Source organism: Granulicatella sp. 20925_1_45 (assembly GCF_041433555.1).
GTDB lineage: Bacteria > Bacillota > Bacilli > Lactobacillales > Aerococcaceae > Granulicatella.
This window is the reverse complement of sequence record NZ_JAPWBR010000001.1, coordinates 113,299-170,969: the sequence shown is the minus strand read 5'-3', so window position 1 is coordinate 170,969 and position 57,671 is coordinate 113,299. Positions and strand designations below refer to the sequence as shown.

55 protein-coding genes, 2 tRNA genes, 2 riboswitches and 2 other annotated features (2 of these 61 only partly in view) are annotated in these 57,671 nt (G+C 40.8%); of the genes, 43 read left to right on the top strand and 14 right to left on the bottom strand.

Features of this window, described 5'->3' with window-relative positions; all coding sequences use genetic code 11:
- Positions 1-457, top strand: the final stretch of a protein-coding gene (locus O3798_RS00910) for an ABC transporter permease (RefSeq protein ID WP_371462555.1). It extends 644 nt beyond the left edge of the window; the window shows 457 of its 1,101 coding nt (coding positions 645-1,101); its start codon lies beyond the left edge, outside the window; the stop codon is at positions 455-457.
- A gap of 352 nt (positions 458-809) precedes the next feature.
- On the opposite strand, the gene O3798_RS00905 is transcribed toward O3798_RS00910, so the two are convergent.
- Together O3798_RS00905 and O3798_RS00900 are read right to left on the bottom strand one after the other, a co-directional pair.
- Positions 810-2,158 (bottom strand): IS3 family transposase gene (locus O3798_RS00905; RefSeq protein ID WP_371462553.1). Its coding sequence is split into 2 segments (ribosomal slippage): positions 810-1,708 and positions 1,708-2,158, totalling 1,350 coding nucleotides; the frame shifts between segments, so codons are not numbered across the junction.
- 87 nt (positions 2,159-2,245) lie between these two features.
- Positions 2,246-2,965 (bottom strand): YebC/PmpR family DNA-binding transcriptional regulator, encoded by a 720-nt coding sequence (locus O3798_RS00900; protein ID WP_048782106.1) that lies wholly within the window; start codon positions 2,963-2,965, stop codon positions 2,246-2,248.
- Between the two features lie 156 nt (positions 2,966-3,121).
- Between O3798_RS00900 and O3798_RS00895 the strand changes: the two genes are divergently transcribed.
- A complete protein-coding gene (locus O3798_RS00895) occupies positions 3,122-3,412 on the top strand; it encodes a thioredoxin family protein (RefSeq protein WP_371462551.1) in 291 nt (96 codons plus the stop codon).
- Complete coding sequence (locus O3798_RS00890; protein ID WP_371462550.1) at positions 3,409-4,029, top strand: sugar O-acetyltransferase; 621 nt, start codon at positions 3,409-3,411, stop codon at positions 4,027-4,029. The genes O3798_RS00895 and O3798_RS00890 overlap by 4 nt, the downstream gene beginning before the upstream one ends.
- Positions 4,030-4,099: 70 nt before the next feature.
- Here O3798_RS00890 and O3798_RS00885 read toward each other — a convergent pair whose 3' ends face one another.
- A complete protein-coding gene (locus O3798_RS00885; RefSeq protein ID WP_371462548.1) occupies positions 4,100-5,215 on the bottom strand; it encodes a GTP-binding protein in 1,116 nt (371 codons plus the stop codon).
- A 142-nt stretch (positions 5,216-5,357) separates the two neighbouring features.
- On the opposite strand from O3798_RS00885, the gene O3798_RS00880 reads away from it, so the two are divergent.
- The 26 genes from O3798_RS00880 (at position 5,358) to O3798_RS00755 (ending at position 33,284) form a co-directional block, all read left to right on the top strand.
- Entirely contained in the window at positions 5,358-6,251 is an 894-nt protein-coding gene (locus tag O3798_RS00880) for a methyltransferase domain-containing protein (protein ID WP_371462546.1), read from the top strand.
- A 43-nt stretch (positions 6,252-6,294) separates the two neighbouring features.
- Positions 6,295-7,761 carry an SseB family protein gene (locus tag O3798_RS00875; RefSeq protein WP_371462545.1) on the top strand — a complete coding sequence of 489 codons (1,467 nt, stop codon included), beginning with the start codon at positions 6,295-6,297 and terminating at the stop codon, positions 7,759-7,761.
- Positions 7,762-8,102: 341 nt separating this feature from the next.
- The gene (gene queG, locus O3798_RS00870) at positions 8,103-9,293 is read left to right on the top strand and encodes a tRNA epoxyqueuosine(34) reductase QueG (RefSeq protein ID WP_371462544.1); all 1,191 of its coding nucleotides are present in this window, start codon (positions 8,103-8,105) and stop codon (positions 9,291-9,293) included.
- 15 nt (positions 9,294-9,308) lie between these two features.
- Entirely contained in the window at positions 9,309-9,818 is a 510-nt protein-coding gene (gene trmL / locus O3798_RS00865) for a tRNA (uridine(34)/cytosine(34)/5-carboxymethylaminomethyluridine(34)-2'-O)-methyltransferase TrmL (RefSeq protein WP_371462542.1), read from the top strand.
- Positions 9,819-9,827: 9 nt separating this feature from the next.
- A complete protein-coding gene (locus O3798_RS00860) occupies positions 9,828-9,983 on the top strand; it encodes a hypothetical protein (RefSeq protein ID WP_371462540.1) in 156 nt (51 codons plus the stop codon).
- A gap of 47 nt (positions 9,984-10,030) precedes the next feature.
- Positions 10,031-10,230, top strand: a binding site (T-box leader).
- Positions 10,231-10,305: 75 nt separating this feature from the next.
- The gene (gene argS / locus O3798_RS00855) at positions 10,306-11,997 is read left to right on the top strand and encodes an arginine--tRNA ligase (RefSeq protein ID WP_371462538.1); all 1,692 of its coding nucleotides are present in this window, start codon (positions 10,306-10,308) and stop codon (positions 11,995-11,997) included.
- A gap of 42 nt (positions 11,998-12,039) precedes the next feature.
- Positions 12,040-12,241 (top strand) — a binding site (T-box leader).
- Positions 12,242-12,296: 55 nt separating this feature from the next.
- Positions 12,297-13,562: a tyrosine--tRNA ligase gene (gene tyrS / locus O3798_RS00850; RefSeq protein WP_371462536.1), complete on the top strand. Its 1,266-nt coding sequence runs from the start codon at positions 12,297-12,299 to the stop codon at positions 13,560-13,562.
- Positions 13,563-14,937: 1,375 nt separating this feature from the next.
- Positions 14,938-16,233 carry a CHAP domain-containing protein gene (locus tag O3798_RS00845; RefSeq protein ID WP_371462534.1) on the top strand — a complete coding sequence of 432 codons (1,296 nt, stop codon included), beginning with the start codon at positions 14,938-14,940 and terminating at the stop codon, positions 16,231-16,233.
- Positions 16,234-16,376: 143 nt separating this feature from the next.
- Positions 16,377-16,853, top strand: coding sequence for a hypothetical protein (locus O3798_RS00840; RefSeq protein ID WP_371462532.1), 477 nt, complete (start codon positions 16,377-16,379; stop codon positions 16,851-16,853).
- A gap of 135 nt (positions 16,854-16,988) precedes the next feature.
- Positions 16,989-17,474 (top strand): DUF1307 domain-containing protein, encoded by a 486-nt coding sequence (locus O3798_RS00835; protein ID WP_371462530.1) that lies wholly within the window; start codon positions 16,989-16,991, stop codon positions 17,472-17,474.
- Between the two features lie 137 nt (positions 17,475-17,611).
- Complete coding sequence (locus tag O3798_RS00830) at positions 17,612-18,100, top strand: hypothetical protein (RefSeq protein WP_371462528.1); 489 nt, start codon at positions 17,612-17,614, stop codon at positions 18,098-18,100.
- A gap of 138 nt (positions 18,101-18,238) precedes the next feature.
- Positions 18,239-18,353, top strand: a riboswitch (FMN riboswitch).
- Positions 18,354-18,468: 115 nt separating this feature from the next.
- Complete coding sequence (locus O3798_RS00825; protein WP_048710797.1) at positions 18,469-19,086, top strand: ECF transporter S component; 618 nt, start codon at positions 18,469-18,471, stop codon at positions 19,084-19,086.
- 152 nt (positions 19,087-19,238) lie between these two features.
- Entirely contained in the window at positions 19,239-20,711 is a 1,473-nt protein-coding gene (locus O3798_RS00820; RefSeq protein WP_371462526.1) for an SLC13 family permease, read from the top strand.
- Between the two features lie 17 nt (positions 20,712-20,728).
- Positions 20,729-20,995: a chorismate mutase gene (locus O3798_RS00815; protein WP_169068782.1), complete on the top strand. Its 267-nt coding sequence runs from the start codon at positions 20,729-20,731 to the stop codon at positions 20,993-20,995.
- 234 nt (positions 20,996-21,229) lie between these two features.
- Positions 21,230-23,920, top strand: coding sequence for a DEAD/DEAH box helicase family protein (locus tag O3798_RS00810; RefSeq protein ID WP_371462524.1), 2,691 nt, complete (start codon positions 21,230-21,232; stop codon positions 23,918-23,920).
- Between the two features lie 117 nt (positions 23,921-24,037).
- A tRNA-Tyr gene (locus O3798_RS00805) sits at positions 24,038-24,121 on the top strand.
- Between the two features lies 1 nt (position 24,122).
- A tRNA-Gln gene (locus tag O3798_RS00800) sits at positions 24,123-24,194 on the top strand.
- 807 nt (positions 24,195-25,001) lie between these two features.
- Positions 25,002-26,894, top strand: a complete 1,893-nt coding sequence (locus tag O3798_RS00795) for a transcription antiterminator (protein ID WP_371462522.1) — start codon at positions 25,002-25,004, stop codon at positions 26,892-26,894.
- A 16-nt stretch (positions 26,895-26,910) separates the two neighbouring features.
- Positions 26,911-27,228 (top strand): PTS lactose/cellobiose transporter subunit IIA, encoded by a 318-nt coding sequence (locus O3798_RS00790; RefSeq protein WP_285251674.1) that lies wholly within the window; start codon positions 26,911-26,913, stop codon positions 27,226-27,228.
- A gap of 21 nt (positions 27,229-27,249) precedes the next feature.
- Complete coding sequence (locus O3798_RS00785) at positions 27,250-27,576, top strand: PTS sugar transporter subunit IIB (RefSeq protein WP_371446273.1); 327 nt, start codon at positions 27,250-27,252, stop codon at positions 27,574-27,576.
- Between the two features lie 12 nt (positions 27,577-27,588).
- Positions 27,589-28,941 carry a PTS sugar transporter subunit IIC gene (locus O3798_RS00780; protein WP_371446272.1) on the top strand — a complete coding sequence of 451 codons (1,353 nt, stop codon included), beginning with the start codon at positions 27,589-27,591 and terminating at the stop codon, positions 28,939-28,941.
- A gap of 89 nt (positions 28,942-29,030) precedes the next feature.
- Positions 29,031-29,534 carry a GrdB-related putative oxidoreductase gene (locus O3798_RS00775; RefSeq protein WP_371446271.1) on the top strand — a complete coding sequence of 168 codons (504 nt, stop codon included), beginning with the start codon at positions 29,031-29,033 and terminating at the stop codon, positions 29,532-29,534.
- A gap of 15 nt (positions 29,535-29,549) precedes the next feature.
- Positions 29,550-30,512: a N(4)-(beta-N-acetylglucosaminyl)-L-asparaginase gene (locus O3798_RS00770; protein ID WP_371446270.1), complete on the top strand. Its 963-nt coding sequence runs from the start codon at positions 29,550-29,552 to the stop codon at positions 30,510-30,512.
- Complete coding sequence (locus O3798_RS00765) at positions 30,509-31,645, top strand: Sapep family Mn(2+)-dependent dipeptidase (protein WP_371446269.1); 1,137 nt, start codon at positions 30,509-30,511, stop codon at positions 31,643-31,645. The genes O3798_RS00770 and O3798_RS00765 overlap by 4 nt, the downstream gene beginning before the upstream one ends.
- A complete protein-coding gene (locus O3798_RS00760; RefSeq protein ID WP_371446268.1) occupies positions 31,642-32,391 on the top strand; it encodes a copper homeostasis protein CutC in 750 nt (249 codons plus the stop codon). The genes O3798_RS00765 and O3798_RS00760 overlap by 4 nt, the downstream gene beginning before the upstream one ends.
- Positions 32,388-33,284, top strand: coding sequence for a haloacid dehalogenase-like hydrolase (locus O3798_RS00755; protein WP_371446267.1), 897 nt, complete (start codon positions 32,388-32,390; stop codon positions 33,282-33,284). The genes O3798_RS00760 and O3798_RS00755 overlap by 4 nt, the downstream gene beginning before the upstream one ends.
- Before the next feature lie 215 nt (positions 33,285-33,499).
- On the opposite strand, the gene cbpA is transcribed toward O3798_RS00755, so the two are convergent.
- Positions 33,500-34,138: a cyclic di-AMP binding protein CbpA gene (gene cbpA, locus O3798_RS00750; protein ID WP_371446266.1), complete on the bottom strand. Its 639-nt coding sequence runs from the start codon at positions 34,136-34,138 to the stop codon at positions 33,500-33,502.
- A 250-nt stretch (positions 34,139-34,388) separates the two neighbouring features.
- On the opposite strand from cbpA, the gene O3798_RS00745 reads away from it, so the two are divergent.
- From O3798_RS00745 to O3798_RS00735, 3 genes are all read left to right on the top strand, one after another.
- On the top strand, positions 34,389-35,762 hold the full coding sequence (locus tag O3798_RS00745; RefSeq protein WP_371446265.1) for a hemolysin family protein: 1,374 nt from the start codon (positions 34,389-34,391) through the stop codon (positions 35,760-35,762).
- A 420-nt stretch (positions 35,763-36,182) separates the two neighbouring features.
- Entirely contained in the window at positions 36,183-37,229 is a 1,047-nt protein-coding gene (locus tag O3798_RS00740) for a DUF2971 domain-containing protein (RefSeq protein WP_371446264.1), read from the top strand.
- Positions 37,230-37,268: 39 nt separating this feature from the next.
- The gene (locus O3798_RS00735) at positions 37,269-38,291 is read left to right on the top strand and encodes a hypothetical protein (protein ID WP_371446263.1); all 1,023 of its coding nucleotides are present in this window, start codon (positions 37,269-37,271) and stop codon (positions 38,289-38,291) included.
- A 117-nt stretch (positions 38,292-38,408) separates the two neighbouring features.
- Here the strand turns inward: O3798_RS00735 and O3798_RS00730 are convergent, their stop codons facing one another.
- Together O3798_RS00730 and O3798_RS00725 are read right to left on the bottom strand one after the other, a co-directional pair.
- Positions 38,409-38,933 carry an ECF transporter S component gene (locus tag O3798_RS00730; RefSeq protein WP_371446262.1) on the bottom strand — a complete coding sequence of 175 codons (525 nt, stop codon included), beginning with the start codon at positions 38,931-38,933 and terminating at the stop codon, positions 38,409-38,411.
- A 4-nt stretch (positions 38,934-38,937) separates the two neighbouring features.
- Positions 38,938-39,336 (bottom strand): DUF4430 domain-containing protein, encoded by a 399-nt coding sequence (locus O3798_RS00725; RefSeq protein ID WP_371446261.1) that lies wholly within the window; start codon positions 39,334-39,336, stop codon positions 38,938-38,940.
- A gap of 151 nt (positions 39,337-39,487) precedes the next feature.
- Between O3798_RS00725 and O3798_RS00720 the strand changes: the two genes are divergently transcribed.
- Entirely contained in the window at positions 39,488-40,288 is an 801-nt protein-coding gene (locus tag O3798_RS00720) for a formate/nitrite transporter family protein (protein WP_048713722.1), read from the top strand.
- Positions 40,289-40,508: 220 nt separating this feature from the next.
- Here the strand turns inward: O3798_RS00720 and O3798_RS00715 are convergent, their stop codons facing one another.
- The 4 genes from O3798_RS00715 to O3798_RS00700 form a co-directional block, all read right to left on the bottom strand.
- Positions 40,509-41,510 (bottom strand): hypothetical protein, encoded by a 1,002-nt coding sequence (locus O3798_RS00715; RefSeq protein WP_371446260.1) that lies wholly within the window; start codon positions 41,508-41,510, stop codon positions 40,509-40,511.
- Positions 41,511-41,950: 440 nt separating this feature from the next.
- Complete coding sequence (locus O3798_RS00710) at positions 41,951-42,961, bottom strand: hypothetical protein (protein WP_371462520.1); 1,011 nt, start codon at positions 42,959-42,961, stop codon at positions 41,951-41,953.
- Positions 42,962-43,377: 416 nt separating this feature from the next.
- The gene (locus tag O3798_RS00705) at positions 43,378-44,382 is read right to left on the bottom strand and encodes a hypothetical protein (RefSeq protein WP_371462518.1); all 1,005 of its coding nucleotides are present in this window, start codon (positions 44,380-44,382) and stop codon (positions 43,378-43,380) included.
- 164 nt (positions 44,383-44,546) lie between these two features.
- The gene (locus tag O3798_RS00700; protein WP_371462516.1) at positions 44,547-45,581 is read right to left on the bottom strand and encodes a hypothetical protein; all 1,035 of its coding nucleotides are present in this window, start codon (positions 45,579-45,581) and stop codon (positions 44,547-44,549) included.
- Positions 45,582-45,896: 315 nt separating this feature from the next.
- Here O3798_RS00700 and O3798_RS00695 point away from each other — a divergent pair, with 315 nt between their 5' ends.
- Positions 45,897-47,513: a peptide ABC transporter substrate-binding protein gene (locus O3798_RS00695; RefSeq protein WP_371446064.1), complete on the top strand. Its 1,617-nt coding sequence runs from the start codon at positions 45,897-45,899 to the stop codon at positions 47,511-47,513.
- A 131-nt stretch (positions 47,514-47,644) separates the two neighbouring features.
- Here the strand turns inward: O3798_RS00695 and O3798_RS00690 are convergent, their stop codons facing one another.
- Together O3798_RS00690 and O3798_RS00685 are read right to left on the bottom strand one after the other, a co-directional pair.
- Positions 47,645-48,208: a GNAT family N-acetyltransferase gene (locus O3798_RS00690; protein ID WP_371446066.1), complete on the bottom strand. Its 564-nt coding sequence runs from the start codon at positions 48,206-48,208 to the stop codon at positions 47,645-47,647.
- Positions 48,205-49,053, bottom strand: coding sequence for a helix-turn-helix domain-containing protein (locus tag O3798_RS00685; RefSeq protein WP_371446068.1), 849 nt, complete (start codon positions 49,051-49,053; stop codon positions 48,205-48,207). Before O3798_RS00685 ends, O3798_RS00690 begins: the two co-directional genes overlap by 4 nt.
- Before the next feature lie 266 nt (positions 49,054-49,319).
- Positions 49,320-49,417: riboswitch (THF riboswitch) on the top strand.
- Between the two features lie 67 nt (positions 49,418-49,484).
- On the opposite strand from O3798_RS00685, the gene O3798_RS00680 reads away from it, so the two are divergent.
- The 9 genes from O3798_RS00680 to O3798_RS00640 all read left to right on the top strand — a co-directional run bounded on the left by O3798_RS00680 (position 49,485) and on the right by O3798_RS00640 (position 55,628).
- Positions 49,485-50,024, top strand: coding sequence for a folate family ECF transporter S component (locus O3798_RS00680; RefSeq protein ID WP_371446070.1), 540 nt, complete (start codon positions 49,485-49,487; stop codon positions 50,022-50,024).
- A 393-nt stretch (positions 50,025-50,417) separates the two neighbouring features.
- Positions 50,418-50,597 (top strand): 2-hydroxymuconate tautomerase, encoded by a 180-nt coding sequence (locus O3798_RS00675; RefSeq protein ID WP_005606505.1) that lies wholly within the window; start codon positions 50,418-50,420, stop codon positions 50,595-50,597.
- A gap of 146 nt (positions 50,598-50,743) precedes the next feature.
- On the top strand, positions 50,744-51,385 hold the full coding sequence (locus tag O3798_RS00670) for a hypothetical protein (RefSeq protein WP_371446072.1): 642 nt from the start codon (positions 50,744-50,746) through the stop codon (positions 51,383-51,385).
- Positions 51,386-51,425: 40 nt separating this feature from the next.
- Positions 51,426-51,746 carry a hypothetical protein gene (locus tag O3798_RS00665; RefSeq protein WP_371462510.1) on the top strand — a complete coding sequence of 107 codons (321 nt, stop codon included), beginning with the start codon at positions 51,426-51,428 and terminating at the stop codon, positions 51,744-51,746.
- 39 nt (positions 51,747-51,785) lie between these two features.
- On the top strand, positions 51,786-52,019 hold the full coding sequence (locus O3798_RS00660; RefSeq protein ID WP_003007814.1) for an Imm74 family immunity protein: 234 nt from the start codon (positions 51,786-51,788) through the stop codon (positions 52,017-52,019).
- A 188-nt stretch (positions 52,020-52,207) separates the two neighbouring features.
- Positions 52,208-52,516, top strand: a complete 309-nt coding sequence (locus tag O3798_RS00655) for an Imm59 family immunity protein (RefSeq protein ID WP_371446074.1) — start codon at positions 52,208-52,210, stop codon at positions 52,514-52,516.
- A gap of 152 nt (positions 52,517-52,668) precedes the next feature.
- Positions 52,669-53,013 carry a DUF2185 domain-containing protein gene (locus O3798_RS00650; RefSeq protein WP_371446076.1) on the top strand — a complete coding sequence of 115 codons (345 nt, stop codon included), beginning with the start codon at positions 52,669-52,671 and terminating at the stop codon, positions 53,011-53,013.
- Positions 53,014-53,166: 153 nt separating this feature from the next.
- Complete coding sequence (locus O3798_RS00645; RefSeq protein WP_371446078.1) at positions 53,167-55,410, top strand: heavy metal translocating P-type ATPase; 2,244 nt, start codon at positions 53,167-53,169, stop codon at positions 55,408-55,410.
- A 20-nt stretch (positions 55,411-55,430) separates the two neighbouring features.
- Positions 55,431-55,628: a heavy-metal-associated domain-containing protein gene (locus tag O3798_RS00640; RefSeq protein WP_371446079.1), complete on the top strand. Its 198-nt coding sequence runs from the start codon at positions 55,431-55,433 to the stop codon at positions 55,626-55,628.
- Between the two features lie 307 nt (positions 55,629-55,935).
- Here the strand turns inward: O3798_RS00640 and lacD are convergent, their stop codons facing one another.
- Both lacD and nagA read right to left on the bottom strand, forming a co-directional pair.
- The gene (lacD, locus tag O3798_RS00635) at positions 55,936-56,940 is read right to left on the bottom strand and encodes a tagatose-bisphosphate aldolase (protein WP_371446080.1); all 1,005 of its coding nucleotides are present in this window, start codon (positions 56,938-56,940) and stop codon (positions 55,936-55,938) included.
- A 30-nt stretch (positions 56,941-56,970) separates the two neighbouring features.
- A protein-coding gene (gene nagA, locus O3798_RS00630; protein WP_285252134.1) for an N-acetylglucosamine-6-phosphate deacetylase crosses the window boundary here: on the bottom strand, positions 56,971-57,671 show its 3' portion. The gene runs 454 nt beyond the window's last position; the window shows 701 of its 1,155 coding nt (coding positions 455-1,155); its start codon lies beyond the right edge, outside the window; the stop codon is at positions 56,971-56,973.

Here is a 57,671-nt window from a genome sequence, read left to right as displayed (position 1 = left end):
CTCTCCACGTTCTAATTTGGAGATTACACTTTCGTTCTTATTGGCGTACTTTATCTTTATGTTTATCGTTAACATGATTATGATGGCAGCGATGTTCTTGACAGGCCTCGTTCCAGAAATGAACTGGGGAGTGTTTACAGGACTATTAGCCGCGACGATTATTTACAGTCTCTGCCTAAACTTATTCTTCTTCAGAATTTTCAAATCACCAGGACACGCGACGACGTTTGGAGTGCTGTTTGTAATGGTGATGGCGGGGATTGGAATGCCAGCAGCGTTTGGGGATTTTGGAGGAAGTTGGCTCAGACTTGTGGCGTATATCAGCCCGATTTACTGGTTGTACAAGTCGATTGACCTTCAAACGCTCTTCCCATCAGTCTGGGTTATTCTTGCGATGGCAGGGGTCTACCTCACTGCAGGAAGCTACCGCCTTGAGCAGTATGTGCAAAATAAATAGGACGGACAAAAAACAGGACACTACAAGCTCCTATGGATATCTTCATAGTAGTGACAATAGCTGCACCGGATTGAGCCTTACGTCTCAATTCCTTTCAAGCTTCAAACTGCCGCTAGGAAATAAATTTCCAAGCGGCAGTAATTCACATTGAATGCACTCGCTATTGTTCCTACTATAGAATCCATGGAGCTTTTCGTATCCTGTTTTGTCCTTTTTGCTAAAAAGGAATAAGGTGCTTTCTGGGTGAGGTGCCCCGCGAGATAAGAAGCTTATGGGAAGTGTGTTCTCAGGTTGAAAGGGAACAAAAAAGCAACATGTAACTGTACTGACCCCAAAAAGTTAGACAATTAATTTAAGCGAAGGATTTAGTTCTGTATTGTACAGGACTAAGTCCTTTTAATTTTACTTTGATTCGTTTGTTGTTGTAATAATCAATATAATCAACGATTGCCCCCTCAAGTTCCTTTATAGATTTAAATGTCTTTTCATAGCCATAAAACATCTCTGATTTAAGAATGCCAAAGAACGATTCCATCATGCCATTGTCAGGACTATTCCCCTTGCCAGACATCGATGGCTGAATGCCTTTATTTTCTAAGAATTTATGATAAAACTCATGCTGGTATTGCCATCCCTGATCACTGTGGAGAATAGTATTCTCGTATTGTTCTTCTCTAAAAGCTTTCTCTAACATATCTTTTACTTGGTTTAAATTCGGTGAATACGATAGAGAATAAGCTATAATTTCGCTGTTATAACCATCTAAAACTGGTGATAAATATAGTTTTTGGTTGCTTGTTGGAATAGAAAATTCCGTAACGTCTGTATAGCACTTTTCCATCGGTTTTTCAGCTTCAAATTGGCGTTGAATAATGTTCGCAGCTTTCTTTCCAACTTCTCCATGATAAGAAGAATACTTACGTTTTCGACGAATACGAGCACTTAGCCCCAACATTTTCATCAAACGTTGTACCTTCTTATGATTTACGATGAAACCACGGTTTCTAAGCTCAAGAGTGATACGGCGATATCCATAATTCCCTTTATGCTCGGTATAAATGGTTTCTATTTCGTTTTTAATGGCATGATTCTTATCTTCTTGGTTTAGCTGCTTTAAATGATAGTAGTAAGTTGAACGAGCGAGTTTGATAATCTTTAGAAGAATATCTAAAGGAAACTCTGCCACTAACTCTCTGACAATCTGCGTCTTTCTTCTTTCTCTTTTTCCTCCTTCAAGCGGAGTTCTCTCAACTTTTTTAGAATGGCATTCTCCGCTCTTAAATACTCATTTTCAGCCTGAAGGCGTTCAAGTTCTGTCATCTCTTCTAGTTTTTTCTTTGGCTTACGACCCATTTTAGGTACTCTCCCTCTTGTTTTCTCAACAATAGTATACTTATTTTTCTTGTATTGTGCGAGCCAGTTAGGAAGTAGCCCCCGATGTAAGAGAGCATATTCAAGAGAAACTTCTCCTTGAGAACGGCCTTCATGTAGGACTTTATCAATTATTTCTTGTTTTAATTCAGGAGAATAATAATTATTTCTCCCTTTTTTTACTATCTCTAGACCATAACGATCAATCAATTTAATCATGTATTTAAGATTTGACTTCTGTATATCAAACATATCTGAGAGTTTTGAGTAGCTAACTCCTTGTTTTCTGAGTTCATAAATCTGAACTTTATCTTCATAAGTTAATTTCATAATAAAAACACCCCAAAAGTTAGATTTTCTGTCTAACTTTTGGGGTGCACTTCAAACTTAGTATGTTACATGTTGCTTTTTCTATTATTAGTCTTCTAAGTTTACGTTGTGGTACACTTTTTGAACGTCTTCGTTGTCTTCTAGAGCGTTAATCATACGTTCGAATAAACGTAAGTCGTCGCCTTCAAGTGTCACTTCTGATTGAGGAATCATTTCGATTTCGCTCACTGTGAATTCAGTGATTCCTAAATCTTCTAATGCTTTACGAACAGTGTGGAAGTCGTTTGGTTCAGCGTAAACAATCGCTTGGTCGTCTTCTTGAACAACGTCACGAACGTCAACGTCTGCTTCCATTAATTGTTCTAATAATTCGTCAGCATCTTTGTTTGCGATACCGAAGATTGCTGTGTGGTCAAATAAGTATGTTACAGAACCTGGTGCACCCATGTTACCGCCGTTTTTGCTGTAAGCGGCACGTACGTCAGCTGCTGTACGGTTTACGTTATTTGTTAACGCATCTACGATAATCATAGAGCCGTTTGGTCCGAAACCTTCGTAACGGAGTTCTTGGTAGTCGCCATCGCCGCCACCTTTTGCTTTTTCAATCGCACGTTCGATGATATGACGTGGTACATTATAAGTTTTAGCACGGTCAATAACGAATTTTAATTTTTGGTTTGAATGAGGATCTGGTTCCCCTTGTTTTGCAGCTACATAGATTTCAATCCCGAATTTAGCGTAGATTTTACTATTGTTAGCATCTAATTTTGTTTTCTTTTCGACAATATTTGCCCATTTACGTCCCATTGTTTCACTCACTTTCTGATTTTCATCTGGACTTAACTCTTCCATTATACACAATCAAGACGCGGTTTGTTAAGTGTTTTCTACTAAAAAAGGGCTTATGAGCAAAGTTTGCAAGATTTCTTGGGCTATCGGGTATGATAGGAGTGAGGTGAGAAAATGGACGAAGTAAAAATCATATATATATCCATGCAAACATGTGGGGTGTGTCATGCGGTTAAACCACGAGTAAAGGAACTTGCCAAAGAGTATAAGGTTCCAGTAGAAGAAATCGATGCCACTCTTCATCCAGAAGTGGCCAGCCGCTATGAAGTGTTAACAGTACCGGCCGTTCTCTTGATGGTTGGAGACAAAGAATTCGCGCGGCAAGCACGCTTTATCGACCTTTTGGAACTCGAAAAGCGCATCGTTCAAGCAAAGGCGTATGCAGAAACGGCGGAGACAGAATGAAAACCATGAAAGAACGCATGCTCACAGGAGACTTATATATTCCGTCTCTCACAGAAGGGCTAAGAGACTTATCGATTAAAGGAAAAAAATTAGCGCAACAATACAATCGTTTGGACTTCGATGATTTCGAAGGAAGACGTGCGTTATTAAAACAGTTATTTGGAAAAACCGGCGAGAAAATTTACATGGAGCAACCCGTCTATGTGGACTACGGAGTTCATACAACGATTGGCGAAGGCTTCTATGCGAATTTCGACTGTACATTATTAGACGTAGCGCCGATTACGATTGGGGACAACTGCATGTTCGGGCCGCATGTATCGCTTGTGACACCGGGACATCCAATCGATGCCGAAACGCGCAATGCGGGTCCAGAATTTGGAATCCCGATTACGATTGGCAATAGCGTATGGCTCGGGGCCAATGTGACGGTGAATCCGGGAGTGACGATTGGCGATAATACGGTTATCGGGTCTGGATCTGTGGTAACAAAAGACATTCCAAGTAATGTGATTGCGGTCGGAAATCCATGCCGCGTTCTTCGTGAAATTACCGAAGAAGAGAAGGCAGATTGGCGACAAAAACACCAAGAATTATTGGATGAACTTGGAAAATAGAAATCCATTAAGGTAGAAATTAAGATAAAAAGTAAAAGGTCGCCCTACTTGGGCGACCTTTTCGTTTGATTTATTTTTCAGTACAAGCAATAAAGCTTTCGCGTAATTGATTTTCTGGAAGGTTCTTTCCGATGAAGACCAATGTTGAGCCGCGTTTTGTATCCTTCCAATCGCGACCTCTTGAAATATCAAAGCTCATTTGAACTCCTTGGAAGATGATTTGGTAATCTAATCCTTCCACGTTCAAGATTCCTTTGTAACGGTATAATTCTGGGCCGTAAATATAGACAAGCTCGTTCAACCATTCGTTAATGTTTGCGAGAACTAATGGTTTTTCAGTCTCGATGACGAATGAGTTAATACCGCTATGGTGGCTATGACTATGGTGATGATGATGTTCGTGATCATGGTCATGGTGTTCATGTTCGTGGTCATGGTCGTGATCGTGATGTTCGTGATCATGATGGTGATGCTCGTGATCGTGGTCACCGTGTGCATGTGTATGGCCACATTCTTCGCAATATTCTTCTTCAGCGTGTTCTTGCATTTCTAAGATTTTCTTCTCAGATGCGTAGAACAATTCAAGTCCGAACATGTCGCTCATATGCACAGGACGTGCGTCAAGGTCTTGGATTTCCGCAAAGGCATTGATGCTGCGAACTTCGTTAATCACTTTCGCGTAGATGGTTTCGTCTACTAAGCTATGTTTTGACATGAAAATTTTATCCGCGAAACCAACTTGTTTGGCTGGTTCAGGTTGATGCGCTGTTTGGTATAGGAAGTTTTTAGAATCCACAACTGTTAATACCGCATCTAAGATAAAGTGCTCATTTAAGAATGGCACGTTAATAAATGTTTGTGCGATTGGAGCTGGATCAGCAAGACCTGTTGTCTCGAATAACACGCGGTCCACGCGAATGCCGTTTTGTTCTTTGACCATTAAGATGGATTTCAACATATCAGCAATGTCTGTACGAAGCGTACAGCAGAGGCAGCCGTTATCCATTTGATAGATTTCTTCTTCAACGTCAAGCACGAATTGATGGTCTACACCGATTTCGCCGAATTCGTTAATGACAACAGCGATATGTTCGCCGTGTTTTTCTTTTAAAACTTTGTTGATTAAAGTCGTTTTCCCAGCGCCAAGGAAGCCGCTGACGATTGTAACTGGAATTTTTTGTGTCATAATTCTTCTCCTTCACCTTTTCCATTTTCTTCAAGTAAATTCATTGTAGCACTCTCTTAAAAATTCTCAAAATAGACTGTTTCCAGCATTTGGTTGCGAATGTGCTATACTGAAACAGAGAAAACGAGAAAGAGTGTATCGAATGACAAAACAGGAAGTACAAAATGCGGCCATTAAGAAAATCGATTGGGCCGAGCATTTCATCAACCAACATCTACATGCCTTTCGTTGCCCGTATTGCCATGATGCGATGGTTTCTGCCCAGAATCATAGCGTGGTTTGCGGGAAGGGGCACCGATTTAATATTTCGAAAAAAGGGACCTTGCATCTGATGAAGCAAAATGCGAATACGGATTATGATGCGCCTCTTTTCCATCATCGCTATGAACTGGCGCAGAGTGGCTTCTTTGAGCCTTTATTAGAGTCAATTTTGCCGCATCTTTCGGCAGACGAAGAGAAGTTTATTGTCGATATCGGATGTGGGGAAGGCAGTCATTTATCGTGGTTATCAAAGCGCGTGAAGGCACCTTTATGCGGCATGGATATCGCTAAAGAAGGCATCCATCAAGCGTCGGTTCATTTTGGAAACCAAGCGCTATTCTTCTTAGGAGACTTGGCGAACTTGCCATTTGCGGATGAATCTTGTGGGACGCTTTTGAATATTTTAACGCCGTCGAACTATCAAGAGTTTATGCGCGTATTGGCTCCAGGAGGGACACTTGTTAAAGTAATTCCAGGCAATGATTATTTAGCAGAATTACGCCAACAGCTCTACCGTTCAAATCCGGAAAAACAAACGTATTCGAATGCGGATATCCTAGAACGCGTGCAGTCCGAATGCCCTCAAGTCACGTTTGAAGAGGTACGCTACACGGTCGATTTAACAGAAGAAACTTATCGTCATTTACTCGAAATGACGCCTTTATACTGGGGAGCAAGTGCCGAAGATAAGGCCTATAGCACCTCTCATCCGCTCTCAAAAGTAACGGTGCACTATGTTGTGGCCATCGTGAAAAAGGGTGAAAACAAACAGTAAAAGTATGCTATAATAGAACTACTAAACACCAGGAGGATTTACCATGGGATTTAAAGATTTATTTTCTCGTAAAAAAGAAGAACCGAAAGTAGAAGAAAAACCGGTTCAACCAGAAGAAAAAAAGGAAGAGCAAGCAGCCGTTGAGCCTGCTCCAAAAAAAGTGGAAGAACAAAAAGAAACTGAAGAACCACGTGTGTTTACTGTGGGGATTGAATATGTATACTCTGTGTCAAAAGATTCACCAGATATGGTCGTTGCCGGACAAGTCAACGGAACGGTGAAAGTTGGGGATGAAGTACTACTTACAAAATTAGGTAGTGACGATGATGAACCGTTTAGAACGGCGGTCTACGGAATTCAAGTCGGTGAAGATCGTGTGATGGAAGCATCGAATAAAAAAGCCGTTTTATGGGTGGAGAATGCGACACAATTTTTCCCATATGTCGGAACAGTGCTTCACTCTGAAGGCGTTACTGAAAAACAACTCTATTCTGCATATATCAACGCATTAGGCGAACGCTTTATCGGGGTTGAAGGTGGCGTGCTTACGGATATGGACCGCGCGCATTTAACAGTATCTGACGTGGCCGAAATTTGGCGACTTCTTTTATGGTATTGCAACGCGAATGCGGAAAACGATACGGAAGAAACACGTGAAGAAAACTTCAACAAGATTCGCACGCTTGTAACGATTGTTCGCGACAAATTATTCCTTTTAGATGGTATTTACGCGGTTTATTCTAAGAAAACGGGTGAACCATACTTATTTGCAAAAACAACGACAACCGATAGCGATAACTATGTCACTTCACCGCCAATGGTTCATTTCGTAACGAAGGCGTTTAAAGAAAACTTGAAAGAACAAAATGAAGATACGGAAGACTTAGAACTTCGCTATATCGACAATGGAGAAGATAAAGAAGGTATTCGAAACTTCATTAGAGAAGTCGTTTTACTCGACGGTGCGCAAGGCGTTCGCATCCTTTCTGAATATACTGCGATTGCAGCAGAGGGATTGATTGAGTTTCCAAACTACGAAGGTATGCGTGATGTCGACATTCCTGTAGAAAACCCAGGATTGGTTCGTTGGATGCTACTTCTAGGTCAATTAGGAAAACCAGATACTCCTGAAAAAGAATTTCTACATGAAATGTACTTCCATTTCTTCGGACAAGAATTAGTGAAGTCTACTTTCATCGTGCCAATGCGTACTCATGGTGAAATTCCACAAGCTAACGAAAACGGCGTGACAAGTTTCAAAGAAGGCATGACGTTTGATTTAGCGATGGTCGAAGGAAGAGATAAGGAACAAGCCTTGATGTTCTTCACAGACTGGCTACGATTCCGCCAAAAATTTGGAGAAGAGTGGCAAGGGCTCATGCAACCACTCGATGGCAACCTAGGACTTCATGATGTAATCATCAACGGAACAGGAAACCCAGAAGCAGGTGCCTATATTACAGAAAGCATCTTCAACAAAATTAAAGAAGCGCACAAAAAAGACGCATAATGCTTAAGGACTCACAGTGTGGGTCCTTGTTTTTGTCTAAACGGCAATGTTTATAGCTGTTTTTGAGGCTGCTTTTATGCTGAAAAGGGTCCATTTTTCTCTTGTTTTAAATTTCTTACACTTTTCTTAACTTTTCAGTTGATTTTTTCTTAGAAAAGCGCTATTATACAAATAATCTTTTGCTCTGTAATTCATTTTGCACGGCAAGAGATGTTCGACTAACGTTAACTTTCGCAGTGTTTACACCGAAGGCTAGCGTTTTTTTTTGCTCAAAATTTAGACACTTTGTGATAAAAGAGAAGTATAGTACAATAGATAGGAAGAAAGAGAGGAGGTTTTTGATGGATACAGCAGTCTTAAAACAGAAAATTATCGCTAAAAGTAAAGAGCTTGGAATCGATAAGATTGGTTTTGCTTCTGCCGAGCCGTTTACGCACTTAGAAGAGAGCATGCGTCGTTCCAAAGAACTCGGCCATACGACAGGATTTGAGCATCCAGTGCTAGAAGAGCGTATTTATCCTGAGAAAATCTTCGACACTCCAAAAACCATTATTTCCATCGCGCTGGCGTATCCGACACTTCCAAAGAATAAGCCGGAACGTGTGAAGGGAGAGCGTCGCGGGGCCTTTGCGCGGGCTTCGTGGGGGGAGGATTATCACTTTATTCTCTCAAGACGCATGGAAGCACTGATTCATTACATCAAAGAAGAAGTTCAAGACGAAGATTCAAGATTTAAGCCGATGGTCGACACGGGCGAATTAATCGATGTCCGCGTGGCTGAGCGTGCGGGGATTGGCTTTGTCGGCAAAAATGGACTTCTCATTACGAAGGAATTTGGCTCGTATGTCTACTTAGGCGAGTTGATTACGAATATCGAGTTTCCAACCGATGAAATGGTGGACTACGGCTGCGGCGATTGTACGCGCTGTGTGGATTTCTGTCCAACCGGTGCGCTCCTTGGAGATGGACGAATGAATGCCATGCGCTGCTTGTCGTATCAGACGCAGACGAAGGGCTTTATGCCGCAAGAGTTTCGTAAAAAAATCGGGCATGTGATTTACGGCTGTGACATTTGCCAGCAAGTGTGTCCATATAATAAGGGGAAAGATTTCCACTTGCATCCTGAAATGGAGCCATCCGTTGAAGAGACGCATCCGCTATTGAAGCCGCTCGTGACGATTTCGAACAAGGAATTCAAGGAGCGTTTTGGCAAAATGGCTGGATCGTGGCGTGGGAAGAAGCCGTTGCAACGAAATGCGACTATCGCCCTGGCCAACTACCGTGATAAAACGGCAGTACCACTTCTTCTTCGTGTTATGAAAGAAGATATGCGTCCTGTAATGAAGGGAACTGCTGCATGGGCCGTTGCAGAAATCGTGAATGAGTCGAATCAAGAGATGATCGATTATTTTAACGAGCAAAAAGCAGCAGCAACCAAGAAACTCGCTTCTCTCGAAAATCCGTCGAAGGAAGATATCGAGTTAGTGGAAGAATTAGATAAAGCAATTGTAGTCTTACAAGAAAAAATATAGAGAAGAGGCAACCAAATGACGGTAAATCATATCGTATTATTTGAACCACAAATCCCAGCCAATACTGGAAATATCGCAAGAACATGTGCAGCGACGAATTCGCCACTGCACCTGATTGAACCGCTTGGATTCTCGACAGATGATAAGCACTTAAAACGCGCGGGGCTTGATTATTGGCATGATGTCGATATTACGTATCACCAATCCCTTGAAGCGTTCCTGGAGTATTTAGGAGAACGTCCATTATATTTAATTACAAAATTCGCTAACCATACGTATGATGAGGTGGATTTAGCCCGCGATGAGGAACAATTCTTCATGTTCGGGAAAGAAACAACCGGCCTTCCTGAAGAGTTTATGCGTGAAAACGAAGAAAAATGCTTGCGTCTTCCGATGAACGATACGCATGTAAGGTCATTGAACTTGTCGAATACGGCAGCGATTGTCGTATACGAAGCGCTTCGTCAACAACGTTTTGCAGGGCTTGAACTCGTGCACACGTATGACCATGATAAATTGAAGTAGGTGACAGGGATGAATCAAAACTTATATCAATGTATTGTGTACGCCATTTGTGCGATTGCCTTTGTGATTTTAGCGTTCGTTTCGAAGCCCCTCTATGGAATTGTGGCAGTATTATTTGCGATTTCTTCAGTGGTCAATGGGATTCGTTATTTCAAAGAGAAGTAAAATTGCAAAATGAGGCTAGTTATGATACAGTGGATGACAGTTAAATAGCAAAATTGATGAAAAAGAGAGTAGTTTTTAACCGAATGTATTAGCGAGTTGGAAGGGTGAAAGCCAACCATTCATTAAAAATGAACCGCACTTTTGAAATGATTATTTGAAATGTAGGATAATCCGGATTCGCCGTTACCGAGTAAAGTGGCTCAATTTGAGCAAGCAGAGTGGTACCACGGGAATTCTCGTCTCTATATGACTGTCGTCGTATAGGGATTTTTTTGTGCAAATGGATATCCGAGTATAAAAACCAAAGAAAAGGAGAACAAAGATGAATTATAAGAAAATTGTTGCAGAACAAATCGCAAAAACAGTCTGTGAGCATTTAAGCGTTGATGAAATCGTATCAATGATTGAAGTGCCTAAATACGCAAACCAAGGGGACCTTGCTTTCCCTGCATTTACACTTGCAAAAGTATTACGTAAAGCTCCACAAGCCATCGCGACAGAAATCGTGGAAGCCGTTAGCGATAAGCACATCGAACGTGCAGAAGCAATGGGACCATACGCGAACTTCTTCTTAGAACGTAGCGCTTTTGCCGATGAAGTCTTAAAAGAAGTCTTAGAACTTGGAGAACATTACGGTGACTGGGATTACGGTCAAGGACGTAAAGTGGTCATCGATATGTCTTCACCAAATATTGCAAAACCAATGTCAATGGGACATTTACGTTCAACAGTAATCGGGAACGCGATTGCGAACCTTGAGAAAAAAGTGGGCTACGAGCCAATTCGTATCAACCACTTAGGAGATTGGGGAACACAATTCGGGAAACTCATCGAAGCGTACAAATTATGGGGAAGCGAAGAGCTTGTAAAAGCAGATCCAATCGCAGAACTGATTAAATTGTACGTTCGTTTCCACGAAGAAGCAGAACTAGACCCAACGCTCGATGACAAAGGTCGTGCATGGTTCAAAAAACTAGAAGATGGAGATGCTGAAGCCGTTCGTCTATGGGAATGGTTCAGAAGTGAATCCTTAAAAGAATTCAACCGCGTATATGACTTACTAGGCGTGACTTTTGATTCTTACAACGGTGAAGCGTTCTATAACGACAAGATGGACGTTGTGGTCGACATGCTTGAAGACGCCAACTTATTAAAAGTGGATAATGGTGCTACCATCGTAGACCTTGAGAAATATGATTTACCACCAGCGTTGATTAAAAAATCAGACGGCGCAACATTATATATGACACGTGACTTAGCAGCTGCAAACTACCGTAAGAATACTTATGATTTTGCAAAATGTATTTACGTGGTAGGGATGGAACAATCAAACCACTTCAAACAATTAAAAGCAGTCTTAAACGAATTAAACTTACCTTGGTCTGAAGATATCGTGCATATTCCATTCGGACTAATCACATTGAACGGTAAGAAATTATCGACACGTAAAGGAAAAATCATCCTTCTTGAAGGCGTGTTAAAAGAAGCGACAGAACTTGCGTTGAAACAAATCGAAGCGAAAAATCCATCGCTTGAAAACAAAGAAGCAGTAGCACATGCTGTTGGGGTGGGTGCGGTAATTTTCCACGACTTGAAGAACGACCGTACAAATAACTTCGACTTCGCGCTTGAAGAAGTCGTGCAATTCGAAGGAGAAACAGGGCCATACGTACAATATACGCATGCTCGTGCGATGAGTATTTTACGTAAAGCCAACCATATTGTCGATACAAAAGAGGCGTTCTCATTAACAGACGATGATGCGTGGGAAGTATTGAAACTCATCGAAAACTATCCAAACGTTGTCCGCTTTGCTGAAGAAAAATGCGAACCATCAGCGATTGCGAAATTCGTTATCAATTTAGCACAAGCGTTCAATAAATATTACGCACATACAAAAGTACTCGTTGAAGATGAAGCCTTCAACAGCCGTATCGCTTTAGTACAAACAACAGCAAGCATCCTAAAACAAGGCTTAGCGCTTCTTGGCGTAGCTGCTCCAGATGAAATGTAGTCATTGACATCAAGTAGGATAAGCCGTATACTAAATGCACATATAGAAGCAATGAACAAGCGCAGTAGTGGTTGTCCACGGGTGAAAGAAGAGAATTGTCGGTCGGTGCAAGACAATCCCCCACATCCGCGAAGTACACTTGGGAGCTATCCGTCAGGACGTCTCATCCGCGATAAGGATGCTCGAGTGGATGATGCCTGGCATCGTCAACAAGGGTGGTAACACGGTGAAAATCGTCCCTAATAGTCTTTTTGGCTATTAGGGATTTTTTATTTACAAGAAAGAAGGGAAGAAACAAGATGAACATTATCGATGATTTAGAATGGCGCGGTGCCATCAACCAAATGACAGATGAAGAAGGCTTACGTTCCTTAACAAACGAAAAGGCTGTATCGCTCTATTGTGGGGTAGACCCAACTGGTGACAGCATGCACATTGGACACTTAATTCCATTTATGATTCTTCGTCGTTTCCAATTAGCAGGACACAAACCAGTCATCTTAATTGGTGGAGCGACAGGTTCAATCGGAGATCCGAGTGGTCGTACAAGCGAACGTGTACTTCAATCAATGGAACAAGTTCAACACAACGTTGAAAAATTAACAGCGCAAATGAAGAAATTATTCTTCACAACAGATGAAGACCAAGCAACATTGCGCCTTGTAAACAACTACGATTGGACAAAAGATTTATCATTATTAGACTTCTTACGTGACTACGGGAAGCATTTCAACTTGAACACAATGCTGGCAAAAGACGTGGTCGCAAGCCGTCTAGAAGTGGGGATTTCATTTACAGAATTCTCATACCAAATCCTACAATCAATGGACTTCTTGCATTTATTCAAGACAGAAGACGTGCAAGTCCAAATCGGTGGTGCAGACCAATGGGGGAACATCACTTCAGGTCTTGAATTAATCCGTAAAGTAGAAGGCGCAGAGTCTCGTGCGTACGGTTTAACAATTCCGTTGATGTTAAAATCAGACGGTACAAAATTCGGAAAATCAGCTGGTGGTGCTGTATGGCTTGACCCTGAAAAGACAACTCCATACGAATTCTACCAATTCTGGTTAAACCAAGATGACCGCGACGTGATTAAATACATCAAGTACTTCACATTCCTAGAACGCGAAGAAATCGAAGAGCTCGAAGAAAAAGTGGCGACAGAACCACATAAACGTGAAGCACAAATCCGCCTTGCCGAAGAAGTGACTCGCTTCGTTCACGGCGAAAAAGCCTTAGAAGACGCGAAGAAAATTACAAACGCGCTCTTCACAGGGAACGTACAACAATTAACAGCCGACGAAATCGAACAAGGCTTCAAAAACATGCCAACATTTGAAAGTTCAAAAGAAAGCCAAAACCTAGCAACTTGGCTTGTGGACCTTGGCATCGAACCATCAAGAAGACAATCACGCGAAGACATTCAAAACGGCGCGATTTCTATCAACGGTGAAAAAGTAACGGACCTCGAATTCGAATGGACGAAAGAACAATCCTTCGAAGAACGCTTCGTCATCGTCCGCCGCGGTAAGAAAAAATACTTCTTAGTGGTATTGAAATAAAAGACTTATGGATGATTCTTTTGAATCCTTGCAGATTTAATTATCATCACTGTAACGTTGCACCGGCGCAAGCCTTGGTCTTGCGCCTTAAAAGCCTCAAAGAGGGCGTACGGATTAACAATCCTACGCCCTCTTAGCACAGTGGTTGAATGGAATGAGTCTAGCTGTAAACAGCTATCTCATTCCTATTCAACTTTGTGGGGGAAAGAAAACGAAATGCCATAGATACAAATGTATCCATGACATTTCTGTCTTTCTCCCTCGTTTTTATGCTCTACCACGTTACTGTGATGATAAAATCCGCAGTATTCTACAGAATCATCCTCCGGGTGCATTGCATCCAAAACGACTAAGAATTTTTTTGCTTGATGAACTGACGATAACGAGCAGTTCACAAAGTTTGAACTAAAAAAATGTTTTAAATAGATTTTTAAACCTGCTATAAACGCTTATACAATCGTATTTCAAAAGCAAATGTAAAAAACACAATATGACATATACGTTATATTGCAAAATAACTTTTTGGTCAAAAGCCCGAATTTGTTGGCTCCCAAACTCAAGATTTAGTGAGCGTATTTCGAATGCAAAAGCCAGAAATTTCCCATTTAAACCTGCACCCGCTCAATCCATAGAAGCTCAATTTTCTTTAATGCAGAATGTGCAGCTCTATTTTCAAGCAGAGAAAAAAATAAGATTCCAAAGAATAGGCGGATTTTATAATAACCGTAATAGGGGATAGGATTAAATGCGAAATAGTAGGAGTCTTATATCCTTCTAAAATAATTATAGATATAGATTTCAACGCAGTAGCTGATTGCTTTCAGCTTCATCACTCGTGATTTGCTTAAAGCTAATCAGCCTTGCGGGGGTAAGACTACAAAGCAAAATGGACTCACACTGTGAGTCCATTTTTAGCTTTTGTCTTACTCCCAAAGGTGAGAGACTTCGGCTCGAACCGGTCCCCCATTACAGTTATTATCAATAAATCCGCAAGGATTCTTTGGAATCAAATGGAATTATACTTTTTCCACCGTTACCGCATTGAAAATGGTATCGAAGTTGTCCATGTTAATAAAGCCTGTCTGAGCTTCCATGGTATTGAGCGTACCTATAGTTTTTAAATGATTTTCTGTGCTAAAAATCTCCAAAAATTCACATTTTACACTGTAATATTTCACAAAAAATAACTATTTATGTATCAAAAAGGTCAGTCGTTCGGGTTATGTTACAGTTTTGTTACAAGGTATTATCAATTCGAAGAAAATCAACATCGGCCTAAAGTCCTATGGTATTATAGTACCAAGTTAAGTTTTATTAAAAGCCGTGACCGGCTACTTCGAATATATATTAGTGAGAAACATTGGAGGAAAATCACTTGAAGAAACGTTTATTAACAGTATTAGTAACAGGAACAGTATTATCATTAGGAGCTTTAGCGCCATCAGTTAACGCGCAAGATTTCGATTCACAAATCGAAACAGTTAACTCATCAATCGCTAACATCAATGAGAAAAAATCAGCAGTTAATTCTACAATCGATACATTAGCGAAAGAATTATCTGATGTACAAACTAAAATTGATACAACTCAAGCTAAAAAAGCTGAAGTTCAAGAACAAATCGAAACATTAAAAGCTGAAATTGCTAAATTAGAAAAAGTAATCGCAGAACGTAACTCACGTTTAGAAGAACAAGCTCGTTCAGTACAAACAAACGGTGCTCGTTCATACTTAGATTTCTTATTAAACGCTGAAAGCTTATCAGATGCGGTTAGCCGTATCGGTGTTGTAATGGACTTAATGAGCGCAAACCGCGAATTAATGCAACAACAAGCTGAGGACAAAAAACAAGTAGAATCTAAAGAAGAAGCTCAACAAGAAAAATTAGCTGAACAAGAAGCAGCTGAAAAAGAATTAGCTTCATTACAAACAGAATTAAACGATACTTTCTCTAAAAACAAAGTATTATTAGCGAACCTTTCACAAGAAGAGTTAGCTGAAATCGCAAAACGTGATGGATTAGTTGCTGAAAAAGAAGCTTTCCAAAAACGTTTAGCTGAAGAAAAAGCAAAAGCTGAAGCAGAAGCAGCTCGTATTGCTGAAGCATCTCGTCAAGCATTAGCAGCACAAGCTTCACAATCACAAACAACTGCTACACAAACTTCATATCAAGCTCCTGCACCTGCAGCAGCTAGCACAGCTTCAACAAGTACAGCTTCAACTTCAAGCTCTACTTCAACACCAGCAGCTCCAGCACAAACATCAAGCTACACTTACACAACTGGCGGAGGTTTCCCAGCAGTTGACCCAAGTTTCCGTGCTTCACTTAACGGTGGATACTTCGGACAATGTACTTACTACGTATTTAACCGTATGGCACAAGTTGGTACACCAATCGGTCACAGCATGATGGGTAACGCGGCTGAATGGCCATCATACGCTCGTAGCTATGGATACTCAGTATCTCACTCACCATCAGCTGGTTCAGCAATCGTATTCCAACAAGGTTTAGCAGGTGCTGACCCAACTTACGGACACGTAGCTTTCGTAGAAGCAGTTAACGCAGATGGTTCATTATACATCTCTGAAATGAACGTACGTGGATTAAACGTAATCTCTTACCGTACAATCTCAGCAAGCGTTGCAGCTCAAGCAACATACATCCGTTTCTAATATGAAATGAAATGACCGTCTCCTGAAAAGGAGGCGGTTTTTGTTTGCTCTTTTTTTATTGTAGTGATTTTATAAAAGCAGATTTGACATCGGGTACTATATTTTCTATGATAAAGACAAGTCAAATTTAAAGGAGTATTCTAATGAAGAAAATTTTGAAATTAACAATGGTGTTGTTAGGAGCGTTATTTGTTTTAATCGGTTGTAGCTCAGAATCTAAAAGTGAATTTGTTTTTGATTTAAGTGATATAAAACAAAAAATAACCTATGTATACGATAAAGAAAAAGATTCAGTTTCATCTGTGACATTTAATCTCATCTACGACATTTCAAAAAGTAAAGAAATCGAAGAGAAAGCACGTAGTACCCAAAAACTAATAGTAGACGACGCGAGCGGCATTGAAGGGGTTAAAGTCACTCAATCTGATAGCGCAAAAGAACTAAAGATAACAATTGAAGTGGATCTTAAGAAGTTTAACTATGAGGATGGAAAGGCAGGTGCTAAAGCGCCAGCTCTATATAGTAGCGTTCATACAGCGGTAATAAAGAAAGATGGTATTTACAGCTTTGAAGAATCTAAAAAGAGTATTCTAAAAGAAGGATTTCAAGAAGTGAAATAATCGATATGAACTTGGATTTCAGTGAATGGAATCCAAGTTTTTTTATATAAATGTTGAATGTAGACAGCAACGCAATTTGACAAACCATAGTTCATTTTCTATGATAAAAACAAGTCAGATTTAAGGAGTATTTGAATGAAGAAAATATTGAAGTTATCGATTGTACTATTAGGAGCATTATTTGTATTACTAGGATGCCGTGCAGAAAGTAAAGCGTCATTTGTTTTTCAAACGGCAAATGCGGAGGTTACTTTTACGTATGTATATGACAAAGGAAATGACACAGTTTTATCTCTAACAACGAAGTCAGTAATTAAACTAGCCAATATTCCAGAATACGATACAATAACACGTAAAAATCGAGATGCACTCGTGAATGAAATGAAAGATATCGAAGGCATAAAAGTCACTACATCAGACACTGAAAAAGAATTAAATTTCACGGTTGAAGTGGACATGAAAAAGTTCAAATTGGATGATTCAGAAAGTCGTGCAAAAGCACCAGAGTTATATAGAACAATGGATGTGGCGCTTATAAAAAAAGACGATAAAATAAGTTTTTCAGCATCCAAAGAAAGCCTTGAAAGCAAAGGATTTGTTGAGCAAAAAGAAGAAAAATAAATATAGAAGAACTTGGATTATGGCAAACGTAATCCAAGTTTTTTTATATAAATGATGAGTGTGGACTTCAACAGAATTTGACAAACGATAGTTCATTTTCTATGATAAAAGCAAGTCAGATTAAAGGGAGTATTCTAATGAAGAAAATCTTGAAATTATCCATTGTACTACTAGGGACATTGTTTGTATTACTAGGATGCCGTTCAGAAAGTAAAGCATCATTTGTTTTGCAAACAGAAAATTCGAAGGTCACTTATACATATGTATATGACAAAGAGAATGACACAGTTTTATCTCTAACAACCGATATCGTAGTACGTTTATCAAGTGTTCCGGAATATGCAACAGCAGCACGTCAAAGAAGAGATGAAATCGTGAATCAAATGAAAGCTACAGAGGGCGTAAAAGTTACTTCTGTAGATAGTGAAAAAGAAATAGCATTCACTGTTGAAATAGACATGAAGAAGTTCAAATTGGATGACTCAGAAAGTCGTGCAAAAGCGCCAAGTTTATATGAAACAATGGATGTTGCACTGATTAAGAAAGATGGCAAAGTAAGTTTTTCAGCATCTAAAGAAAACATTGAACGCCTTGGATTTGTTGAGCAAAAAGAAGAAAAGAAATAATTTTATCAATCAAATAGCAGGACTTGGATGATGATAAACGTCATCCAAGTTTTTTTATTGGAGAAACAGCATAAAAACAGCTTTTTGAGGCAGAGAGATTGCCTAAGTGGCGGCGAGGTGCTACAATACAAACATAAATAACATTTTCGGGGCAAGGTGAAATTCCTGACCGGTGGTATAGTCCACGAGCCGATTGGCATGATCTGGTGCAATTCCAGAACCGATAGTATAGTCTAGATGTGAGAAAATGGCACTATTTCAACAAGTCTATTTGATGAGCAGTATTGAAAGGTCCATTTCAATGCTGCTTTTTTCTTTGAAACTGAGAAACAGTGCAATTTCCTTCGCCCTATGAAGGAGGACGTACCATGAGTACAAATGTAAAAAAGTCGAACAGAACATCGGCTAAAAAAATTGTTCTAGTAGGAGTCTTTGGTGCGATTAGTACCGTATTAATGCTATTATCGTTCAACGTACCGTTTATCCCAACATTCGTGAAGCTCGACTTCTCGGATTTACCAGTATTGCTGGGTGGATATCTTCTTGGACCATTGCACGGAAGCTTGATTGCGCTTATTAAAGTGTTGTTAAACTTCTTCTATAACGGGTCAATGACTTTTGGAATCGGTGAGACAGTGAACTTAATCGGTAGCTTAAGCTTCATGTTACCAGCAGTGCTTTACTATCAACGTCGCCGTAATTTCAAATCAGCGGTGATCAGCTTAGTCATCGGTACAATTTCAGCGACAGTGGTGTTACTGACAGCGAACTACTTCGTAATGTTCCCACTTTACGCAACAGCGATGAACTTCCCAATGGAAAAAATCGTGGCCGCAGCACATGCATTAAACCCATTGGTAACAGACTTAGGGTCATTAATGGCATTCGCATTACTTCCATTTAATATCGTGAAGTTCGGTCTAAATAGCGTACTTGCGATGTTAATGTACAAACGTTTAGCACAAACCTTAAAATTAGAACATTAATCCAGAGTCGGGCTTCGTGCCCGGCTTTTTGTTTTGAGAAAAATTTCTTCTATATAATAGTAGAAAACTGCTTAGAAATTTGCAGAAACTCTTTATTTCCAATAGCAATCTGCTAAAAAATGAGGTAGGATAGATAAGAATGAGGTGAACCAATGAAAGGAAAAACATGGACCAAGTTGCAACTATCCATCGTTGCACTCAGCGCTGTTCTCATGGGAACGAGCGGATTTTTAACCATTACACAACAATCATTATTTGGGCTTGAAGCACCAACAATTTCCATCCTATCCATCTTCTTTAGCAGTCTATTACTTTGGCTCTTTGTCGCAACGGACTGGCCAAGCGTTCTCTGCTATGTGATGTTAGGAATCGGGATGCTTCCAGGCGTCAACTACGGACAGATTTTTAGCCTGTCGTTTGGGAATACAACCTTTGTCTTCCTATTATTTACATTCTTAATGACTTACGCTTTGGAACAAACGCCTGCACTTAGACGTTTCGTCGCGCGTGCACTCGGAAGCTCCTTTGCAGGAAAGTCTCCATGGCATTTTATCGGGGCTTTTTACGCCAGCGTTCTTGCCATTAGCCTTTTTATTTCGCCGACGATTCTCTTTATGATCGTCTTCCCGATTTACGAGGAAATCATGGCTGTGCTTGGATTGAAAAAAGGCGATAGACAGGCTTCGGTGCTTCTAATCGCACTTTTTGCAACAGTAGCAATCGGTACAGCGATGACGCCAATCAATCACGTCTTCTCTGTGACCGCCATGGCGCTTTACAAAAATGCGACAGGAATCGCGATTTCCAACGCGCAATATATGATGATTGGAATTCCAGCCGGACTCGTGCTCTTTATCGCGATGTGGGCTGTTCTTAGAACTATTTGGAGAGTGGATTTATCAAACGTCGAAATGAAACCACTCGAATCGCTTGAAGCACTTCCTGCCAAATCCAAACGCGAAACGGCAACAGTGCTGATTTTCATGGGCGTCGTCTTATTATGGGTGTTACCAGAACTCGTAGGAGGATTCTTACCAGATGTTGCAGCCTTCCTAAAAACTGCAGGAATGGCATTCCCACCGATGATTGGGGTCATCGTGATGGCGATTCTGTCGTTTGACGGGAAACCACTCTTATCGATTCAAGAAGGGCTTCAAAAAGGTGTGTACTGGCCAAGTATGTTCTTGGTTGGAGCCACTTTAAGCATGGGAACTCTTGTCACAAAACCGGAATTAGGAGTCATCGGACTTCTTGAAAGTTCACTCGTACCGGTATTTGCGACACTGGCCCCAATTCTTGTCGTAATCATCTTCGTCCTCTGGGCAGGATTACAAACAAATGTCTCTTCAAACTTAGTAACCGTATCGGTAGTAACAACCGTATTAACGACCGTCTATGCGACAGGCTCCGTCGACGTCCAAGCGGGAACCATTGCCTGCTTGATTGGATTTATGGCAAGTCTTGCCTTTATGACACCGCCAAGTATGCCGTATGTAGCGATTTCGGTCGGTTCGGGTTGGACGAATGCAAAGGATGCCTTTGTATACGGAGGAGGCCTATTCCTACTCAGCGCTGCTAGTGCGATTATTGTAGGTTATCCATTAGGCGTCTTCTTTGGAATTTAACAGTAGGAGGAAATCGAGTGTTAGAAAAACAACGCGCAGAGATTGATGCCATCGACCGCGAGATTGTAGCGCTCTTTGAACGCCGCATGCAAGTCGTTGTCGATGTCGCTCGTATAAAAAAAGAAAATGGTATCGCGATTTTAGATGCCAGTCGCGAGAAAGAAGTGATTGCCAAGGTGCAGTCGTACTTGAAAGATGCGACTTTAAAAGAAGAGTTGGCAGAAGCTTACGAGACTTTGATGAAAGTTTCAAAGGACTATCAACAAAAACAAATAGAAGCATAAAATAGTTGAGAATAGCGGATTACTTCGAATTCTCACGGATGTCTTCATATGAACTGTTACGGGGCACCGGTTCGAGCCAGGTGTAAGACAGAATAATGACATGGACTCACAGTGTGGGTCCATTTTTTTATTGATTTCTGAAAGCCTGATTCGACATAAGCTTTGTCATCCTTCTTTTATAGAGGGAAGAGTGATAAAATAAGAGAGAAGATTCGAAGGGAGAGGAGGAGCCTGATGTTAGATCATCTAGCTTTTAAAGGCGAGTGGCGCCAGTACCAAAAGCGCATTTTAGAAAAGAGCGATACGATTATGGCGGATGGCCATATTCATTTGGTGGCGGCTCCAGGTTCTGGGAAAACGACGCTAGGAATTGAATTTATCCGTCGCAATAGTAATCCTGCGCTTATTTTAGTGCCGACCGTGACGATTCGCCAGCAGTGGGTGGACCGTATTCGTGAGGCGTTTTTGGATGATGCGAGTCTAGCCGATGAAATGATTTCGCAAAATCTAAAGCAGCCAAAGACCATCACCGTTGCGACGTATCAAGCGTTGCACAGTGCCATTAATCGTCTGGAAGGCGACGCGGAAGTAGAGGATACGGATGATGTGGTCGAGAACGAGCACTTTGATTTTAAAGACGTGGATATTATTAAGCTCTTTAAGGAAGCAAATCTTGGAACATTGTGCCTCGATGAGTGTCATCACTTGCGAAATGAATGGTGGAAGAGTCTAGAAACCTTCCGTAAATCCTTTGCGGACATCAGTGTGATTTCGCTGACGGCAACACCTCCGTATGAAGGAGAGCCTGCACTTTGGGAGCGTTATGTGGCCATGTGTGGGGAAATCGATGAAGAAATTACCGTTCCAGAACTCGTTAAAGAGGGCAGTTTATGTCCACACCAGGACTATGTGTATTTCTCTTTCCCAACGAAGGAAGAAGAGAAACAACTCGATCAGTTTTCTACGCAGAATAGAGCCTTCTTGAAAAATCTATCGTCTGATTCGATGTTTTGTGAGGCGGTGAGAACAAGCCGCGCGCTCGATGGCACCATTTCAGAAGATGAACTCTTAAACGAGCCGAAGTATCTCTCGGCAACACTGATTTTCCTACGACATAAAGGCATCGAGTTCCCGAAACATTTCCAACAATTACTGGGGGCAAGCCTGCTTCCGACATTTGACTTGGCGTGGTTTGAAATTCTCTTACAGGGAATGTTATTCGACGTGCCGCATTGGTATGATTTATCCGAAGAAGACTGTAAAGAATTGAAACATGAGTTGAAATCGCTCGGGTTGATTGACCGTAAACAAGTGCAGTTACTTCGTAATAAACAACTCGACCAACTGTTAAATCAATCTCTTGGGAAATTAAACGCAGTCCGAGACATTTTCAAGGCGGAATACGAAACATTAGGCAGCGAATTGAGACAATTGATTCTAACCGACTTCATTCGAAAAGACTTTGAGACGCACTTAGGAAATCCAGAAGTTCAATATAGCCAACTGGGCGTATTACCGTACTTTGAAGTCCTTCGTAGAGAGCTTGTGGAGCAGCAATTAGACGTTCCTGTAGCCGTTTTAACAGGAAGTCTCGTAATTATTCCATCAGCAGTGAAACCGCGTCTAGAGGCTATTTTTGGCCCCAATAAGATTACGTTCCAACCAGTAGGCCAACTCGATGAAAACGACTATGTGAAGGTGCGTTTAGTAGGTTCGCAACATGATTTAGTCAGCGCCGTGACACAGCTCTTCCAAGAAGGACACATTCATGTCGTGATTGGAACAAAATCTCTCCTCGGTGAAGGTTGGGATGCGCCATGCGTGAACTCATTAATTCTCGCCAGCTTTGTCGGAAGTTTCATGCTCAGCAATCAGATGCGAGGTCGCGCGATTCGCATTTGGCCGGAAAATCCGGATAAGACAAGTAGTGTTTGGTATCTTGTGTCCATCAATTTGGCAGAGAAAAAACTTTTCAAGAAGAAAGAAGACGAAGAGGTTGCTGTGGGAATCGATAGTCCGGATATGGAATTATTACAACGCCGCATGAAGCAGTTCTTAGGATTACACTATAATGAAAACACGATTGAATCAGGCGTGGATCGATTAGACCTTGGAACAATCAAGTTTACGAAGAAGGATTTAACAAAACTCAATCAAGAGACCATCGAACGCTCGCGTAACCGCGAAGAGTTAAGAGAACGCTGGAATGAATCCCTTCCGCTTCTAGAAGACATGGAAGTCTCTAATGAAGTTGCAGTGGACAAGACATTCTTGCCAACCGTTCTTTTGACAGATGCACGAAAAATTCTAACCTATGCGCAAGCAATCGCACTGACGGAACTAATCATCTATATCATCCTCGATTTTGCGAACGGACCGTCCCAACTCTTATATTCAGTGGGAATCCTATCGCTTATCGTGTTAAACATCGTTTGGTTGAGATATTTCCTATACAAGAGTCCGTATAAACGCCTCGAACTTTTTGCCGAAGCCGTCCGAAAAGCCTTGCTGGCGTCTGGACACTTGCAGACTCAAAACTGCAAGGCCAGAGTCGTTCGCGGAGATAAGAATTCGATTCAAACAGCCACTTATCTAAAGGGTGGAACCTTGCGCGAAAAAGAAATTTTTGCACAGTCGCTATCGGAATTCTTTGCTCCAATCGAGAACCAGCGCTATATTCTAAGAGCCATGACTTGGGTCAATGACCAAACGAAATATTTTGCCGTCCCAAGCATGTTCGATAAACGAAAAGAAGACGTCATCGTCTTTGTTGCCAACATCGAAAAATACATCGGCTCATACGAAATCATCTATACCCGAAGCGTAGAAGGACGCCATATTCTATTGGATGCCCGTTTGAACGCATTAGGAAATAAACAAGAGCGTACCTTCTCGAAGAAGAAAGTGACATCTAAATTAAAATAAACGCTTAAAGAATCTAGCCAGGAAACCGACTAGATTCTTTATTTTTTTGCGGTAAAATCCTTGCATTCTATTTCAAACTATTGTAAGATATCTGAGTACGAAATTTTAATATTTGCTGGAGGGGTAGCGAAGTGGCTAAACGCGGCGGACTGTAAATCCGCTCCTTCGGGTTCGGCAGTTCGAATCTGCCCCCCTCCACCATTGGGGTATAGCCAAGCGGTAAGGCAACGGACTTTGACTCCGTCATTCGTTGGTTCGAATCCAGCTACCCCAGTCCTACAGGCACCGATTCCGGTGCCTTTTTTGTTGCCCAAATCTAAATTTTCCGACCTTCGCAGCACCGTACCATGTTGTTCCGGTCCCGCCGACTGAAATTGTTCGTAGTTTTCTTGTTGACTGAATTTTGGTAGAGCAGTTGAAAAAGATATCTCGAAAGAGTTGAAAAGTTCCATAGTAGCAGTAATAGGGAATAGCATTCAAAGTGAATTACGACCTCTTGAAAAGTCATTTTCTAGAGGTCGTTTGAATCTTGAAAGAGCTTGAGACTTCGGCTCGAACCGGTACCCTATTACCGCACCTTACCTTTCCTTCCCGTCCCACCGATTGAAATCATTCGTAATTTTCTTATTAACTGATTTTGCTGTTGTGTGCTAAAGGGGAAATTTTAGGAATCTGTAATTAAGAAGTAGTCTATGGAGTCTCAGAAGAACTCCTAATGGATTTCATCATAATAACAATAAGGTAATCGCAAGCAATGTGAATTACTGAGGGTTAGCGATTTATCACTTACCCTCAGTTTGAAGCTTGCTACCCTTGAGACAAAGACTCAAGGGGATGCCGTTATTGTTATAATGATGAAAATAATCCATAGGAGTTCTAAGAGACTCCATCTACTTTTTACATAAGATTACTTTTATAATTTGCCCTTTAGTGCACCAATCCTCCAAAATCGGTCAAAAAGTAAGAAAAATTACGAAATGTTTCAAAAAGGGACTAAAAATTTCCTAACAATAGGAAAAGATTTTAGGTATAATGGAATCAAAGAATCTGATATAGTCAAATTGAGGTGGAGGGATTTTTTATGAAACAACGACACCAACAACTATTGCACTTACTTGCACGCCACGAATGGATTAAAGGACGCGAATTAGCTTCCTGCCTCGGCGTCAGCGCAAGAACAGTGCGTTCCGATATCGAACAAATTAACCGAGAAATGCCGCATATCATTCAAGCGGATCGCCAAAAAGGATATCACCTCGTGGCTTTCCAACAAAATCGATATGCAGACCCAGAAGGATTACTAAGAGCGCCACAAGATAGCGCAGAAAGAAGCGCCAACTTGCTGAAGCAACTCCTGTTCAATGGGGAGGGCGTTTCCATCGAAGCTTTTTGCGAACAATGTTTTGTAAGCGCTAAAACGTTTGATATTGACCGTATTCGTGTCCAAAAACAACTGGAAGAATACGATGGGTTGCTTCTTGTCACAAGAAACGGTTCTCTCGTTTTAGAAGGACCAGAAGCTAGTAAGCGAAAATTGTATCGAGAACTACTGAAGAAAGAATTAAACGAAGACTTCTTGAATATCACAGAGCTTGCAAATGTCTATCCGGAATTGGATTTAGCACATTTTGAGGCGATTATATGGGAGAAATTGAAGGAGTTTCGCTATTCGATTCGTAAAACACTCATGCCGTTTTTATTATTGCATTTAGGATTAGTCTTGCAACGAATCCGTCATGGACAAACGGTGCAAGAGAGTGTTGTAGAAAAACTAGATTTAGAAGTCGAAGCTACGATTGTTCGGTCGATTTTTAAAGAAATTCTAGGAGACAAAGAGATTCCGGAAGGAGAAATTCTTTCCTATGCGAAACTCTTAAAGGCCTATCATAATTCAAGTGTGATTCAATCGGATATCTACTTTAAGGGCGATAAAATCAACCTGGAGGAATTGACAAATAAGATTGATGGAATGCTCTTTAAACGAATGGGCATCTCTTTCGTGGATCAAAAGGAATTCAAGGTGCGATTCCAATTACACTTGCAAGGACTGCTTGAACGAGTACAGATGAACCTAAGCTTACCGAATCATTATGTGCAAACTTTTAAACGACAATATCCATTGGTGTTTGATACGGCAGTTACCGTGAGCCAGTATTTAATGAATGAGCTGCAATGTCAGATTACCGAAGAGGAAATTGGATTCCTTGCACTGCATATTGGAGCCGCGTATATGCAAGGAGCGACAAATGCGAAATTACGCGCGGTCCTTATCGCGAATACGCAATATCCGTTAATTGCTGGAAGTGTAGAACGCTTGAAGGAACAGTTCCAACATCGGATGGAGTTTGTGGCAGAAGAGGCGACGTTTACCATAGGAGTGACCGAGTTTTACGAAGCGGATTTACTCATTACCTTCGAGCAAATGGAACCACCAGTTGCGATTCCAGTCGTTCGATTAGGACTATTTTTTAATACGCAAGACGAGATTCAACTGATTCGAGTGATGAATACGTTAGAAACGCAGAAGATGAGTGAAACGATTCGTACGCAAATTGGTCAGTTAATGGATGAAGATTTCTTCTATGCAGACGTAGAGGCTACTAGCCGAGAAGAAATCCTAATGCAAATGGGTTCCCGCTTAGAAGAAGCGGGCATTGTGACAGAAGACTTTTTAGACTCGGTCATGAAACGCGAAAGTCTCTCTTCGACGGACTTCGATTATTCGATTGCGATTCCGCATCCGTTGCATCCATCTAGCAACCGGTCGATGATTTCAATCGCGGTATTAAGAGAGCCGATTCAGTGGAATCATTTCCCAGTGAAACTGGTCATCTTGCTCGCGTTGAAGGAAGAGGATATGGAATTCATGCAACTCTTCTTAAGATGGCTCGGGAAGCAATTAGACTCCCCGGACAAAATGATGTGTTTATTAGAAGCAAAAAATGTAGAGTCGTTTATTCAGGCGATTCGATAAGGAAGGAGGAAATAGTATGGAAGGCATTGAGCTAGTGTGTTTTAAGATGATTAGCGCATTAGGGGCAGCAAAATCCAGTTTTATGGAGGCGGTGCAAGAAGCGCGGCTAGGTCATTTTGAAGAAGCGCGTCGATGCATTGAAGAAGGGGATAAATATCATGCAGAAGGGCATGAAGCACACTTCGGGTTATTGCAACAAGAAACATCCGGTGAGCCAGTGCAATTATCGCTCTTACTCGTGCATGCGGAAGACCAATTGATGAATGCGGAATTTCTTAAAATCACAGCAGAAGAAATTATCGCCCTTTATGAACGGATTGAAAGTATTAAATAGAAACGGAAGGAGGAAAAGAAAATGAAAAGAATTTATCTATTTTGTAGTGCGGGGATGTCAACCAGTCTAGTGGCCAGCAGAATGCAAGACGTGGCAGATAAGCATAATTTGCCGCTAGAAATTAAAGCGTTTCCAGATCGCAATATCGATGCGATTTACGAGCAATACCATCCAGACGTAATCTTGTTAGGACCTCAAGTGAAATTCAAATTCAATGCGGTTCACGAAAAATATGATCCACTTGGAGTTCCTGTCGATGTCATCAATCTTGAAGACTACGGAAATGCAGATGGCGAACGTATCTTGAAACGTGCCATTCAATTATTAAAATCTAAAAAAGAACAATAGGAGGTTAGTACAATGTTTGCAGGTTTAGAAAGCACGATGGGCCGCGTGGCAGAACGTCTCAGCACGAATAAGGTGCTGATTGCGATTCGTGACGGGTTCTTAGTCGGTACACCATTAATTATCGTAGCGTCCATTTTCCTTGTTATTGCGAACTTCCCAGTGCCAGGGTATAGCGATTTTATGGCGCAATTCTTCGGCAAGGGTTGGGAAAACTCAATGGATGCCGTGATTGACTCTACATTTAGTATTTTAGCGGTTTTAGGAGCCGTTGGTATTGGGTATTCATATGCTAAACAATTAGAAAGTGATGCCATTGCAGGGGGAGTATTATCACTTGTCTGCTACCTTATCATGACTCCAAAAGTGCACCCAAAATTTGTGAATGAAGCAGGTAAAGCGTTTAGTGGATTTGCATTCTCAAACCTTGGTTCTGCAGGGGTGTTCCTAGCGATGATTACTGCGATTGTGTCAGTGAAAATCTTCGTAACGATTCAGAAAAAAGGATGGGTTATCAAATTGCCTGATGCAGTGCCACCAGCAGTTTACCATTCATTTGCAGCTTTAATTCCTAGTGCGTTTGCGATGTTCTTTGCATTTGCAATCTATCTCATCTTCTCATTAACAGAATTCCAATACGCACAAACATTTATTTATAAAGTATTACAAGCTCCATTGATGGGATTCGGTCAAAGCGTCTTCTTCGAACCATTGTATCAATTCCTATCAACACTCTTCTGGTTCTTCGGTATTAACGGGCCAGCTGTAACAAATACAGTCTTCAACCCAATCCACTTAATTTTAACAAACGAAAACTTGGAAGCGTTTAAAGCTGGACAACCATTACCAAACATCTTCACTGGACCTTTCGGAGACTTCTTCGGTAACTTCGGTGGTGGAGGTAGTACATTATCTCTTGTATTCTTAATGGTCTTCCTTGCTAAATCAGAACGAATGAAGAAACTCGGTCGATTAGCTTTAATCCCTGGTATTTTCGGTATCAATGAAATGGTTACATTCGGTTTACCAGTAGTATTAAACCCAATTATCGTGATTCCATTCTTATTAACACCACTTGTAAATATTACTTTAGCAACTCTTGCAACAATGTGGGGAATTATCCCTTATACAACAGGGGCTTCACTTCCATGGACAACGCCATTCTTCTTCTCAGGATGGTTGTCAACAGGTAGTATCGTAGCCGGATTCTTCCAAATCTTCTTGATTCTTTTAGGCTGCTTAATCTACTTCCCATTCTTCAAAGCATTGGATAACCAATACTTGAAAGAAGAAGCAGGCTCTAGCATGTTAACAGGTGATGAATTAGACGATGTTGACTTAAACGACTTATCATTTGATGATTTATAAAATTACAAAAGCATAAGTCACAAGATTTCATATCATTGGGTGGCATGCGAAAACGGATGCCACCTTTTTACATAGAAAGGGGTGAACAGATGAGAACACTATTATTATTCGACCAAGTTCAAGCAGGATACGGCGGAAAGGAACGTGGCGATACAGAATTAGGCCTTGAAAAAGGTGGGGTTGGTTCTTATTTAATGTTCAAAGACGACTTCGAAAAAGCAGGACTTACAGCGCTTGCGACGATTTATTGTGGACCAGATTATTTCCAAGCGCATAAAGAAGAAGTGATTCATAAAATCAAAAATCTGATTTTAAAAACGAAAGCAGAAGTGCTGTTTGCAGGGCCATGTTTTAACTACGGAACCTATGCGCAAATGGCGGCAGAAATTGCGTTAGCCATTCAAGATCAAACCGACTGCAAGCCTTATGTGATTTGTTCGAAAGAGAATGAAGAAACCATCGCAGCTTATAAAGATAAAGTCGTCATGCTAGAAATGCCGAAAAAAGGCGGCGTGGGCTTACGCGAAGCATTAGGCGGAGCCGTTGCCATTATTAGCGGAACAAAAGACGAAAGTGAACAACGATTTCAGTAAAAGAGGTGACAGAGAATGTGGGGTATGATTGCGACATGGAGAATGGCGCTCGAAGGAATCCAGAAGGTGACCCCGAATTTAGAAGCGGGCGGGACGGCAGGAGATGCTATTGAAGGCGCGATTAAAGAAGTGGAGGACTTCCCTTACTTTAAATCTGTTGGATATGGCGGACTTCCAAACGAAGAGATGGAAGTGGAGTTAGATGCCGCTTATTTAGATGGATCAACGTTTGATTTCGGTGCGGTCTGTGCCTTAAAACAGTTCGCCAATCCAATCTCGGTGGCGCGGGCCTTGAGTGCTTATAAAGTGAATAATGTGCTTGTCGGAGATGGAGCAGTAGCTTTTGCGAAGGCTCATCATTTCGAAGAAAAAGACATGCTGACGGACCGTGCGAAGATTCATTTCCATAATCGATTGAAAGATATTGAACGCAAACAACTCACGCCGTATGCTGGACACGATACGGTTGGTATGGTGGGATTGGACGCATCTGGAGATATGGTCGCAGGGACCTCAACGAGCGGACTCTTTATGAAGAAGCCGGGTCGTGTAGGAGATTCTCCTTTTATCGGATCTGGATTATATGTCGATAGCACGATTGGTGGCGCGACGGCGACGGGTCTTGGGGAAGACTTGATGAAAGGCGTGATTTCGTATGAAATCGTCCGTCTCATGAAAGAAGGCCTTTCTCCGCAAAAGGCGTGTGAAAAAGCCGTGAGCGACCTTGCAGAACGATTGAAGAGAACGCGTGGCGAAGCAGGAGATATTTCTGTAGTGGCCATGAATGCCAAAGGAGACTTTGGGGCAGCTTCCAATATCGAGAACTTCTCATTTGTTGTTGCCACAAGTACACTAGCGCCAACGGTATTCCGTGTGCATCCACAAAGTGATGGCACGATGCGACATGAATTAGCGACAAAAGAATGGCTTGAAGCGTATTTAGAAGAGCGCATGAAGCCGTTGGAGGTCAAAGAATGAATCAAGAAGAATGGATTGCAGAGTTGAAAGGCATTCAACCTGCACTCTTTGAAGGGCTGCGACGAATGGTCGCCATTCCAAGTATTCGAGGCGAAGCAGAAGATGGTGCTCCATTTGGCAAGGGGCCTAGACAGGCGCTTGATGAAGTGCTTGCGATTGCGAGTGAACTTGGATTTCAAACAAAGAATATCGATAACAAGATTGGATACGCACAGTACGGAGAAGACCGACCAGATGGCGCGTACTATGGCATCTTCGGGCACGTGGATGTGATGCCGCTTGGAGAAGGATGGATTTCTCCAGCGTTAGACCTTACCGTTCGTGACGGAAGACTCTACGGACGCGGCACATTGGATAACAAAGGGCCTATTCTATCGAACCTATATGCGTTATATGTGTTGAAGGAAAAGGGTGTGACCTTTGATAGACCGGTGCGGATTGTCTTTGGGACGAATGAGGAGACAGGATTTGGATGCGTGAAGCACTATTTAACGAAAGAAATTCCTCCGACATTCGGGTGGACGCCAGACTGTAAATGGCCAGTTGTCTACGGCGAACGCGGTCGTCTCAGAGTACGATTGTCTGTATCCTCGGATAAAGTGTCCGGATTGTATACATTTGCCAACGAAAAACTGCTCCATACAAACCATCGCGGGGAAGAATTGGGCATCGCCTATGAAGATAGTGACTTCGGGATGATGCAACTGAGAGGAGAAACGTTTGGAGTGGAAGACGGTCGTCATTATGTCGAATGGACGATGTGCTACCCAGCGAGTTGCACAAAAGACGAGTTGATTGAGAAAATCAATGCGCATGTACCAGAAGGTGGCGTGCTAGACGTGATTTCTCATTGGGACCCAGTGCTTTATGACAAGGATTCCGCCTATGTGCAAGCCTTGCAACAGGTGTACACGGATATCACGCAGAGCGATAGCGTTCCAGTGACGACAACGGGTGGAACCTATGCCAAAATTATTCCAAATATTATCGCGTATGGGCCAAGTTTCCCAGGGCAAAGAGATATTGCGCATTTGCCAAACGAATGGATTGGGATTAAAGACTTAGAAACAGACACGATTATTTACGGATTAGCGCTACTCGCATTGTCGCGCATGAAAGAAGGGACGTTATGACAGTAGAAGTATGTGCTGGAAGCATCGCAGACTGCCAGATTGCAGAGCGTGCTGGTGCTGACCGCATTGAATTGAATAGCGCGCTTTTCTTAGGAGGATTAACCCCAAGCATCGGAAACTTGCAAAAAGTGCTCGATTCTGGAGTGAACCTTCCGATTGTGTGCATGGTTCGTCCTCGTGGCGCAGGCTTTTGTTACACGAAGGAAGAATTCGAGAGCATGCTCATCGATGCAAAACTTTTATTAGAAGCGGGTGCGAAAGGATTAGCGTTTGGATTTCTATTAGAAGACCGGACGATTGACTGGAACCGTACGAAGCAGATGATTGAGTTGTGTCAGAAATATCATGCCGAGAGTGTGTTCCATAAGGCGTTTGACCTTGTGCCGGATGTGAATAGTGCTATCGAGGGCTTAATCAAACTTGGATGCACGCGCATTTTAACAGGGGGACAACAGGCGCACATTGAAAAAGGAATTCCGCTCTTAAAAGACTTGCAAGCTCGCTACGGAAGTCAGATTGAACTGCTTTGTGGCGGCGGTGTTACCAAAGAAAATGTACAACACTTAATGCAGGAGACGGGGATTTCGCAAATCCATGGAACGTTTAAGACGTGGAAGACGGATCCGACGACTGCAGGCGAGGGGCTCAGCTATGCCTATCATGAAAATGGAGATTACGAACAGACGGATGAAGCGTTGTTGAAAGAAGTAGTGGCGCTTGTTCGTGGACAGGAGGAAACGAAATGAGTAAACGATTGTTAAATTGTGTGGCCAGTGATTTCAGAAAAATGACAGGAAAAGAATTGAAAAAGGCGATTGAAGCTGCAGAAGGAAGAACGGTGTGCTGTGAAACGGTATGCTCACGTCCAACGATGCTGAATGAATTATCGAACGCAGAAATCGCAAAGGCGTTCGGTGGAGACATGGTGCTCTTGAACGGGTTTGACTGTATTGATCCACTGATTTATGGTGCTGAAGAAAGTGAAAATCCAGTCCAACGCGCCAAAGAACTGAGTGGATTGCCAATCGGGGCGAACTTGGAGCCAGTGGATATGAATGCAGAAATGCTAGAAACACGTATCGAAATCTCACCAGGGCGTCAATGTACGGTAGAAACAGTGAAACGTGCGGAAGAACTTGGCCTTGACTTTATCTGCTTAACGGGAAATCCAGGGACAGGGGTAACGAATGAAACGATTGAAGCGTCTCTTTCCATGGTGAAACAACATTATTCAGGGCTTGTAATTGCTGGAAAGATGCACGGGGCAGGCTCGAAGGAACCTGTGATGAACGTGGACATCGCGAAACGTTTCATTAAAGCAGGGGCCGATGTGATTCTTGTTCCAGCGGTTGGAACGGTGCCAGGGTTTACAGACGTAGAACTGGTGGAAATTGTGAAAGTGGCGCATGCCAACGATGCACTCGTGCTTTCTGCAATCGGAACAAGCCAAGAAGGTTCTTCAAGAGAAGTCATCGAACAAATTGCTATCCGTAATAAAGTTGCCGGTGTGGATATTCAACATATCGGGGACGCAGGATACGGCGGTTTAGCGACAGTGGAAAATATTTACGCATTGTCAGTTGCGATTCGAGGAATTCGTCATACAGTAGCTCGTATGGCACGCTCAGCGGTTCGATAAGAAGGAAAAAAAGAACAGCACACTAGCTTAAGGCTGGTGTGCTGGTTTTTTGTGTTCTGGCGTTCTGCCTGTGAAGTTGAGTTCGGTCTCGTATCCTAGTAGTTGAGTTCGCAAAAGCAGAGACTCAAGCCTTTCTTGCTTTGTCCGCACGACTTTACAAGTCGCTTACGGCAAAGCTCGAACCGTCATCGTCTCTGAGCGCTTTTGCTCACATCCTAGTTGTTTTGTAAATCTTCCACTTCCGCGACTGAGTAGTCTTTCTTTTCGAGGTTGTCGATGATTTGTTGTAGGGTGTCTTTTGTTACGCCTGCTGGCAATGTCACCAAGATACGACGTAAGCTTTTATCTTTCTCAGTATCGATGGTCATTACGTTCGCGATAGAAGCATACTTGTTAATGACTTTAGAGATATTCGCAAGTGCGCCTTTTTCACCGCCAGAGATGATGGTTAATACGTAAGAACCGTTTTTCACGTTCCATGATTCTTGAAGCATGCCAAGTAAGCTGCTGTGTGTCAAGATTCCGTAGAAACGTTGTTGTTTATCTAATACGGCAATGTAAGGTAATTCTTTAATCGTGAAGAACACTTTGAAGAAAGAGCTATCCACGCTGATGAATTTAGTCGAGTTTTTAATTAAATGAGTAACTGGAAGACTCATATCTCCACCGTTTGCTTTGTGGCGATAGATATGCATTTTATAAATATTTCCTCTAAAGAACGTTTCCGTTTCATCTAATACAGGAACACAGCGGTACCCTGATTCTTCTAAAATCTTAATCGCTTCTTCTAACGTGCATGATTCTTTAACGACCGTTAGACTCTTTTTTGGAACTACAAGAGATTTTAATAACATACTCATTCCTCCTTGAGATTGGTTTCACTACAATAGTACCACTTTTTAGGCAAATTGTAACTAGAAAAGTTAGGAAACGATGAGAAAATGGAAAGAATCTATCTGAAAAATGCATTAGAAAGGGTTTTAAACATTAAAGAACCATTACAAAACAGTACTAAATCTTGATTTTTCAAAAAAAACTGATATGATATCTCTATACCATTCATAGAATAGGTAAAATCTATAGTTAAAAGGGGTTAACAAAATTATGACAGCTGATTCAGATGGGAGTTCGCTGGGAGTCCAGATCTTAATCATTGTATTATTAACTGCATTAAATGCATTTTTTGCCGCAGCGGAGATTGCGTTCGTGTCTATCAACCAAGGGAAAATGGCACAAAGAGCGCAAGAAGGAGATAAAAAAGCAATTAAAGTAATGCGCTTGTTAGAGAATTCAGATGAATTTCTCGCAACAATTCAAGTAGCGATTACGTTTGCAGGATTCTTCTCGAGTGCGTCTGCCGCAACAAGTTTCTCTTCACGAATCCAACCATTATTAGGAAACATTCCTGGAGCCGAAACATTTGCATTAATTATTGTGACGGTCGTTCTATCATACCTCACTTTAGTTTTTGGGGAATTATATCCAAAACAAGTGGCGTTACAAGTGGCAGAACCGATTGCATTAAATACTGCAGGAATTATTTTGTTTGTCAAAAAGATCTCAAAACCATTCGTTTGGATTTTGACGTTCTCAACAGGATTATTAAAACGAATGACACCAATTGAATTTACTAAGGTGGAAGAAAAATTAACACGAAGCGAGATGAAGTCTCTACTTGCCAATAGCCGTAACGACGGAGCGATTGATATTTCCGAGTTTGCGATGATGCAAGGGGTACTTTCTCTAGATACGAAGCTTGCTCGTGAAGTGATGGTTCCTCGTACGGATACGTTGATGCTTGATGTCGACGATGAGTTAGCGGAGAACTTAGAGATTATCTTGAATTGCTCCTATTCACGTCTTCCTCTTTACGAAGAAGATAAAGATACGGTTATCGGGGTCGTTCACGTGAAAGATGTCTTCCGTGCTGCAAGAGAGCAAGGATTTGACAATATTGACTTACGTGCCTTAGCGCATGAGCCAGTATTCGTTCCATCAACGATTTTCGTGGATGATTTATTAGTAGAATTTAGAAAAACTCGTCAACACTTAGCGGTATTAAAAGATGAATACGGCGGGGTTGAAGGGATTGTTACATTAGAAGACTTGATTGAAGAAATCGTCGGAGATATCGAAGACGAATACGACGAAGAAGAAAAAGAAGTCGTAGAAATCGACGAAAACAATTCGGTGATTGATGCCGGAATGTCGCTCGACCGATTCAATCAAATTTATCAAACGTCATTAGAGTCTGATGAAGTGGACACAATGGCGGGTGCAATTATCGAGAAGCTTGGCTACTTCCCAGATGATGATGAGGTAGTGAAAGTGAGATTCGAAGGGTATCTGTTACAACCGACAGAAACCGAGAATGATCGTATTCGTAAGATCCATGTCATAAAACTTTCTGAGGAAGAACTCGAGCAGATTCGTGCTGAAGAAGGCGAAACAGACGAAACCTATGAAGATAATGACTAATCAAAGGAGGGGGCAACCCCTCCTTTTTTTGTGTGCTGAAAGTGCTAAAAATAATAAAAGTAGACTTGCGTCTATCTTTCAGATTCCTCGGATGTCTTCATAATAGTCATAATGGGGCACCGGATTGAGCCAAGGTCTCCAATCATACCAAGCTTCAAACTGCCTCTAGGAAATGAATTTCCAGAGTCAGTAATTCACATTGGTTGCACTTCCCCAATACGACTATTATGGAATCCGGGAATCTTCCAGATAGACTATTTTTTTGAGTATACAAAGAAGAAGGGAGCCGCCTTTGTATGTTTATAAAAATGAGTCTTCTTTTCGTAAAGGGAAAGGTGCTTGGAACTTTGGGGAGTTTTGTGCATGGTTTATGAGGATGTTTAAACCGATAGAAAGAAATGATATACTTTCAGTGAGGAGGTGGGGTTGTTGAAAATCATTTTAAAAGAGGACATTGAGCTGTATCGTTATTTGATTGCTAAGGCGACATTTTTACAAACGCATAAAGAGTACCGATTGGTGGAATCCTTCTTAGATAGTAATTGTTTTTTAGTAGCCAACCGCAAAACAAGAGAGAAAGTGTTTGTGTCGCTGTTTAAACAACCGACGAAAGAATCGATTGACCTAGAGTGTAAAAAGGTTGTATATATTCAAAATGCGAATACGAAGATTCCGGAAGGGTTTGACGTAGAAAAGGCGGATAAAGAGTTCAATGACCAACTCGCCAAGAATATTCGACTGGGTTTTTTAGCACCAGATCAGTTAGTCGAGCAGTTTCAAGGGGTCTTTAAAGAAGACGTTGAGACGTATTTTAATAAGGCAGAAGCAGCAATTCGAGAAGAGCGGCAAGTTTTTGTGAAGTACTATGCCAAGGAAACCATTGATGAGAATCCGTATCAGGTGGTGGAAGGGAATGTGTCCTTTAGCCATCCGAAGCATTTCAATGACCCGTTTGACTGTAATTGCTACTACGCGGATGGTCATTCGATGATGGATTTCTTCCGAGTATTTTGCTTTACGCACGCTGCAGATAATATTTTAATGTGGTCTTATTACGCCAATAGTCACGCGGGTTATGCGCTTGAGTATTCATATGCGAGTCTTTTGGATAAAATCCATTCCTTGAAGGTAGACGGACTCTGTGTATACGGCCCGGTGGAATATATTGATAAACGTCCGAACACGAGAAGCAATAGCAATCAATTCTCGTATTCGAATCTGAATTTCTATATTAAGGCGACCTTTGCAAAATTCAAAGAGTGGCAACACGAGAGAGAATACCGTATCGTGTGCATTTTGGATGAAAACACAGAAGACGCCCGAGAAGTTCTGGGAGATTGGGTGGTCATTCCACAAGTGGATGTCGTGCAAGGCTACGCTGGATGTAACAATGCAAAAATCAAAGTAAAGGCGCAGTACCCCGTCCGAAAATTAGAAAAAGATATATTGAATTATCAACTAAAATAAGTAGTCGTCATTTGAAAATTATCAAAAAGGAGTATGACAATGAAAAAAACAAAAAAATTATTAGGGATGCTTCTAGCGTTAATGTGTGTAGTTGTTTTTGCTGCATGTGGAAACCTTGGAGCAGAAGAAGTCGCACAGTATGATTTAACATCCCAGGGAATAAAGGTACTGTCTAATAAAGGGAACGTCTATTATATTGGTAGAGGCGTTCAAATGGAGAATTACGATAAATTTACCGAATCTCTAACGAAATATATTGAAAATGTGAAACAAGTAGTATCTTCAGAAGTTTGGATTGATAATAATAACGATTTGTATATCGGAGAAGGTGGCGAACCGAAAAAAATCGGTAGCAATATCGTTATGGCATCCGGAACTCAAATGGGACTCTTAGCAGTTGATAAGGATGGTTACTTGTATGCTTATGGGATAAAACCATATAATGGATTCGACAAAGATTTCAAAGAATTAACGAAAATTGAAGATGTTAAAGATGTCGTCAAAGTATCATCGATGGGAGATTCAGCTTGGAGATTCTTTACGTTAACGAAGGACGGAACTGTTTATTTTAAGCAGTATGACGGGGAATTTACAAAGATAATGGATAATGTGAAAGATATTCAAGGTAGCTATTTTATTGATAAACAGGATGTTGTATATCTTTGGAATACTAAGGGTATCGTTAAGATGGCTCCAAAGCTACAAATCAATTTGCAAAAAGATATAGCAAATACCGTGCTTCTTGAGAATAATACGATCTCGTATTATGCAGGGATCGGAGTAAAGTTTGATAAGGATGATTCGAAGATAGAGCAGCTCTATAATCATTATCCTAAAGATATCAAACAGGTGCTGTTCGTTAATTATCCAGGAGACTCGAAAGAAGACAGGGTTATCAATCTAAAATTAGTATATGTAAATACAAAAAATGAAATTGTTCTGTACGGAGTGCACAATGTTTATGACGCAGAAGGGACAGTGGATGTCAATACAAAAGTGTCAAGGAGTTTAGACGACGTGTCTAAGATTTGGGAATTTATTCGAAATCCGGAAAAGAATTAATAAGCGTTCCTTATGATCCCTACTATGAAGATATCCGTAAAGATTTTAAATCATCATTTATAAAGAAAAAAACAGACTTAAAACCAACCTTTTACAAGGGAGATTTTAAGTCTGTTTTTATTTTTGTAGCATTTTGAATGGATTTAGTTTCTCGAACAGTGGAATCAATAAGATCCAGAATACGACATTTCCGATGGCGTGGTACGTATCGAATAGAACGCCGTTTAAGTAGTAAATCCAGAAGTTCAGACCGGGCATGCAGTATACCCAGAAAATCGAGATAATAAAGCCATATAAGTAGCCCATAAGTCCTGCAAAGATTGGAAAAAGAATCCAAGCTAGGCGCGGGAATTGTTTTCTTTTTCTCCACAACGGACGAAGAAGCAATGCACAAGTGCAGACGAGGGCAAAACTAATCATCTGATAGAGCGTCCACGGCCCCATTCCTACTAAAAGGTTGGAAATCAACATGGAGATGCTCCCAATAGCAACACCGTACAAAAGGCCAAGCTCTAGCGTAATCCAAATGACCACAACGGTAATCGGTTGAACATTTGGAAGTGAGAGAAGTCCAAGTCTTCCAATCACGCAAAAGGCTGATAGTAGGGCGATAAGGGTGATTTTTTTAGTTGAATTGACCATCGGACTATTGAAGTTTATTGAGTTTCCAGTCGATGACGTCGCCTGCTTTTAGGATGACTTCTTTTGCACCGACAGGGCTCATCGTACCGTTCACGTCGAATAACCAGTATTTGTTTTCGGCTGGGACTTGTTCCACACCGTTAATAGAAGAGATAAAGCCGTCTTTCTCAACGATTTTTAGTTGTGCTTTCATCACGTCTAGAAGATTATCGCCTTCTTTGAAGGTAAGGGTGAACGGGCTACCTTCAATGGCTTGTCCGTCTTTTGTGATGTTGAGTGTCGCTGTTGTCGATTGCGCTGCAGTTGTTGCAGTGGTTGTTTCCGTAGTCGTTGTTGTCGTTGGGGCTTGTCCACACGCTGTTAAGAAGAGTGCAGTCGCCAAAATTCCAATAATTTTTTTCATGAGAATCTCCTTTAGGCTATTTTAATCAGCCCTCATTCTAACAATCTTCATAAAACTTGTAAAGGACTTTTTGCCAAAAACAATAGAAAAGACTTTGCATTTGTGATAAAAATGGTATACTAAAGTGTAATTAATTTTTAGGAGGAATGTTATGGAACACACGAGTGAGTTCAATACAAAACTTGAAAAAGCATGTCAAAAAAAGGAGGCACTTTTTGACGAGAGTAAAATGCGTTATGCACTACGTTCAATGTTTGCAGGTGCATTTTTAACGATGAGTACAGCTGCAGGAGCTCATGCAGCACAAATTATAGCTGGATTAAACCCTGCGCTAAGTAGATTTACTTTTGCATTTATCTTCACTTGGGGATTAGTTTATGTTGTATTTTTAAATGGAGAGTTAGCTACTTCAAATATGATGTTCTTAACAGCGGGAGCTTATCAAAAGCATATTAAATGGTCTAAAGCAATTGCTATTTTATTCTATTGTACGCTATTTAATTTAGTTGGGGCCATGTTTATAGGAGCGTTATTCGCAAATAGTTCAGCATTTAACGGAATCAATGCAAATGAATTCATAGCAAAAGTTGCTGAATTGAAATTGTCTCGTTCAAACGAACTAATTTTATTAGAAGGTATTTTAGCAAATGTCTTTGTTAACGTAGCAATTCTTTCGTTTATTTTAATCAAGAGTGAAGAAGCTAAATTATGGATTGTTATTTCTGCAATTTTTATGTTCGTTTACCTAGTAAATGAACACGTAGTGGCGAATTTTGCATCGTTCTCTATCGTGAAATTCTCACCCGTTGGAAACTCAATCGATGCCTTGAATTGGCTAAATATTATTCGTCATTGGTCAGTATCATTTGTTGGGAACTGGATTGGTGGAGGAATCTTAATCGGGTTAGCTTATGCATTCTTAAACCGTACAAAAACTTCATATGTTGATTAATCAAAAATGAATATTGTAAAGGAAAAGAACCGCCATAGAGAAAATGGCGGTTCTTTTTTGGGTGTATTTATCTTTTTAGGTTGGATGTCTCACATCCGGAGTTGAACTCGAAAAGGCAGAAACGACGTCCACTTCGACAAATATCCGCACAACTGCAAGCAGTCCCTTGCGTTATTTGTCTCCAGTGATTCGTTTCTAAGCGCCTTTTCTCGTATCCTTGTTAGAACGGTCTCTTGCTTTTGTTTTCGAAGCCTAATAGGATGTCTGGGAATTCTTGGCTTACTGCATAGAAGAATGGTTGTAGTAAGTCATCTGTTTCGTCCCCAACGTTCTTAATGAGTAGAGAAGTTTTCTTTCTACGGTATGATTTGTCGTTCGTTAGAAGGATTAATTGAGAAGTACGGCTAACCGTCATTCCGTAAGATTTTTGAGTGTAAATGTAGTGGTAAATTCGCTCAGCTTTTGTTAAGTCGTATACTTGGAAATTCTTGTATGTCGCAAGTAGGTGGTGTTTGTATAAAACGATTCCTAATTGATTATCAACATAAGTAGCATCTTCTAATACAGAATCCATAGAGTAGTTTAATTCTGGATAAGCACTGTATAATTCGTTATACGCTTTGTCTTCCCCTTTACGTGTTGCAAAAGCACTGTAGAAGAATACAAGAGCAATAATTCCAGCAATACCAGCAACGATATACGCGAATTGACGGTCTTTGTCAAATTCGTAAACAGATACGTAATATTCTGTTTCTGCTAGTTTTGAAATGTTTTCGTTCTCGCTAATGGTTGCTTTAAATTCAGAAGTGTAGTTACGGACAGCACCGTCTGCACCTGATTTACGCATTTTAGCTGCTACGATGACAGGGTTTGCTACAAGATCATCGGTTGATTTTAATTTTTCAATTAATTTATCGCCCTCTTTAACTTCGAGACTTGCATATCCAAAGTCATCGTTATCTGTTTTAGTGAACTCGATTAAGTATAATTTTGTACCTCCATCGATAGTAGCGATAGGATTTTCTGCGTAGCCTGTAATTTTAACAGCAGTAACAGCTTCGTCTTTCATTGGGACTTCACCGAAGATGTTCCCTTTATTGTATAAATTGTCGGCTGTTTGGTAGAACTGGAAGAATCCTAGCGCTCCAAGAGCAACGATGATGGAAAGAACTCCAGCGATAATGAGGCCGACAAAGCCTTTAGTATTGCGTTTTTCAATCATGATTATTCTCCTTTAATATGGGTTGTATGATAGATATAATATACCACAAACAATTTTGAACTGCAAAATAAATTTTTCACTTTAATGGAGAGAATTTATTGGATTTGCGTATAAAAAACCGACCCGCATTGCGAGTCGGTTTGGTGGTTTTAGCTTCTGTCTTTCTGCCTAGTCGAGCTCGGGCTCACATCCTTGTGAAGTCGAGCTCGCCATCGCAGAAATGGCGTGCGTTTCCCGAAACGTCCGCAGAACGTTTCACGTTCCTTCCGGCGTTCCGGTCCAACGTTCCATTTCTGAGCGCGATGTCTCACATCCTGTAGTTGAACTCGAAAAGGCAGAAACGACGTCCACTTCCCAGAATAGCCGCACGACTGCAAGCAGTCCTTTGCGTTATTCTGGTCCAGTGATTCGTTTCTAAGCGCCTTTTCTCGCATCCTTAATTAGAATGGTCTATTATTTTCATATCCTACTGCTACGTTAGGGAATTCTTGGGCCACAGTTTGGAAGAATGGTTGTAAGAAGTCATCGGTTTCTTCCCCAATATTATGAATGGCAATCTTCGTTTTCTTACCACGGTATGATTTGTCATCTGATAAGAAGATAAGGAATGAATCAATGTTTGTTGTCACTCCATATTTCTTGTGTGTTACTTGATAGTGGTAAACGCGATTTGCTTTTGTGATGTCGTATACTTCTAATCCGCTCCAAGTAGTGAAGAAGTGGTTCTTGTAGATGTATACAAACATTTCATCGTCGACATAAGTTGCATGTGTTTTTAATAAATCCAAGTTGTCACGTAATTCTGGGTAAGCAGCGTAAATTTCATCGTAAGCCGCACTAACTTTTCTACGTTTCCAGAAGGCTAAACCAACAAATACAAGACCTGCGAGTGTAAGACCAGCAGCGATGATTAATTGAGTTTTTTGAGTAGATGATTTGTCAGAAATAGATAAGTAGTCTCTATATTCAATCTCTTGTTCAATTAAATTATAGCTTTTGAAACCATTGAGCATAAGATCATCGTAGTTTTTAATAGCTCCTTTGTTTCTAGAAGAGTCCACAAGGGTAACGGCCATTATCTCAGGGTTATCTGGTAAAGTACTATTCTTTGCAACTAATTTTTGAGCAGTCTCTTTATCGAGTTCAAGACCTACATAAGCGTATTTTTTTTGGCCATTTGACTCTTTACCTTCATCTTCATACTCAATAATGTATACGTATGAACTTCCTTTATCCACTGTAATTACAGGGTTAGCTGTAATTTGTGTAATTTTGACAGCCAGTTGTTCGCCATCCTTTGCAGAATAGTGAGTAAAGAATTTATTGTCCTTTACCAATGTATCAACGTCTACTTTCTTGAGAGCGAAGAAAGCAAGGACAGCAGCTGCAATTAATAAAATTACTCCGAAATAAAATCGGATATTAAAACCGTGGTTACGATTTTCTGTCATAAAATAAAAACTCCTTTGCAATAATATTATTTAAATTAACAGTACTCTAGATAATGATTTTTTGCAAGTTGATTCTTAATGAAAATGAAATAAAAACGGACTCGCACTGCGAGTCCGTTTCTAGTTTCTGTTATTTTGTTTAGGTGAGCGATGTTTCGCATCCTGTGAAGTTGAGTTCTTACTCACATCCTATGAAGTTGAGTTCGGACTCACATCCTAGTGTAGTTGAGTTCGCAGAAATCACTTACGCTTGTGATGACTCTTCATAATTATACGCATCTACTTCGGCGCAGTGGTTTATTGACATTCTTTTCATCACTCGTGATTCAAGAATGTCTAATAAACTTTGCGGGCGAAAGACTACGAAGCAAAAAAGACTCGCACTGCGAGTCTTCTTTTAGCTTCTGTCTTTCTGCCTAGAACGGTCTATTATTTTCATATCCTACGGCAGTGTCAGGGAATTCTTCAACAACTGCACGGAAGAATGGTTGTAAGAAGTCATCTGTTTCTTCACCGATGTTCTTAATTTCAATTTTCTTCTTCTTACCTTTGTATGATCTGTCGTCTGATAAGAAGATTAGGAATGATTCAATGTTCGTTGTGATTCCATATCTCTTGTGTGATAACTGATAGTGGTAAACGCGTTTTGCTTTTGTTAAGTCGTATACTTCTAAGCCGCTCCAAGTAGTGAAGAAGTGGTTTTTGTAGATGTATACATATGTTTCGTCATCCGCATAAGTAGCGTTTGTACGTAGTAAATCTAAGTTGCCACGTAATTCTGGGTAAGCAGCGTACATTTCGTCATAAGCCGCACCAACTTTTTTACGTTTCAAGAACGCTAAACCGATAAATACAAGCCCTGCGAGTGTAAGACCTGCCGCAACCATTAATCCACCTTTTTTTGCAGAGCTAGCTTCTGTTTGAGAGAAGTAGAATTGTGTATCTGCACCAGCTTGTAGAAGGTTATAGTTTTTGAACGCTTGAGTAATTAAGTCGCTGTAGTTTTGAATCGCATGTTTATTACGGTATGAATAAATGATTGTACCGTAAACATATTCTGGATTGTCTTGCATTGTATCAGCTTTTGCGACTAATTTTGCAGCATCTTCTTTTGTTAATTCAAGACCAATATAACCAGGTTCTTTTCCTTTTGAAGTACCTGCTTTTTCATATTCAACAATGTAGATATAGGTTTTTCCTTTATCTACTTCGATGACGGGTTCTTTTGAGATATCAGTAATTTTTAGAGCTGATTCTTTATCGTCATTGCTTGAACTGAAGGGAAGAGCTTTTCCGTCTTCATAGATTTTTTTAGCGTCTGGTTTTTGGAAGTTGAAAAATCCGATGACGCAAGCGGCAATAATTAAAATAAGTCCGAAGTAAAAACGAATTCTAAAGCCGTGATTACGATTTTCTGTCATATGATATAAACCTCTTTTCGATAATATATATATAATACAGCTATAATACTCTAGAAAATAGCATTTTGCAAGTGACTTTATTCGAATACTGAAATTATCATATATGGTAATTATCATATATGATAATGTCGTGTTGAAAAAAATAAGGAATCCTAATGGACTCCTTATCTCTTACTTTCTTTTTTAGCCTCAATCTCAATCGTTGGGAAATCTTGACGCAATTTGTCAAAGAATGGCTGTAGATGTGCATCGGTTTCTTCACCGATGTTTTTAATTTGAATCTTCGTACTGCGAACCGCAGCATCTGGATCACTGGTTGAAAATACAAGGTACGACTTCATGAAGCTGCCACCTTCTTCAGGGTAAAATGTTTTTTCAAAGTGGTGTACGCTCTTCGTTTTGTTTAAATCATAAATCTCTAATCCTTTTACAGTAGAACAGAAGAAGTTTTTATAGATATACACGCCTAAGGTATCATCGATATAATCGGATTTATTCAATAATGTAGATAGACGTTTGCCTTTCAACTCTGGATGACTTTCCACTAACGCTTCTGTGTTCTTATATCCTGCAAATAAACTGTTGTAGTATGCCGCAAATTTATGATATTTTTCCGCTAAATACACGAGGGCTAGCCCTGGGATGAAGAGGATAAGGGAGAGGATTAGGAAGAGTTTTTGTGTTTCCTTTCCTGGTTTAATCGATACATAGTTTTGATAACGACGTGAAATTGGGAATTTGATGTATTTTTTCATCGCATCTTGGGTACGATAGCTATAATCCATCACTTTCTTATCGTGAAATTCTGGCTCAACAAAGGTACCCGCAATTTTTTCAGGATGATCTCTTAAGGTATTTCTCTTATCGATTAATTGTTGCGCAGTGTCTTTATCTAGTTCCAGGCCGATGTACTGTGTCGTTTCGTTTCCATGAGAATCTTTTTCTAAATAAGAGACGATATAAAGCGACCATTTTCCAAAGTCCGAGTTTTGGACGGAGTGCTTGTCGATACCGTTCACCTTTAAGATAGAATCTTCATTTTTTACGATATCATTGAGGTTAAAATATTTATTTTGCAGTTGTAATAATGGAACGTTTAGTCTTGTCAATGCAAAAACAAGGCAAAGCATAGCCGCCACGATTAAAGCCACCCCGGGATAAAAACGTTTATTATAACCACGAACGCGATTTTTGTGCATATGGAAAACTCCTTTTTCTTGTTAGTTCTATGGTAATGGAGATGGGAGAGAAAGGCAAGGGGGGAGTTGGTGTTGAGTACTCGAGTTAAGAGTCGAAACTTAAAAAATGTATATGGCAATGTCTTATGGTATTTATACTTTTATGCAAATTGTAATGCCCACACCCAAATCCTTCGCACTGTGAAGGATTTTCCAGTGATTCGTTTCTGACCGCTTTTTCTCGTATCATAGGCATTAAATTTTGGTGGGTAGGGTATCCGTGCTATCATGTTGTTATCGCAAAGGCGATGGATTAACCAATAAAGGAGAATTGTTATGAAAAAATCAACCAAATTATTAATGACGACACTACTTATTTCGTTAGGTTTGGCTGCATGTGGTGGCAATTCAACATCGACATCAAGTAATCAACAAAGTTTAACGATTACAACATTTGGAGAATTAGCAACATTAGATAGCGCGGACTACGATGATGTTCCGAGCTCAGATATGTTAGGGCAAATTTTCGAAGGATTATATCGTGTCGCTAAAGACAATAAAGTTGAATTAGGAATGGCAGCAGAAGAGCCAACTGTGAGCGCGGACGGCCTTGTATATACGTTCAAATTACGTGATGCAAAATGGTCTGACGGAACTCCTGTAACAGCAGGCGACTTCGTTTTCACTTACCGTAAATTAGTAGACCCTAAAGAAGGACATGTGGCGCAATCAGCAGATGTGTTCAAAAACGCGAAGAAAATTCGTTCAGGGGAATTATCTACAGAAGAATTAGGAGTTAAAGCGATTGATGATAAAACATTAGAAATCACGCTTGAAAATCCTGCTCCATATTTACCAAAATTATTAACAGGATCACGTTTCTTACCACAATCTGAAAAAGTGGCGAAAGAAAAAGGCGAAGGATACGGTTCTTCAGCAGATTCAATCGTGACAAACGGACCGTTCAAATTAGAAGGATGGACAGGTTCTGAACTTTCTTGGAAACTTGTGAAGAATGACGGCTACTGGGATGCAGCAAACGTTCAATTACAAAACGTCACTGTGAACGTATCGAAAGAAGTAGCGACTTCTGTTCAATTATTTGACGGAAAACAAGTACAATACACAACAATCAGCGAACAATTCGTTGATCAATACAAAACGCAACCAACGTACCACGCGATTCCAAAAGCAACAATGGGATACATGAGTTTCAACGTAGAACGTAAGATTACAGGAAACAAACACTTCCGTCGTGCGATTGCGATGGCATACGATAAAGCGGCTCTTGTAAACAACGTATTAAAAGACGGCTCAATCGTTTCAAATGGTCTTGTTCCAAAAGGTTTTGCTGAAAACCCAGAAACAGGTAAAGATTACGTGGAAGACCGTGGCGACTTACTCAGCTACAATGTAGAAGAAGCGCAAAAAGAATTAGCTCTTGCGAAACAAGAGTTAGGCATGGACACGATTGAAGTAACATTATTAACGTCAGATGCAGGTAGTGCGAAAGTGGTCGGCGAATATTTACAGGCGCAAATCCAAAAGAACTTACCAGGCGTGACATTGAACATTAAATCAGTGCCATTGAAAAACCGTCTTGAATTACAACGTGCAGATGATTTCGACTTCTTCTTCGGAACATGGGCACCTGACTATCAAGACCCAGTAAACTTCTTAGAACAATACGTAACAGGTGGCGGAATTAACTTCGCGAACTACTCTAGCGAAGCCTACGATAAAGCTGTTGCTGAAGTGAAAACAACTTACGCAACGAAGCCAGCAGAACGTTACAAACAAATGATTGCGGCTGAAAAAATCGTGATGGATGATGTGGCTATCGCTCCAATCTACCAAGCAAGCCAAAGCTACTTACTTGCTGAAAACGTAGAAGGATTCGAAGTACTTCCATTCGGACGTACAATTAACCTCCGTCAAGCCTCTGTAAAATAATCATAGAAGCAAAAATAAGAGACTCGAAAAATTTCGAGTCTCTTTTTCGTTTTGTAAAAAAGCAAAATGTAATATATAAGTTACATTTTAACAATTCTCTCTTTGAACGATTTTGTCCAAAGAGGGATTTTTTATAAGGCTTTTGTCATATGGTAATACGGATGACCACTTAAGATGCGTTCGCTCTCAGGCGTGTAGCCTAGTTTTTCGTATAATTTATAGGCCTTCGTATTCTCCTTCTCGCAGTTGAGGGCGATTTTTGTGGCCCCTTGTTGGCGCGCTAAGTTTTCTACTTCGACCAATAATTTACGGCCGATTCCAATGCGACGATATTTGGGATAGACCGCTAAAATATCGATGTACCATTCGCCAGGCATCGTCTCCTTATCCTCGTAGAGCGGGAGTTGATGCGGGGTATTGTAATCCTCGTACAATCGGTGGAACGGGTCGTCAATCGCGTCTTCTAAGTGTCCGTGGTAGCCAAAGATGGCCCCGGCAACTTTTCCGTCATGAATATAGACGAGCGTGTTCTTTAGCCCGTAGCGAAACTGATCGTCGAGCATGGCTTCTTCTAGCATCGCGTAGAGCATTTCTGGGCTCGTATGTTCCAGAATCGGCAGTTCCATATCTTGCATAATCAGTTCAATCAGAGGGATGATTTGTCGTCGCTCATCGCGCTTAGGTTGTCGAATCATTGCTGTACTCCTTGAAATTGTTCCCGATAATCCGTTGGCGAAATTCCCGTGCTCTTACGGAATTGTTTTGAGAAATACGTTGGAGTGGTAAACCCAACAATATCCGCCACCTGTGAAATCGAGTAATTCGTTGTTCGTAGTAAAATTTTACTTTCCTTAATACGGATGGCAATTAAATATTCCATCGGAGACATGCCGATTTCTTTCTTGAAGCTGTGTGAAATATAGAAACGACTCAAGTGCGTCATCGAAGCGAGGTCTTCTAGCTGGATACTTTCGTGATAGTACGTTTCTAAGTAGTGCTTGATAAACGAAATATCCTTTGTCGCCTTGCTTTGTTTGCCGACTTCAAGGTCGAAGTGTTGGTGACGTAAGATTTTGATTAATAAGATTTCTAATAAGTTGTGGCATACTAATTCATAGCTCATCGATTGGGAAGTGGCCTCTTGTACCATCGCATTCAAATAACGCAAGATGTCTTTTTGCTCATCTCGCAAGTTGAAGAATGAAAATGGATGTCCACCTTCCGAGACAGGCGTTAAGTTTGAGAAAGAGAGCCCATTAATGCCTAACACAATATATTCCAGCGGTTCATCTGGAGAAGATAATTCTGTATGTTCTACTTGCGGATTGATAATGACAAAGTCGTTTGGTTTTACAGGAAAACGTTGACCTTGAATATTAAACTCGCCTTTTCCGTCTACAACGTAAAATAATTCCGTAAAAGGGTGCGTATGGAGCGTACTATGCCAGTCGCTGTCATATTTAGATTTTGTGATAGATTCCAATTGAAACGATAAGCTCTTAATATCGGATTCCATCATTAAATAACGTTCATTGCTCATTGTCTAACCTTTCTATTTCTAAAGAGAGTTAAGAATATTATACACGTTAGGGAAAACGGTATCAATCTTAAACGTTATATAAATTTTAAGTGAAATATTTAATAACAGTTATGAAAATTATTGGAAGCAGGTTTTCATTCAGGTTTGAACGGTTTAAAAGAAGAAGAATCATGTTTGCTTGACGCAACCAGAAAGGACAGGTATTCTAACCAAGAGTAAGAAAGGAGATTCATGGAAAGTAGGAACTAAATTTTCTAGAACCTATAATCAGAGTAGACTTTATTGCGTTAAGTGCCCGGCGGATGGAATGTTGCCACTGGGACGAAAATGGAAACATTGCGGTAATTTAGTCGCATTCGCTGCATTTACACAACACTAGAAATAGAAGTAGTTAAATGGAGCAACTCTTTACAATTAAAGGAGATGCTAATATGGAAAATACAAAGAAATACAATCGAAAAAGAACACTGGATATTACAGTGATGGCGATGGTCGTAGCCATTCGTCTTGTGATGGAAATGTTGCCGACAATTAAATTCGGCCTCTACGTACAAATCGGCTTCGGGTTTATCGGAGCAGCCATCGCAGGGGTGATGCTGGGACCGTGGCGTGCAGCACTTGTGGGAATCCTAGTCGATATCCTCGGGAACTTCTTCCGCGGAGAGAGTGGACAATTCTTCATCGGATACACCTTCACAGCCCTTGTCGGAGGACTTATCTACGGATACTTCTTATATAAGAGACCACTCAGATGGGAACAAATCTTCATGACAGTATTGCTCGTCACCATCGTTTGTAACCTCGGACTGAATTCAATCTGGGTGTATATGATGACGCAAAAAGCCTTCGCCGCCTTCATGCCACTGCGAATCCTGAAAAATATGATCACACTCCCATTGAATACCGCCGTCCTAACCGTGCTCTTTTCAAACAAAACCATGAAAACTTTAATAGAGAAATATAGGGTGTAAGGCTTCGCGCTCAGAAATGGAACGTTGGACCCGAACGACGCAAAGGACTCGGAACGAGTCGTGCGTACGTTTGGGGAAACGCACGCCATTTCTGCGAAGCCGAACCCGACTACACAGGGTGTGAGGGCGAACGCTCAGGACTGAAACACTGGACCGGAGTAACGCAAGGGACTTGGCACAAGTCGTGCGGATATTTCGGGAAGCAAAACTTCACAGTGCGAAGTTTTGCAGTCCTGTGAGCCCGAATTCAACTACACAGGGTGTGATTCGAACCCGACTACACAGGGTGTGAGGCCTTTCCAGCACCACGCCTAGTATTCCCACCCATTTAGGAGTAGAATAGAATCAAAGTGCAACTATATAAGCTAGTTCAAAACGAAAGGAGGCACAACCATGCCATTTATTCATGTTGAAATGATCGAAGGAAGAAGCCGTGAACAAAAAGAAGCCCTTGTCAAAGAAGTGACAGAAGTGGTCTCTAAACACACTGGCGCGCCAACAGAACACATTCATATCATTATCCAAGAAATTAAAGCAGAAAACCTTGGCCAAAACGGCAAATTAAGAGGCTAATCAGCTTCAGTTAGAAAAAATACAGGGCAGCTCAGAAGTTAGAACGCTTTTGAGCTGTTTTTGTTAGGAAAACTATCGAATGAATGAACTGCAAATGATATAATTTAGCTAACAATAGTTAAGAGCTCATAAAGTGAGGATTAAGGATGAATTTTAAGAAATTAATATACGCATGTATACTGGGTGGAATTTTCTTTCTATCATTTGGATGCAATCCAAGAAATAATCGTGCGTATTTAGAAAAGCGTATCGGAACAGAAATGAGCCGCGTGTATCCAACAGAAAGATTAGAGGATTTGTTTGAGCAATTTCCTGATGGATTTAAGATAAAACAATCTTTTAAAGATGAAGCTTATATCATACATGTTGAATTAGTAGCTACAAATAAAGGTGAGCCTATTATTAGCACTATCTCAAAGATTGAAAACAAAAGTAGAGAAAAAATCTTTGAAACAAACTTTCAGTATCAAGATGGGAAGTATCAATTTGCAAATGAGAGTGATGAAGCATATTGGCCGTACCAAGGTTTCTTATTTGAGAAATTGACCTTAAATCGGGATGTATTATCAAAGCTAGACTTACAAGAAAAGTCCTATAGTATGATGAATGGTGATTTTGAACTACGCTATAAAGTAACAAATGAAATCATCAATTCTTTTTTAGGGTTAGGGGACTCGGATTCGCTGAGTGTTTCTCTAGTCGGAAGTAATAGTAATCGTGGTTATTATTATTCGATTGTTATTAAAAATGAAGACGGGCTTCTTTTCATAGAAACAGTCTCAGATTAAACTCAAAGAAAAAATCAATAAAGACAGAAATGCACTTACGGTGTTGTATGATAGAGAAGATTATGAAATTATAACAACCTTTATGATTACAGAAGTCACGGATTTTTATCTGTATGTTCGAGAAGCTTTGGAGAGTGTAATTTCTGGGAATATGGAAGAATATGCTTTTGATGGTAATTTGTTAGGGCTTGAAATTGGAAAAGAAATAACAGAAGTTTACTTTCAATTTGAGGAAGAAATATTAGGCAATCCATGTCTTATTCCTACAAATGAGCTTTATAAATTGGTTTTAGAGTGGAAAGAAATAGAAGATAGAATGCACAGAGGGGAAGATACTTTTCCACTGATGATAGAGGATTGAAGATGAATAAGTAGAAAAAATTATATTCGAGAGGTAGAAATGAAAATTACAGGAACAAGATCAACAATTACTTTTGATTTAGAGAATGGTTTCCTCTTAAAAGCACAAGGAGAATTGCTGATCAATAAAAAATTTGTTGTTTATAAAGATAGTATGACACAATGGGAGCCACCTCATGAGAATCTTCCGATAACTCAAAGAGAAATAGAAAATATTATTAATACAGCTAAAAAAATGGAGAGCAATCAAACTATTCAATTAGACTTTGTATAATTATGTTGTATTCTAAGAGTAATGAATCTCTATACAACGGGTCAGGTTGCCTATCATGGGACCAAGCTTGTAGGTGGAAGCGAAGAGGATGCTCAAATTGCAAACTTTTTAGGGAACCTGATAGGAGGGTATGCATCCTCCTCAGCAGCCAGCAAGTTTAGTCTCAATAAGGTGAAGAGATGAAAAAGATGGAATTACTTAGAGAAAATATTCTGAAAGAAATTAAAGAATTAGGTTATGAAAGTTTACGATACTCAGTTTTTAATGAGCATGGTCTCTCAGAATGGGAAACGCGAATTGAGTTCAATAATGAAACTGAAAAATATGAGGTATATCTAACAAGGGATCGAGCTGAGAAAGGAAAGATTTTTGAGTATACTAATTTTAAAGAAGCAAAAGAAAAATTTATGGAGTTATTAGAACATACTGTTTCAAGAAACAAGTACTATATTTCCAATGGTTGGGCTCCTCAATATCCATCCCCCCCTCTGGGATGATGCCACAGAGTAGCAAATAACTTCTTCCTTAGAAAAAAAGAGAATAGTCTGAGGTAAGGAAACTAGGATAGATTTTATTGAAGAAGTATATGGAATCTTCAACTTGGTTTTTGCATCAATGTTGTTAATTCCTAATTGAATGGAGGCGTACAATGATTAATAATAGTGATTTTGGTGGTTTTATTGTTTCGAATAATATTCTTGAGGGCAAGCCGATTCGATATACTTTTCGTGATCAATCTATAACCCCACCATTGAACGGATGGAATCTACTATCCATTGAAGATGATGAAGAGTATCTTTCAGATGCAGCCAATTTCAAAATTCTAGGAGCCGATTCCATTTATGAGATTGCTCCAGTAATGTTTGAGATTTTCGAAGCACCGTATGGGACAGATTTATGTTGGCTATATGAAGAGGGTGTTCATGTTGGCTTTTACGATTTAATCGAAGAGAGAGAAACTACGATAGAAGAAATTTTATCTTCAGCAAAATAAATAGATTACACCCAAACTCAAGCTGGCAGAATCGCTGTTGGCTTGAGTTTTTTTATTCAAAAAAATTTTTTCAAACTTTCTTGTTGACATTTGTAGATTACTGGTGTAAACTAACAATGTAAATTACAAATGTAAACGAAAGCGGTGAAAGTAATGAGCAAACAAAAAGAGTACATTATTGAAGGAATGAGTTGTGCTTCATGTGCCATGACGATCGAGAATGCCGTCAGCAAAATTCCAGGCGTTGCTAAAGCTAGCGTCAACTTGGCAACCGAGATCATGACTGTTGAAGCAAACGATAGCGTGACCCCTGAAGACATCGCCAAAGTGGTCGATGGTGTGGGATACGGCGCTCGCCCTCGTGGCAAATCAGTGGAAGAAGAACTCGAAGAAAAGAACGAAAAGAAAGAAGCGCACTTAAGAGAAATGAAGCGAAACCTAACCATTTCAGCGATTTTCACCGTGCCACTTCTCTTTATCGCAATGGCGGATATGGTTGGAATTCCAATGCCAGCCTTTCTAAGCCCAATGCAAAGTCCAGTTAGCTACGCGTTGATTCAATTGGCGCTCTCTCTCCCAATTATCTGGCTCGGACGTCGTTTCTTCGTGGATGGATTTAAGGCCTTGTCTAAAGGACATCCGAACATGGACAGCTTAGTCGCACTTGGAACAAGCGCTGCGTTCCTTTATAGCCTTTACGGAACGTACCACGTATTAGAAGGCCATGCGCATTTTGCGATGAACCTTTACTACGAATCAGCCGGCGTTATTTTAACCTTAATCACACTTGGAAAATACTTCGAAGACGTGTCAAAAGGGAAAACATCCATGGCGATTCAAACGCTCGTAGGCCTTGCTCCTAAAATGGCGACGGTTTTACGCGACGGACAAGAAGTAGCAGTTCCTGTAGAAGAAGTGCAAGTGGGCGACCTCATTCGTGTCAAACCGGGTGAAAAAGTTCCAGTCGATGGCGTCGTGACAGAAGGAAACTCAACCGTTGACGAATCGATGTTAACAGGGGAAAGTATTCCAGTATCGAAAGCAGTTGGCGATGAAGTGATTGGGGCAAGTTTAAACAAGACAGGTTCTTTCATTCTAAAAGCAACAAAAATCGGGAAAGACACAGCCCTTTCTCAAATCATTCAGTTAGTCGAACAAGCACAAGGATCTAAAGCGCCGATTGCAAAACTGGCCGACAAGGTTTCTGGAGTATTCGTTCCAATCGTCATTGGATTAGCTCTTGTTTCTGGACTTGCTTGGTATTTCCTTGGACAAGAATCATGGGTATTTGCCCTCACGATTACTATCTCAGTCCTCGTCATCGCCTGCCCATGTGCATTAGGACTTGCGACACCAACTGCTATCATGGTTGGGACTGGTAAAGGGGCCGAAAATGGAATCCTTCTTAAGAGCGGGGAAGCGTTGGAAGAAGCTAACCACGTGAATATGGTTGTTTTCGACAAAACAGGAACCATCACAAACGGAACTCCTGTTGTCACAGATGTGGTCACTGCCGATTCTACCGATGCAGATGCCCTCATTCGCCTAGCTGCTAGCCTTGAAGTGGCGTCAGAACACCCTCTTGGTGAAGCGATTGTTGCCAAAGCCAAAGAACAAGGGGCTGCATTTGATGAAGTGACGAACTTCGAAGCCATTCCTGGTTTTGGGATTAAAGGCCACGTTGGTGAAACACTCGTCTTCCTTGGTAATGAAAAATGGATGCGAGAAAATGGTCTTGCCAATGTTGAGATGAACGACAAAGCCAATCATTTTGCCGAACAAGGAAAAACACCGCTCTATATCGGCTATAACGATGCCGTACAAGGCTTGATTGTTGTAGCGGATACTGTAAAAGAAAGCAGCGCGCGTGCCATCCAAACCCTACATGAAATGGGCATTCAAGTAGCCATGATGACAGGGGACCACGAACGTACTGCACAAGCGATTGCTGCTGAAGTGGGGATTGACCGCGTATTTAGTGAAGTTTTACCGCAAGATAAGGCGAATTATGTCTCAAAATTACAAGAAGAAGGCTATATTGTGGCGATGGTGGGGGATGGTATCAATGATGCCCCAGCTCTTGCACAAGCACAAGTTGGTATCGCAATCGGTACCGGAACAGACGTAGCCATCGAATCTGCAGACGCCGTCTTAATGAAGAGCGACTTGATGGATGTGCCAGCGATGTTAAAACTTAGCCGCGCAACCATCCGTAATATTAAAGAAAATCTATTTTGGGCATTTGCCTACAACGTTATCGGAATTCCATTTGCGATGGGAGTTCTTCACCTCTTTGGCGGACCACTCCTCAACCCAATGATTGCCGGAGCCGCAATGAGCTTCAGTTCCGTATCCGTTGTCCTCAACGCCCTAAGATTAAAACGCTGGAAAGCATAACGATAAAGGAGAGATTTTTTATGAAAAAAGAATACAATTTAGAAGGAATCAAATGCGCAGGATGTGCTAACACAGTAAAAGAACGCTTCTCAAACGTCCCAGGCGTAACAAACGTTGAAGTGAGCCTAGAAACAAAAGTAGCCACAGTCGAAGGAGACGCAAGCGTCGACGCATTACAAGCATCCCTCGAAGGCACAAAATACAGCATCAAAAAATAATCAACCCCAAAAAGGCCGAGCGATTTTTTTCGCCCGGCCTTTTTCTTATCTTTCATCCTTCTCCGCAATCCATGGTTAGAAGAAGTAAAAAAGTAGAGCGTTGCGAAAAAAACACCTAGGATTCTATACGAGTAGTAGTCGCGAGTGTACTCGATGCGAATTACAGACTCAGGAAATGAAATTTCCTAGAGTCTGTTTGAGGCTCGAGAGGTCTGAGACCTTGGCTCAGACCGGTACAGCCATTACTACTCGTATGAGAAAATCCTAGGTGTTTAAGAGCAACGCTCTTATTTATTCATTGGTTTGTTTATTTTACTTCTGCACGATCTAACCATGGAGTTGCAGTTTCATCTAGAACAACATTAAGGTCCTCGATGTTCTTACGTCCTTGATTTGCCAACCACGCACGACCAGCTTCTTCCCCTTCAGACGCAAACACAGCTACAGAATCTTTCCATGTTGCACGACCACATAACACACCATTGAAAGTAGAACCAGCTTCTTTCGCAAAGCGTAGTGTTTCTTGGAATAATTCAGCAGAAACACCAGCACTTAAGAAGATGAATGGTAAGTGAGTGATTTCAGATTGTTCTTTGAATAAACGTAACGCTTCTTCGCGAGTATAAACAGGTTCAACGCCTTCTTTAGTGAAGCCTTCTACGAAGTTCATGTTTACTGGAACTTCCACTTTTAATACGTCAACGTTGTAACGTGGGTCAGAGAAGACTTTCATTGCGTCGTTTACTTTATGAGGTTTTACTTTAGCGTATGCCGCTGATTTCACATCGTCGTCACTTGCTTCGTAAGAAACAATTTCTAAGAAGAATGGAATATCTTCTGCCACACATTCGCTACCAACACGTTCCACCCATGCATGTTTGATGTCGTTGATGGCTGGATCTTCGTCAATATCATAGTATAAAAGAACTTTCACAGCGTCAGCGCCTAACTCTTTAATACGTTTTGCAGACCAGATTGGAAGTAAGTCTGGTAAGCGGCCGATTTCAGTTGCATCGTAACCAGTTTTTTCGTAAGAGATTAAAAGTCCGCAGTCTTCGTGGCGTAATTTTGCAGCTGGAAGACCATATTCTGGGTCCAAAAGAATTGAAGAAGAGAATTTTGTTAATTCTTCAGAAATTAATTCTTTGAAGCGGATGATGCCTTCGTCACCTTTTACATTTGGGTTTCCTGCAGCAATCATTTTTTTCAATGAACCACGTTGGTCAATCGCTAAAGCACCGATGACATGGTTGTTGTTTGAAAGTTTTACTAAGTGATCATATTTTCCTTTTGTTAATACTAATTTTGACATAATAACACTCCTTAAGTTGTTTTTGTTTTATTAAGCTTCGAAATATGGCTTACCGTCTAAGTAAGTCGCTTTGAGTTGTAACTCATCGTCTAATACGATGAAGTCCGCTGCATACCCTGGGTCGATGCGTCCGCAAACGTCGTCGATACCGACTGATTTTGCAGGGACAAGGCTAGCCATTGTAATTGCTTCGTGTGGAGTCGCAATGCCCCATTTCACAACGTTTTGAACCCCTTGGATGAGTTCTAAGATACTTCCAGCAAGGCTACCGCCGTCTTTCAAGCGAGCCGTACCGTCTTTCACGATAACAGGGAATTCTCCAAGCATCGATTCGCATTCGCCCATACCGCCCGCACGCATGCAGTCTGTAATAAGGGCTACATGGTCGTGACCGCAACATTTCATCACGATACTTGCACTCACTGGGTTAACGTGGTGGCCGTCGCAGATGAGTTCGTCGAATACGTTTGGCAATGTGAGTGCCGCACCGACAACACCTGGTTCGCGGTGGTGTAAGCCGCGCATTCCATTGTATGTGTGAACGAAGATGTTTGCACCGGCTTCAACGGCGTTTTTACAATCTTCGTAAGTACCATCTGTATGTGCAAGAGCAACATAGATGTCTTTTGTTTTCGCGTGTTTGATGAAATCAACGGCACCTTTACGTTCAGGCGCAATCGCGATTTTCTTCACCCAACCGCCAGCGCGTTCTTGCCATTCATCCAAAATTT

Bases quoted from the DNA above. Each gene is read 5' to 3' on its own strand.
- O3798_RS00670 (WP_371446072.1), top strand. From the start codon at position 50,744: ATGAATTTTAAGAAATTAATATACGCATGTATACTGGGTGGAATTTTC.
- O3798_RS00715 (WP_371446260.1), bottom strand. From the start codon at position 41,510: ATGATTGAAAAACGCAATACTAAAGGCTTTGTCGGCCTCATTATCGCT.
- O3798_RS00895 (WP_371462551.1), top strand. From the start codon at position 3,122: ATGGACGAAGTAAAAATCATATATATATCCATGCAAACATGTGGGGTG.
- O3798_RS00675 (WP_005606505.1), top strand. From the start codon at position 50,418: ATGCCATTTATTCATGTTGAAATGATCGAAGGAAGAAGCCGTGAACAA.
- O3798_RS00645 (WP_371446078.1), top strand. From the start codon at position 53,167: ATGAGCAAACAAAAAGAGTACATTATTGAAGGAATGAGTTGTGCTTCA.
- O3798_RS00875 (WP_371462545.1), top strand. From the start codon at position 6,295: ATGGGATTTAAAGATTTATTTTCTCGTAAAAAAGAAGAACCGAAAGTA.
- O3798_RS00705 (WP_371462518.1), bottom strand. From the start codon at position 44,382: ATGACAGAAAATCGTAATCACGGCTTTAGAATTCGTTTTTACTTCGGA.
- O3798_RS00770 (WP_371446270.1), top strand. From the start codon at position 29,550: ATGTGGGGTATGATTGCGACATGGAGAATGGCGCTCGAAGGAATCCAG.
- O3798_RS00835 (WP_371462530.1), top strand. From the start codon at position 16,989: ATGAAGAAAATATTGAAGTTATCGATTGTACTATTAGGAGCATTATTT.
- O3798_RS00775 (WP_371446271.1), top strand. From the start codon at position 29,031: ATGAGAACACTATTATTATTCGACCAAGTTCAAGCAGGATACGGCGGA.
- O3798_RS00760 (WP_371446268.1), top strand. From the start codon at position 31,642: ATGACAGTAGAAGTATGTGCTGGAAGCATCGCAGACTGCCAGATTGCA.
- O3798_RS00725 (WP_371446261.1), bottom strand. From the start codon at position 39,336: ATGAAAAAAATTATTGGAATTTTGGCGACTGCACTCTTCTTAACAGCG.
- trmL (WP_371462542.1), top strand. From the start codon at position 9,309: ATGACGGTAAATCATATCGTATTATTTGAACCACAAATCCCAGCCAAT.
- queG (WP_371462544.1), top strand. From the start codon at position 8,103: ATGGATACAGCAGTCTTAAAACAGAAAATTATCGCTAAAAGTAAAGAG.
- cbpA (WP_371446266.1), bottom strand. From the start codon at position 34,138: ATGTTATTAAAATCTCTTGTAGTTCCAAAAAAGAGTCTAACGGTCGTT.
- O3798_RS00785 (WP_371446273.1), top strand. From the start codon at position 27,250: ATGAAAAGAATTTATCTATTTTGTAGTGCGGGGATGTCAACCAGTCTA.
- O3798_RS00825 (WP_048710797.1), top strand. From the start codon at position 18,469: ATGAGTACAAATGTAAAAAAGTCGAACAGAACATCGGCTAAAAAAATT.
- O3798_RS00765 (WP_371446269.1), top strand. From the start codon at position 30,509: ATGAATCAAGAAGAATGGATTGCAGAGTTGAAAGGCATTCAACCTGCA.
- O3798_RS00790 (WP_285251674.1), top strand. From the start codon at position 26,911: ATGGAAGGCATTGAGCTAGTGTGTTTTAAGATGATTAGCGCATTAGGG.
- argS (WP_371462538.1), top strand. From the start codon at position 10,306: ATGAATTATAAGAAAATTGTTGCAGAACAAATCGCAAAAACAGTCTGT.
- O3798_RS00680 (WP_371446070.1), top strand. From the start codon at position 49,485: ATGGAAAATACAAAGAAATACAATCGAAAAAGAACACTGGATATTACA.
- O3798_RS00820 (WP_371462526.1), top strand. From the start codon at position 19,239: ATGAAAGGAAAAACATGGACCAAGTTGCAACTATCCATCGTTGCACTC.
- O3798_RS00695 (WP_371446064.1), top strand. From the start codon at position 45,897: ATGAAAAAATCAACCAAATTATTAATGACGACACTACTTATTTCGTTA.
- O3798_RS00780 (WP_371446272.1), top strand. From the start codon at position 27,589: ATGTTTGCAGGTTTAGAAAGCACGATGGGCCGCGTGGCAGAACGTCTC.
- O3798_RS00745 (WP_371446265.1), top strand. From the start codon at position 34,389: ATGACAGCTGATTCAGATGGGAGTTCGCTGGGAGTCCAGATCTTAATC.
- O3798_RS00650 (WP_371446076.1), top strand. From the start codon at position 52,669: ATGATTAATAATAGTGATTTTGGTGGTTTTATTGTTTCGAATAATATT.
- O3798_RS00890 (WP_371462550.1), top strand. From the start codon at position 3,409: ATGAAAACCATGAAAGAACGCATGCTCACAGGAGACTTATATATTCCG.
- O3798_RS00710 (WP_371462520.1), bottom strand. From the start codon at position 42,961: ATGACAGAAAATCGTAACCACGGTTTTAATATCCGATTTTATTTCGGA.
- O3798_RS00795 (WP_371462522.1), top strand. From the start codon at position 25,002: ATGAAACAACGACACCAACAACTATTGCACTTACTTGCACGCCACGAA.
- O3798_RS00640 (WP_371446079.1), top strand. From the start codon at position 55,431: ATGAAAAAAGAATACAATTTAGAAGGAATCAAATGCGCAGGATGTGCT.
- O3798_RS00830 (WP_371462528.1), top strand. From the start codon at position 17,612: ATGAAGAAAATCTTGAAATTATCCATTGTACTACTAGGGACATTGTTT.
- O3798_RS00840 (WP_371462532.1), top strand. From the start codon at position 16,377: ATGAAGAAAATTTTGAAATTAACAATGGTGTTGTTAGGAGCGTTATTT.
- O3798_RS00655 (WP_371446074.1), top strand. From the start codon at position 52,208: ATGGAATTACTTAGAGAAAATATTCTGAAAGAAATTAAAGAATTAGGT.
- O3798_RS00900 (WP_048782106.1), bottom strand. From the start codon at position 2,965: ATGGGACGTAAATGGGCAAATATTGTCGAAAAGAAAACAAAATTAGAT.
- O3798_RS00860 (WP_371462540.1), top strand. From the start codon at position 9,828: ATGAATCAAAACTTATATCAATGTATTGTGTACGCCATTTGTGCGATT.
- O3798_RS00735 (WP_371446263.1), top strand. From the start codon at position 37,269: ATGAAAAAAACAAAAAAATTATTAGGGATGCTTCTAGCGTTAATGTGT.
- O3798_RS00700 (WP_371462516.1), bottom strand. From the start codon at position 45,581: ATGCACAAAAATCGCGTTCGTGGTTATAATAAACGTTTTTATCCCGGG.
- O3798_RS00660 (WP_003007814.1), top strand. From the start codon at position 51,786: ATGAAAATTACAGGAACAAGATCAACAATTACTTTTGATTTAGAGAAT.
- O3798_RS00885 (WP_371462548.1), bottom strand. From the start codon at position 5,215: ATGACACAAAAAATTCCAGTTACAATCGTCAGCGGCTTCCTTGGCGCT.
- O3798_RS00690 (WP_371446066.1), bottom strand. From the start codon at position 48,208: ATGATTCGACAACCTAAGCGCGATGAGCGACGACAAATCATCCCTCTG.
- tyrS (WP_371462536.1), top strand. From the start codon at position 12,297: ATGAACATTATCGATGATTTAGAATGGCGCGGTGCCATCAACCAAATG.
- O3798_RS00755 (WP_371446267.1), top strand. From the start codon at position 32,388: ATGAGTAAACGATTGTTAAATTGTGTGGCCAGTGATTTCAGAAAAATG.
- O3798_RS00720 (WP_048713722.1), top strand. From the start codon at position 39,488: ATGGAACACACGAGTGAGTTCAATACAAAACTTGAAAAAGCATGTCAA.
- O3798_RS00685 (WP_371446068.1), bottom strand. From the start codon at position 49,053: ATGAGCAATGAACGTTATTTAATGATGGAATCCGATATTAAGAGCTTA.
- O3798_RS00880 (WP_371462546.1), top strand. From the start codon at position 5,358: ATGACAAAACAGGAAGTACAAAATGCGGCCATTAAGAAAATCGATTGG.
- lacD (WP_371446080.1), bottom strand. From the start codon at position 56,940: ATGTCAAAATTAGTATTAACAAAAGGAAAATATGATCACTTAGTAAAA.
- O3798_RS00810 (WP_371462524.1), top strand. From the start codon at position 21,230: ATGTTAGATCATCTAGCTTTTAAAGGCGAGTGGCGCCAGTACCAAAAG.
- O3798_RS00730 (WP_371446262.1), bottom strand. From the start codon at position 38,933: ATGGTCAATTCAACTAAAAAAATCACCCTTATCGCCCTACTATCAGCC.